The sequence below is a fragment of the Chelativorans sp. J32 genome (assembly GCF_000518985.1).
In the GTDB taxonomy this organism is placed as follows: domain Bacteria; phylum Pseudomonadota; class Alphaproteobacteria; order Rhizobiales; family Rhizobiaceae; genus Chelativorans.
This window is the reverse complement of sequence record NZ_JAEQ01000015.1, coordinates 1-56543: the sequence shown is the minus strand read 5'-3', so window position 1 is coordinate 56543 and position 56543 is coordinate 1. Positions and strand designations below refer to the sequence as shown.

At 60.5% G+C, this 56543-nt stretch carries 53 protein-coding genes and 2 tRNA genes; 35 read left to right on the top strand and 20 right to left on the bottom strand.

Annotated features, from left to right (window positions below; genetic code table 11):
• The first annotated feature begins 92 nt into the window (after nucleotides 1–92).
• On the top strand, nucleotides 93–2885 hold the full coding sequence (gene gyrA, locus CHEJ32_RS0117610) for a DNA gyrase subunit A (protein ID WP_028034966.1): 2793 nt from the start codon (nucleotides 93–95) through the stop codon (nucleotides 2883–2885).
• Nucleotides 2886–2992: 107 nt separating this feature from the next.
• On the opposite strand, the gene CHEJ32_RS27925 is transcribed toward gyrA, so the two are convergent.
• A complete protein-coding gene (locus tag CHEJ32_RS27925; RefSeq protein ID WP_256375691.1) occupies nucleotides 2993–3127 on the bottom strand; it encodes a hypothetical protein in 135 nt (44 codons plus the stop codon).
• A 331-nt stretch (nucleotides 3128–3458) separates the two neighbouring features.
• Between CHEJ32_RS27925 and CHEJ32_RS0117600 the strand changes: the two genes are divergently transcribed.
• From CHEJ32_RS0117600 to glpK, 8 genes are all read left to right on the top strand, one after another.
• Nucleotides 3459–4076 carry a LysE family translocator gene (locus tag CHEJ32_RS0117600; RefSeq protein WP_028034965.1) on the top strand — a complete coding sequence of 206 codons (618 nt, stop codon included), beginning with the start codon at nucleotides 3459–3461 and terminating at the stop codon, nucleotides 4074–4076.
• 39 nt (nucleotides 4077–4115) lie between these two features.
• Entirely contained in the window at nucleotides 4116–4616 is a 501-nt protein-coding gene (gene coaD, locus CHEJ32_RS0117595; protein WP_028034964.1) for a pantetheine-phosphate adenylyltransferase, read from the top strand.
• A 16-nt stretch (nucleotides 4617–4632) separates the two neighbouring features.
• The gene (locus CHEJ32_RS0117590; protein ID WP_028034963.1) at nucleotides 4633–5217 is read left to right on the top strand and encodes a peptidylprolyl isomerase; all 585 of its coding nucleotides are present in this window, start codon (nucleotides 4633–4635) and stop codon (nucleotides 5215–5217) included.
• A gap of 27 nt (nucleotides 5218–5244) precedes the next feature.
• On the top strand, nucleotides 5245–5721 hold the full coding sequence (locus tag CHEJ32_RS0117585; protein WP_028034962.1) for a peptidylprolyl isomerase: 477 nt from the start codon (nucleotides 5245–5247) through the stop codon (nucleotides 5719–5721).
• 32 nt (nucleotides 5722–5753) lie between these two features.
• Nucleotides 5754–6830 carry a tRNA preQ1(34) S-adenosylmethionine ribosyltransferase-isomerase QueA gene (gene queA / locus CHEJ32_RS0117580; protein WP_028034961.1) on the top strand — a complete coding sequence of 359 codons (1077 nt, stop codon included), beginning with the start codon at nucleotides 5754–5756 and terminating at the stop codon, nucleotides 6828–6830.
• A complete protein-coding gene (gene tgt, locus CHEJ32_RS0117575; RefSeq protein WP_028034960.1) occupies nucleotides 6827–7957 on the top strand; it encodes a tRNA guanosine(34) transglycosylase Tgt in 1131 nt (376 codons plus the stop codon). Before queA ends, tgt begins: the two co-directional genes overlap by 4 nt.
• Before the next feature lie 109 nt (nucleotides 7958–8066).
• The gene (gene glpD / locus CHEJ32_RS25200; RefSeq protein ID WP_051469730.1) at nucleotides 8067–9626 is read left to right on the top strand and encodes a glycerol-3-phosphate dehydrogenase; all 1560 of its coding nucleotides are present in this window, start codon (nucleotides 8067–8069) and stop codon (nucleotides 9624–9626) included.
• Between the two features lie 21 nt (nucleotides 9627–9647).
• Nucleotides 9648–11162, top strand: a complete 1515-nt coding sequence (glpK, locus tag CHEJ32_RS0117565; protein WP_028034959.1) for a glycerol kinase GlpK — start codon at nucleotides 9648–9650, stop codon at nucleotides 11160–11162.
• On the opposite strand, the gene CHEJ32_RS0117560 is transcribed toward glpK, so the two are convergent.
• Both CHEJ32_RS0117560 and CHEJ32_RS0117555 read right to left on the bottom strand, forming a co-directional pair.
• Entirely contained in the window at nucleotides 11149–11880 is a 732-nt protein-coding gene (locus CHEJ32_RS0117560) for a LuxR family transcriptional regulator (RefSeq protein ID WP_034658694.1), read from the bottom strand. The genes glpK and CHEJ32_RS0117560 overlap by 14 nt on opposite strands.
• 144 nt (nucleotides 11881–12024) lie before the next feature.
• Nucleotides 12025–16896 carry a hypothetical protein gene (locus CHEJ32_RS0117555; RefSeq protein ID WP_028034957.1) on the bottom strand — a complete coding sequence of 1624 codons (4872 nt, stop codon included), beginning with the start codon at nucleotides 16894–16896 and terminating at the stop codon, nucleotides 12025–12027.
• Between the two features lie 279 nt (nucleotides 16897–17175).
• Between CHEJ32_RS0117555 and CHEJ32_RS0117550 the strand changes: the two genes are divergently transcribed.
• Both CHEJ32_RS0117550 and CHEJ32_RS0117545 read left to right on the top strand, forming a co-directional pair.
• Nucleotides 17176–17514, top strand: a complete 339-nt coding sequence (locus CHEJ32_RS0117550; RefSeq protein WP_034658692.1) for an Hpt domain-containing protein — start codon at nucleotides 17176–17178, stop codon at nucleotides 17512–17514.
• Between the two features lie 82 nt (nucleotides 17515–17596).
• Nucleotides 17597–17917: a 2Fe-2S iron-sulfur cluster-binding protein gene (locus tag CHEJ32_RS0117545; protein WP_028034955.1), complete on the top strand. Its 321-nt coding sequence runs from the start codon at nucleotides 17597–17599 to the stop codon at nucleotides 17915–17917.
• A gap of 77 nt (nucleotides 17918–17994) precedes the next feature.
• Here CHEJ32_RS0117545 and CHEJ32_RS25195 read toward each other — a convergent pair whose 3' ends face one another.
• A complete protein-coding gene (locus CHEJ32_RS25195) occupies nucleotides 17995–18621 on the bottom strand; it encodes a DUF922 domain-containing Zn-dependent protease (RefSeq protein ID WP_034658689.1) in 627 nt (208 codons plus the stop codon).
• 177 nt (nucleotides 18622–18798) lie between these two features.
• Between CHEJ32_RS25195 and folP the strand changes: the two genes are divergently transcribed.
• From folP to folK, 3 genes are read left to right on the top strand one after another with little or no spacing between them, the layout of a single operon-like run.
• Complete coding sequence (gene folP, locus CHEJ32_RS0117535) at nucleotides 18799–19647, top strand: dihydropteroate synthase (RefSeq protein WP_028034954.1); 849 nt, start codon at nucleotides 18799–18801, stop codon at nucleotides 19645–19647.
• The gene (folB, locus tag CHEJ32_RS0117530) at nucleotides 19647–20006 is read left to right on the top strand and encodes a dihydroneopterin aldolase (protein ID WP_028034953.1); all 360 of its coding nucleotides are present in this window, start codon (nucleotides 19647–19649) and stop codon (nucleotides 20004–20006) included. The genes folP and folB overlap by 1 nt, the downstream gene beginning before the upstream one ends.
• Nucleotides 19990–20520: a 2-amino-4-hydroxy-6-hydroxymethyldihydropteridine diphosphokinase gene (gene folK, locus CHEJ32_RS0117525; protein ID WP_028034952.1), complete on the top strand. Its 531-nt coding sequence runs from the start codon at nucleotides 19990–19992 to the stop codon at nucleotides 20518–20520. Before folB ends, folK begins: the two co-directional genes overlap by 17 nt.
• Here the strand turns inward: folK and CHEJ32_RS0117520 are convergent.
• The 4 genes from CHEJ32_RS0117520 to CHEJ32_RS0117505 form a co-directional block, all read right to left on the bottom strand.
• The gene (locus tag CHEJ32_RS0117520) at nucleotides 20507–21025 is read right to left on the bottom strand and encodes a hypothetical protein (protein ID WP_028034951.1); all 519 of its coding nucleotides are present in this window, start codon (nucleotides 21023–21025) and stop codon (nucleotides 20507–20509) included. The genes folK and CHEJ32_RS0117520 overlap by 14 nt on opposite strands.
• Nucleotides 21026–21176: 151 nt before the next feature.
• Nucleotides 21177–22235, bottom strand: a complete 1059-nt coding sequence (locus tag CHEJ32_RS0117515) for a YcjF family protein (RefSeq protein WP_028034950.1) — start codon at nucleotides 22233–22235, stop codon at nucleotides 21177–21179.
• Entirely contained in the window at nucleotides 22232–23695 is a 1464-nt protein-coding gene (locus CHEJ32_RS0117510; RefSeq protein WP_028034949.1) for a YcjX family protein, read from the bottom strand. Before CHEJ32_RS0117510 ends, CHEJ32_RS0117515 begins: the two co-directional genes overlap by 4 nt.
• A gap of 93 nt (nucleotides 23696–23788) precedes the next feature.
• Nucleotides 23789–24292: a histidine phosphatase family protein gene (locus CHEJ32_RS0117505; RefSeq protein ID WP_028034948.1), complete on the bottom strand. Its 504-nt coding sequence runs from the start codon at nucleotides 24290–24292 to the stop codon at nucleotides 23789–23791.
• A 237-nt stretch (nucleotides 24293–24529) separates the two neighbouring features.
• Between CHEJ32_RS0117505 and dksA the strand changes: the two genes are divergently transcribed.
• Complete coding sequence (dksA, locus tag CHEJ32_RS0117500) at nucleotides 24530–24946, top strand: RNA polymerase-binding protein DksA (protein WP_028034947.1); 417 nt, start codon at nucleotides 24530–24532, stop codon at nucleotides 24944–24946.
• Between the two features lie 434 nt (nucleotides 24947–25380).
• Here dksA and CHEJ32_RS0117495 read toward each other — a convergent pair whose 3' ends face one another.
• Complete coding sequence (locus CHEJ32_RS0117495) at nucleotides 25381–26217, bottom strand: arylamine N-acetyltransferase (RefSeq protein WP_028034946.1); 837 nt, start codon at nucleotides 26215–26217, stop codon at nucleotides 25381–25383.
• Nucleotides 26218–26318: 101 nt separating this feature from the next.
• On the opposite strand from CHEJ32_RS0117495, the gene ilvA reads away from it, so the two are divergent.
• From ilvA to CHEJ32_RS0117475, 4 genes are all read left to right on the top strand, one after another.
• Nucleotides 26319–27575 (top strand): threonine ammonia-lyase IlvA, encoded by a 1257-nt coding sequence (gene ilvA, locus CHEJ32_RS0117490; RefSeq protein ID WP_028034945.1) that lies wholly within the window; start codon nucleotides 26319–26321, stop codon nucleotides 27573–27575.
• Nucleotides 27576–27580: 5 nt separating this feature from the next.
• Nucleotides 27581–28117, top strand: a complete 537-nt coding sequence (locus CHEJ32_RS0117485) for a DUF1697 domain-containing protein (protein WP_034658718.1) — start codon at nucleotides 27581–27583, stop codon at nucleotides 28115–28117.
• Nucleotides 28118–28416: 299 nt separating this feature from the next.
• A complete protein-coding gene (locus CHEJ32_RS0117480) occupies nucleotides 28417–29766 on the top strand; it encodes a DEAD/DEAH box helicase (RefSeq protein WP_245261159.1) in 1350 nt (449 codons plus the stop codon).
• Between the two features lie 275 nt (nucleotides 29767–30041).
• Complete coding sequence (locus CHEJ32_RS0117475; RefSeq protein WP_028034942.1) at nucleotides 30042–31082, top strand: cysteine synthase A; 1041 nt, start codon at nucleotides 30042–30044, stop codon at nucleotides 31080–31082.
• Nucleotides 31083–31086: 4 nt separating this feature from the next.
• On the opposite strand, the gene CHEJ32_RS25190 is transcribed toward CHEJ32_RS0117475, so the two are convergent.
• Nucleotides 31087–31857 carry a lipase family protein gene (locus CHEJ32_RS25190; protein WP_051469729.1) on the bottom strand — a complete coding sequence of 257 codons (771 nt, stop codon included), beginning with the start codon at nucleotides 31855–31857 and terminating at the stop codon, nucleotides 31087–31089.
• Nucleotides 31802–32266: a hypothetical protein gene (locus tag CHEJ32_RS26360; RefSeq protein ID WP_051469728.1), complete on the bottom strand. Its 465-nt coding sequence runs from the start codon at nucleotides 32264–32266 to the stop codon at nucleotides 31802–31804. Before CHEJ32_RS26360 ends, CHEJ32_RS25190 begins: the two co-directional genes overlap by 56 nt.
• 136 nt (nucleotides 32267–32402) lie before the next feature.
• Between CHEJ32_RS26360 and CHEJ32_RS0117465 the strand changes: the two genes are divergently transcribed.
• The 4 genes from CHEJ32_RS0117465 to CHEJ32_RS0117450 all read left to right on the top strand — a co-directional run bounded on the left by CHEJ32_RS0117465 (nucleotide 32403) and on the right by CHEJ32_RS0117450 (nucleotide 35308).
• Nucleotides 32403–33140 (top strand): alanyl-tRNA editing protein, encoded by a 738-nt coding sequence (locus CHEJ32_RS0117465; RefSeq protein ID WP_028034941.1) that lies wholly within the window; start codon nucleotides 32403–32405, stop codon nucleotides 33138–33140.
• A 101-nt stretch (nucleotides 33141–33241) separates the two neighbouring features.
• On the top strand, nucleotides 33242–34087 hold the full coding sequence (gene sseA, locus CHEJ32_RS0117460; protein WP_028034940.1) for a 3-mercaptopyruvate sulfurtransferase: 846 nt from the start codon (nucleotides 33242–33244) through the stop codon (nucleotides 34085–34087).
• Nucleotides 34084–34653 carry a GNAT family N-acetyltransferase gene (locus CHEJ32_RS0117455; RefSeq protein ID WP_028034939.1) on the top strand — a complete coding sequence of 190 codons (570 nt, stop codon included), beginning with the start codon at nucleotides 34084–34086 and terminating at the stop codon, nucleotides 34651–34653. The genes sseA and CHEJ32_RS0117455 overlap by 4 nt, the downstream gene beginning before the upstream one ends.
• 88 nt (nucleotides 34654–34741) lie before the next feature.
• Complete coding sequence (locus CHEJ32_RS0117450) at nucleotides 34742–35308, top strand: OmpA family protein (RefSeq protein WP_028034938.1); 567 nt, start codon at nucleotides 34742–34744, stop codon at nucleotides 35306–35308.
• 47 nt (nucleotides 35309–35355) lie between these two features.
• On the opposite strand, the gene ald is transcribed toward CHEJ32_RS0117450, so the two are convergent.
• Complete coding sequence (gene ald / locus CHEJ32_RS0117445; RefSeq protein ID WP_028034937.1) at nucleotides 35356–36471, bottom strand: alanine dehydrogenase; 1116 nt, start codon at nucleotides 36469–36471, stop codon at nucleotides 35356–35358.
• 142 nt (nucleotides 36472–36613) lie between these two features.
• Between ald and CHEJ32_RS0117440 the strand changes: the two genes are divergently transcribed.
• Both CHEJ32_RS0117440 and CHEJ32_RS0117435 read left to right on the top strand, forming a co-directional pair.
• Nucleotides 36614–37087, top strand: coding sequence for an Lrp/AsnC family transcriptional regulator (locus CHEJ32_RS0117440; protein WP_028034936.1), 474 nt, complete (start codon nucleotides 36614–36616; stop codon nucleotides 37085–37087).
• A gap of 114 nt (nucleotides 37088–37201) precedes the next feature.
• Nucleotides 37202–37492, top strand: coding sequence for a Dabb family protein (locus CHEJ32_RS0117435; protein ID WP_028034935.1), 291 nt, complete (start codon nucleotides 37202–37204; stop codon nucleotides 37490–37492).
• A gap of 2 nt (nucleotides 37493–37494) precedes the next feature.
• On the opposite strand, the gene CHEJ32_RS25185 is transcribed toward CHEJ32_RS0117435, so the two are convergent.
• Nucleotides 37495–38355, bottom strand: a complete 861-nt coding sequence (locus CHEJ32_RS25185) for a transglycosylase domain-containing protein (protein ID WP_371179809.1) — start codon at nucleotides 38353–38355, stop codon at nucleotides 37495–37497.
• Between the two features lie 395 nt (nucleotides 38356–38750).
• On the opposite strand from CHEJ32_RS25185, the gene CHEJ32_RS0117425 reads away from it, so the two are divergent.
• Nucleotides 38751–39296, top strand: a complete 546-nt coding sequence (locus tag CHEJ32_RS0117425) for a DNA-3-methyladenine glycosylase (RefSeq protein ID WP_028034933.1) — start codon at nucleotides 38751–38753, stop codon at nucleotides 39294–39296.
• Nucleotides 39297–39401: 105 nt separating this feature from the next.
• On the opposite strand, the gene CHEJ32_RS0117420 is transcribed toward CHEJ32_RS0117425, so the two are convergent.
• From CHEJ32_RS0117420 to CHEJ32_RS27780, 5 genes are all read right to left on the bottom strand, one after another.
• Complete coding sequence (locus tag CHEJ32_RS0117420; RefSeq protein WP_051469727.1) at nucleotides 39402–41669, bottom strand: molybdopterin cofactor-binding domain-containing protein; 2268 nt, start codon at nucleotides 41667–41669, stop codon at nucleotides 39402–39404.
• Nucleotides 41669–42163, bottom strand: a complete 495-nt coding sequence (locus CHEJ32_RS0117415) for a (2Fe-2S)-binding protein (protein WP_028034931.1) — start codon at nucleotides 42161–42163, stop codon at nucleotides 41669–41671. The genes CHEJ32_RS0117420 and CHEJ32_RS0117415 overlap by 1 nt, the downstream gene beginning before the upstream one ends.
• Before the next feature lie 2 nt (nucleotides 42164–42165).
• A complete protein-coding gene (locus tag CHEJ32_RS0117410) occupies nucleotides 42166–43572 on the bottom strand; it encodes a cytochrome c (RefSeq protein WP_028034930.1) in 1407 nt (468 codons plus the stop codon).
• A gap of 264 nt (nucleotides 43573–43836) precedes the next feature.
• Nucleotides 43837–45792: a PAS domain-containing sensor histidine kinase gene (locus CHEJ32_RS0117405; RefSeq protein ID WP_028034929.1), complete on the bottom strand. Its 1956-nt coding sequence runs from the start codon at nucleotides 45790–45792 to the stop codon at nucleotides 43837–43839.
• Nucleotides 45793–45933: 141 nt separating this feature from the next.
• Nucleotides 45934–46233, bottom strand: coding sequence for a hypothetical protein (locus CHEJ32_RS27780; RefSeq protein ID WP_084032843.1), 300 nt, complete (start codon nucleotides 46231–46233; stop codon nucleotides 45934–45936).
• Between the two features lie 183 nt (nucleotides 46234–46416).
• On the opposite strand from CHEJ32_RS27780, the gene CHEJ32_RS0117400 reads away from it, so the two are divergent.
• The 8 genes from CHEJ32_RS0117400 to CHEJ32_RS0117365 all read left to right on the top strand — a co-directional run bounded on the left by CHEJ32_RS0117400 (nucleotide 46417) and on the right by CHEJ32_RS0117365 (nucleotide 53846).
• Nucleotides 46417–46491, top strand: a tRNA-Asn gene (locus CHEJ32_RS0117400).
• A gap of 159 nt (nucleotides 46492–46650) precedes the next feature.
• On the top strand, nucleotides 46651–47223 hold the full coding sequence (locus CHEJ32_RS0117395) for a transglycosylase SLT domain-containing protein (protein ID WP_028034928.1): 573 nt from the start codon (nucleotides 46651–46653) through the stop codon (nucleotides 47221–47223).
• Nucleotides 47224–47346: 123 nt separating this feature from the next.
• Nucleotides 47347–47508, top strand: coding sequence for a hypothetical protein (locus tag CHEJ32_RS27220; protein ID WP_156936733.1), 162 nt, complete (start codon nucleotides 47347–47349; stop codon nucleotides 47506–47508).
• Between the two features lie 227 nt (nucleotides 47509–47735).
• A complete protein-coding gene (locus tag CHEJ32_RS0117385; RefSeq protein WP_028034927.1) occupies nucleotides 47736–50336 on the top strand; it encodes a DNA translocase FtsK in 2601 nt (866 codons plus the stop codon).
• 557 nt (nucleotides 50337–50893) lie between these two features.
• Entirely contained in the window at nucleotides 50894–51790 is an 897-nt protein-coding gene (locus tag CHEJ32_RS0117380) for an FkbM family methyltransferase (RefSeq protein ID WP_028034926.1), read from the top strand.
• Between the two features lie 264 nt (nucleotides 51791–52054).
• Nucleotides 52055–52128: transfer RNA gene (locus CHEJ32_RS0117375), tRNA-Cys, on the top strand.
• 193 nt (nucleotides 52129–52321) lie between these two features.
• Nucleotides 52322–53200 carry a manganese catalase family protein gene (locus CHEJ32_RS0117370; protein ID WP_028034925.1) on the top strand — a complete coding sequence of 293 codons (879 nt, stop codon included), beginning with the start codon at nucleotides 52322–52324 and terminating at the stop codon, nucleotides 53198–53200.
• 94 nt (nucleotides 53201–53294) lie between these two features.
• Nucleotides 53295–53846 carry a DUF1003 domain-containing protein gene (locus CHEJ32_RS0117365; protein WP_028034924.1) on the top strand — a complete coding sequence of 184 codons (552 nt, stop codon included), beginning with the start codon at nucleotides 53295–53297 and terminating at the stop codon, nucleotides 53844–53846.
• Nucleotides 53847–53859: 13 nt separating this feature from the next.
• On the opposite strand, the gene CHEJ32_RS0117360 is transcribed toward CHEJ32_RS0117365, so the two are convergent.
• Nucleotides 53860–54639, bottom strand: a complete 780-nt coding sequence (locus CHEJ32_RS0117360; RefSeq protein WP_028034923.1) for a ZIP family metal transporter — start codon at nucleotides 54637–54639, stop codon at nucleotides 53860–53862.
• 67 nt (nucleotides 54640–54706) lie between these two features.
• Nucleotides 54707–55360 (bottom strand): exopolysaccharide biosynthesis protein, encoded by a 654-nt coding sequence (locus CHEJ32_RS0117355; RefSeq protein WP_028034922.1) that lies wholly within the window; start codon nucleotides 55358–55360, stop codon nucleotides 54707–54709.
• Nucleotides 55361–55748: 388 nt separating this feature from the next.
• On the opposite strand from CHEJ32_RS0117355, the gene CHEJ32_RS25180 reads away from it, so the two are divergent.
• Nucleotides 55749–56543: elongation factor Tu (locus CHEJ32_RS25180; RefSeq protein WP_028032971.1), on the top strand; the 795-nt coding region annotated here is incomplete at its 3' end.

Sequence of the window (56543 nt, the reverse complement as noted above, 5' to 3'; positions counted from 1 at the left end):
AAATCTCGGTTAATAAAGCGCAGCCCCATTGGAGTCCGGTTAAGGCTTCCTATATAAGACGAGTATGATTCTTTTAGCCAATGTGATCCGTTTTGACTGACCAGACGACGCGCGGGCCGGGCGAGCCCGACGACATCGAGCCCATCTCGATCATCGAGGAAATGCAGCGTTCCTATCTCGATTACGCGATGAGCGTGATCGTGAGCCGGGCGCTGCCGGACGTTCGCGACGGCCTGAAGCCGGTGCATCGACGCATCCTCTACGCCTCGCATGAGAGCGGCTATCACTGGAACCGCAAATATGTGAAGTCCGCGCGCCCTGTCGCCGACGTGATGGGTAAGTATCACCCGCACGGCGACGCGTCCATTTACGACGCGCTCGTGCGCATGGCGCAGGACTGGTCCATGCGCGTGCCCTTGATCGATGGACAGGGCAATTTCGGCTCCATCGACGGTGATCCGCCGGCGGCCATGCGCTACACCGAGGCGCGGCTGACCAAGGTCGCGCATGAATTGCTGGAGGATATCGACAAGGAGACCGTCGATTTCCAGGATACCTATGATGCGACCGGCAGCGAGCCGCGCGTCTTGCCGGCGCGTTTTCCAAATCTGCTCGTCAACGGCTCCGGCGGCATTGCCGTCGGCATGGCAACCAACATCCCCCCGCACAATCTGGCGGAGGTGGTGAATGGTTGCGTGGCGCTGATCGACAATCCCGCGCTACAACTTTCGCAGCTTCTCGATATCATCCCCGGCCCGGATTTCCCCACAGGAGGTATTATTCTTGGGCGCTCCGGCATCCGCAGCGCCTATGAGACCGGCCGCGGTTCGATCGTGATGCGCGGCAAGACCTCGATCGAGCAGAGCCGAGGCGAACGGGAAGCGATCGTCATCACCGAGGTTCCCTATCAGGTGAACAAGGCGCAGATGATCGAGAAGATGGCCGAGCTTGTGCGCGACAAGCGCATCGAGGGCATCTCCGACATCCGCGACGAAAGCGACCGCCAAGGCTATCGCGTCGTGATCGAGCTGAAGCGCGATGCCAATGCAGAGGTAATCCTCAACCAGCTCTACCGCTTCACGCCGCTGCAAACCTCATTCGGCGCCAATATGGTGGCGCTCAATGGCGGCAAGCCGGAAGTGATGACACTTCTCGACATGCTAAGGGCCTTCGTGTCCTTCCGAGAGGAAGTGGTGACCCGCCGGACGAAATACCTGCTGCGCAAAGTCCGCGAGCGGGCACATGTATTGGTGGGTCTTGCGATTGCCGTCGCCAATATCGACGAGGTGATCAAGCTGATCCGGCAAGCTCCTGATCCGCAATCCGCGCGCGAACAGCTGATGGAGCGCCGCTGGCCGGCTCAAGACGTCGAGGCGTTGATCCTCCTCATCGCCGACCCGCGCCACAAGATCAATGACGATGGCACCTACAACCTCTCCGAGGAGCAGGCCCGCGCCATTCTCGATCTTCGCCTGCAGAGGCTGACCGCGCTCGGTCGCGACGAGATCGCGGATGAGTTGAACAAGATCGGAGCCGAGATCCAGGATTACCTGGACATTCTGTCTTCCCGCGCGCGGGTACAAGGCATCGTCAAGGACGAGCTGATCGCCGTTCGCGACGAGTTCGGCACCCCACGACGCACGGAGATCACCGAAGGCGGCGCGGATATGGAGGACGAGGACCTGATCCCGCGCGAGGACATGGTCGTCACGGTTACCCATAAGGGCTACATCAAGCGGGTGCCGCTCTCAATCTACCGGGCGCAGGCGCGCGGCGGCAAAGGCCGCTCAGGCATGTCGACCAAGGACGAGGATTTCGTCACCCGACTGTTCGTCGCCAATACGCACACGCCGATCCTGTTCTTCTCCTCACGTGGTATCGTCTACAAGGAAAAGGTGTGGCGTTTGCCGGTAGGCACGCCGCAATCGGTGGGCAAGTTCCTGCGCAACATGTTGCCGCTGGAAGAAGGTGAGCGGATCACCACCATCATGCCGTTGCCGGAGGACGAGGACAGCTGGGCTGCGCTCGATGTGATGTTTGCGACGACACGCGGCACCGTCCGACGCAACAAGCTTTCCGATTTCACGCAGGTCAACCGTAACGGCAAGATCGCCATGAAATTTGACGAGGAGGGTGACGAGATCCTCGCCGTTGAAACCTGCACGGAGGATGACGATGTACTGCTGACGGCCGCTTCAGGCCAGTGCATCCGCTTCCCCGTCACGGATGTGCGCGTGTTTGCCGGGCGTAATTCCATCGGCGTGCGCGGCATCAATCTGCCCGGTGGCGATAAAGTCATCTCGATGGCCATTCTCGGCCATGTAGAGGCGACACCCGCTGAGCGAGCAGCCTATCTGAAGCAGGCGGCGGCCGAACGCCGGCTCTCCAATGGTGGAGACGAGGAAGAGATCGCTCTTACCAATGAGGATGTGGGTGAGGAGACGATGCTCTCGTCGGAGCGTTACGAAGAGTTGAAGGCCCGCGAGCAGTTCGTCTTGACCGTCAGCGAATATGGCTACGGCAAACGCTCGTCCTCCTATGACTTCCGCGTCATCGGCCGAGGCGGCAAGGGAATTCGCGCAACCGACGTTTCGAAGCGGGACGAAATCGGTCCCTTGGTTGCCGCTTTTCCGATCGCGGCCGACGATCAGATCATGCTGGTCAGCAATTCCGGTCAGATCATTCGTGTGCCCGTCTCCGGAATACGCATAGCGAGCCGCGCCACGAAGGGTGTCACCATCTTCAATACGGCTGATGGAGAACGGGTGGTTTCCGTCGAACGGATCTCAGAGCCCCAGAATGGGGAAGAGGAGACCGGTCCCGGCTCCGCAGAGTCCGCAGATATCCAACCTGACCGAGCGGGAGATGAAGGGAACGGCGCCTGACGCCACTCCCTTCAGCCCTGCGCGCCTTGAATCTAAGGGCGCGGCACGTGTCCCACCCGTGGTGCTCTCCGAAACCCATCCGATTACGAGCGAATGCCGTAGAACCGCTATCGCTGGAACGGATAGCGGTTTCTCTGCACCCGGTTTTCCAGCCTCACGCGCTGGGCTTCCTGATGAAGGCCAAGACCGGTGGCGATGAGCATGGCTACCGTCATGGCGGCTGCGAGCGTAAATATCAGCATCGAACTGCCTCCTTGGCAGTGTTAACGATGAGACGGCCGTTTGGTTCACCGTCTTAGACGCCCCTCATGTGGCCGATTCCATACGAACCAGCCCTGAAGAAAACGTTCAGCGGATATTCACAAAGCAATCTACCATAGTCGGCTGGGAGATCGGCCTGACTTCCGAGGCAGGATGCGGGCTTGAGTAATCTGACGCATTCCCTCTGCCGCCACCATCAGAAGAAACCCGCCCGGGCGCAGCCTGTTGAGGAGCCCGTGGTTATCGCTGTTGTTCGCTTGCCAAGGGCAGACACGTATGTCTTTGCTGTAGCGTTTGCCGCAGGAAACGGACATGCCCGACATCGCCGCGCTGATTTCCTATACGCTTGCCTGCGTCGCGATCATCATCGTACCGGGCCCGACGGTGACGATCATCATTGCGAACTCGATGCGGCACGGCACGCGTGCCGGACTGCTCAACGTCGTGGGGACCCAGATCGGCCTGGCCTCGATGATCGTTGTCCTGGCGTTTGGTCTCCAGGCTGTAGTGGCGGGCATGGGAAACGTGTTCGAGATCGTCCGGCTGGTCGGTGCCGCCTATCTTATCTGGATCGGCATTCGCATGTGGCGCTCCCATGGCTCGCTGGGCGTGGCAGAAGTGCCTCGGCGCCCAGTCGGCTCGCTGGTGCTGCAGGGTTTCGCCGTCTTCTGGTCAAATCCGAAGACGCTTTTCTTTTTCGGTGCGTTTATCCCGCAATTCATCAATCCTGCGCAGAACACCGCGTGGCAGACCCTGCTTTTGGGAGGGATCTTCATGTTCACTGCCGCTGTCTCCGATTCACTTTACGCAATTGCCGCGGGCGGGGCAGGGGCGAAGCTCACGAGGGCGCGGGTGATGCTTCTGGAGCGGATCTCCGGCACCTGCCTGATTGGCGGTGGTCTTTGGCTCGCCCTGACGCGGCGGTTGTAAACGAATTGCCTTCCCTGGAGAGGAGCGTTAGAAGCGGCCATGACTGAGCGAATTGCCTTTTATGCCGGCTCCTTCGATCCGCTGACCAATGGTCACCTCGACGTGCTCAAGGGGGCACTGAACCTTGCCGACAGCGTTGTCATCGGCATCGGCATTCATCCCGGCAAGAAACCCTTGTTCTCCTACGAGGAGCGGGTGTCATTGATCCAGCGCGCGGCAGCCGACGAGCTGGGCATGAAGGCCGAACGCATCAAAGTGGTTTCCTTCGCCAATCTCGTGATCGATGCTGCGCGCACGCACCGTGCCTCGATCATGATTCGTGGCCTGCGGGACGGCACCGACCTCGACTACGAAATGCAGATGGCCGGCATGAACGAGACCATGGCGCCGGATCTGCAAACCGTGTTCCTGCCGGCGAGTCCCTCGGTGCGTACCATTACTGCCACGCTCGTACGGCAGATAGCGTCAATGGATGGGGATGTCTCGCCCTTTGTACCGGCCGTAGTAGCCGAAGCCTTGAAGAACAAATTCTCAGCTTAATCGGGAGAAATATTGCATGCGCCTTTTTTCTCGTCTTGCACCTTTGTGCGTTGCCGCAAGCCTGGCCCTCAGCGCAGGAGCCGCACTCGCGGCGGACCCCGAAGACACCATGATCATCAAGCTAAAGGATGGTGAGGTCGTGGTCGCGCTGAGGCCTGATCTCGCGCCCAAGCATGTCGAGCAGATCAAGAAGCTCGTACGGGAGAAGGCCTATGACAATGTAGCCTTCCACCGCGTGATCGAGGGCTTCATGGCTCAGACCGGCGACGTTCAGTATGGCGATATGGAAGACGGCTATAATGCACAGCTCGTTGGGACCGGTGGTTCCGATCTGCCGGATTTGCCGGCCGAGTTCACGAGCACGGCTTTCGATCGCGGCACGCTCGGCATGGCGCGTTCGCAAGATCCAAATTCTGCCAACTCGCAGTTCTTCATCATGTTCGCACCGGCATCCCATCTCAATGGAGCCTACACGGTGGTAGGCCAGGTGGAATCCGGCATGGAACTCGTGGACAACATCAAAAAGGGCGATCCGTCAGCAAACGGCCTGGTCCAGAACCCGGACCGCATGCTGAGCGTACGGATCGCCGCGGATCAGTAACAAAACGACAAGGAAGAGGCGTCTCTCATGGCTGATATAAAAGACCCGGAAAACGCGATCGTCATGGAGACGACCAAAGGAAATGTCGTAATCCAGTTGTTTCCGGATGCTGCGCCGGCGCATGTCGCACGTATCAAGGAGCTCGCGCGTGAGGGCTTTTACGACGGTATTGTCTTTCACCGCGTGATTGACGGGTTCATGGCCCAGACCGGCGACCCGACGGGAACGGGTATGGGGGGATCCGAGAAACCGGATCTCAAGGCCGAGTTCTCGAACCTGCCGCATGTGCGCGGCACGTGTTCCATGGCCCGCTCTCAGAACCCGAATTCCGCCAACTCGCAGTTCTTCATCTGCTTCGAAGAGGCTCCTTGGCTGAACAAGCAATATTCGGTTTGGGGCCAGGTGATCGAAGGCATGGAGAATGTCGACAAGATCAAGCGCGGCGAGCCGGTGCGCGATCCCGACTCCATCGTTTCCATGCGCGTGGCAGCGGATCTGGCGTAACGAGCTCACAATGATTCCGCCACGCGCGCGCCATGCGTGTCGATCTCTTTGATTTCGATCTTCCGGAAGACCGGATCGCGCTGAGGCCGGCGAGCCCGCGCGATTCGGCACGCCTGCTGGTCGTCAGACCGGGGGAGCGGCTGGAGGATCGTATCGTTCGCGATCTGCCTTCTCTCTTGCGCGCCGGTGATGCCCTTGTCTTCAACGACACGAAGGTCATCCCGGCAAGGCTGTCCGGAATCCGCCGGCGAGGCGAAGCGGTTGCGCATATCGAAGCGACCCTGCACATGCGCACCGGCGCAGACCGGTGGAAGGCATTCTTGAAGCCGGCAAAGCGCGTCTCCGTCGGGGATCGTATCCAGTTCGGACATGACGGCGAGAGCTGTTTCCTCGGCACGTTGGAGGCGACGGTCGCCGAAAAGGGCGAAGGTGGCGAGGCGCTTCTCGTCTTCGATTTCTCCGGCCCTGTTCTGGATGAAGCCATAGCGGCAGCGGGTCACATTCCCTTGCCGCCCTATATCGCTTCCAAGCGCCCCGATGACGAGCAGGACCGGCGCGATTACCAGACCATCTATGCCCGGGAAGAAGGCGCCGTCGCCGCTCCCACGGCCGGTCTCCACTTCACGCCGGATTTGTTTGCGGCACTCGATGCAGCTGGGATTGAGCGGTACTTCGTGACGCTGCATGTCGGTGCCGGTACATTCCTGCCCGTAAAGGCAGAGGATACCGAAGCACACAAGATGCACGCCGAATGGGGCGAGGTGGACGAAAAGACGGCGGGTGCCTTGAATGCTGTGCGTGCGCGCGGCGGCCGCATTGTGTCCGTCGGCACCACCTCTCTGCGGCTGCTGGAAAGCGCGGCGGACCCGTCCGGGATTCTCAAACCATGGTCAGGCGAGACGAATATCTTCATCACCCCTGGCTATCGGTTCCGGATGGTCGACATCCTCATGACCAATTTCCACCTGCCGCGTTCGACCCTGTTCATGTTGGTATCCGCCTTCAGCGGACTTGAGACAATGCAGGTAGCCTATCACCACGCGATCGAGCGGGAATATCGCTTCTACTCCTACGGCGATTCCAGCCTGCTTTTCAGGGAACAGACGTGAGCCATAGTTTCACATTCCGCGTGCTCGCTACGGACGGAGCCGCACGTCGCGGCGAAATCTCGATGCCGCGCGGCACCATTCGCACGCCCGCTTTCATGCCCGTCGGCACCGCAGGTTCCGTGAAGGCCATGTATATGGAGCAGGTGCGTGCGCTGGGATCGGATATCATCCTGGGCAACACCTATCACCTGATGCTGCGGCCCGGCGCGGAGCGGGTCGCACGGCTGGGCGGCCTGCATGAATTCGCCCGCTGGCCTTACCCCATCCTCACCGACTCCGGCGGATTTCAGGTAATGTCGCTCGCGGCACTTCGGAAGGTGAGGGAGGAGGGCGTCACCTTCCGCTCTCATGTCGATGGCGTGGTGCACGAGATGTCCCCGGAACGTTCGATCGAAATCCAGGGTCTGTTGGATTCCGACATCCAGATGCAGCTCGACGAATTGGTCGGTCTACCCGCTGCGGAGACGGAGATCGAGCGGGCTATGGAGCGTTCACTGCGCTGGGCAGAGCGATGCAAGACCGCCTTCGGCGATCAGCCCGGCAAGGCGATGTTCGGCATCGTCCAGGGCGGCGACAATATCGGGATGCGCCTGCGTTCGGCGGAAGCGCTCGCAGCCATGAACCTCAAGGGTTATGCGGTTGGCGGCTTGGCGGTCGGTGAGCCTCAGGAGGTGATGCTCGAAATCCTGGAGGCGACCTGCCCGGCGCTTCCCGACAATAAGCCCCGCTATCTGATGGGCGTCGGCACACCCGATGACATCCTGAAGTCGGTGGCGCGGGGAATAGATATGTTCGATTGCGTCATGCCCACGCGAGCCGGGCGCCACGGACTTGCATTCACGCGGCGGGGCAAGATCAACCTGAAGAACGCGCGCCACGCGGAAGACCCGCGCCCTTTGGATGAGGAGAGCGACTGTCCTGCGGCGCGCGACTATTCCCGTGCTTATCTGCACCACCTGGTCAAGTCGGGCGAGTCGCTTGCCGGTATGCTGCTCACCTGGAACAATCTCTGGTATTACCAAAACCTGATGGCGGACATTCGCAACGCGATCCAGGCAGGCAGATTTACCGACCGTGCCGGTGAAATTCAGGAAGAATGGGCTCGAGGGGACATACAGGCCCTGTAAGACGCGAGCCATACCTGTGGCGGATCCTCAGGTGGTCTCGATACGTTGTGAACCGGCAGGATTGTTCAGAAGCATGTGACAATGATCGTCACGGCTGGTCCCGCACGTTATGCTGGATTGTCCAGGGGCAACTCCGGAGGTGAGCTTGCGCGAAGACGTCGTCCGTGACCTGTTCATAATCGGTGGCGGAATCAACGGGTGCGGCATTGCAAGAGATGCCGCCGGCCGCGGCTATTCGGTTTTCCTGGCAGAAAAGGACGATCTTGGCAGCGGAACCTCTTCCGCCTCGACCAAGCTCATCCATGGCGGCCTGCGCTATCTGGAATATTACGAGTTCCGACTGGTGCGCGAGGCGCTAAGGGAACGCGAGGTGCTGTGGCGGAACGCGCCGCACATTATCCGGCCGATGCGTTTCGTGCTGCCTGTGCAGAAGGGGCTTCGGCCGGCTTGGCTCATCAGGCTTGGCCTCTTTGTCTATGACCATATCGGCGGCCGGAGGCTTTTGCCCCCAACTCGAAGTCTCGATCTTCGAGGCGATCCGGCGGGCAAGCCGCTCAAACCCGGTTTGAGCAGGGCGTTCGAATATTCCGACTGCTGGGTGGATGATGCACGGCTCGTAGTGCTCAACGCGCGTGATGCAGCGGATCACAATGCAGAGATCCGTACGCGGACGAAGGTGGTGAAAGCGCGGGTAGAGGAAGGCATCTGGGTCGTCACGGTCCAGGATGAGTCCTCGACGAGCGAGGTGCGCGCGCGCATGCTCGTAAACGCCGCCGGCCCGTGGGTGGACGAGATCATTTCGGATGTGCTCGGCAGTCGCCCGGCTCACCACGTTCGCCTGGTCAAGGGCAGTCATATCGTCGTCAGACGGAAGTTTGCGGATCCACGCGCTTTCTTTTTCCAGAACAAGGACGGTCGCATCATCTTCGCCATCCCCTATGAAGGCGAGTTCACTTTGATCGGCACCACAGACCAGGATTTCACCGGAGATCCGGGCACGGCCGAGATTGACCAGCGCGAGATCGCCTATCTCTGCTCGACGGCCGGGGAGTATTTTTCCGAGCCCGTCGAACCAGCGGATATCGTTTGGACCTATGCCGGCGTCCGGCCGCTTTATGACGATGGCGCGACGAAGGCACAGGAAGCGACGCGCGACTATGTGCTGAAGATCGACCACTCGTCGGGCGCACCCATGCTCAATGTCTTCGGCGGTAAGATTACGACGTTCCGGCGCCTTTCCGAGACCGCTCTTGCGCTGGTGGGTGAAGCGATCGGGGAGAACGGCAAATCTTGGACGGCGGACGTGCCGCTGCCGGGAGGGGATTTCGGCCCGCTTGAATTCGGTGAGATCGTGGCAGGCCTGATCCACGATTATCCCTTTCTGGAACCCGGCCATGCAGAACGGCTGGTGCGGCTTTACGGTACGGCAGCGCGGAAATTCCTGGGCCAAGCCACGAATCGGGAGGATCTCGGGCGCTCCTTCGGCGCGGATCTTTACGAGGCGGAGCTGCGCTTTCTCGCCGAGCGGGAATGGGCGAGCACCGGCGAGGATGTCCTCTGGCGGCGCACGAAACTGGGACTGCGGCTGAACTCGGAGCAGGCCGAGGCCGTGGATGCGTTCATCCGCGATAGAGCGCATAACAATCGGCAGGCGACGCTAAGCAACTGATATCAGGAGCGGGAGGAGAGGATGAGTGGCTTTGTTCTGGCGATCGACCAGGGAACGACGTCGACGAGGGCCATCATCTTCGACCGCAATATGCGCACGGTCGGGATTGGCCAGGAGGAATTTCCGCAGCATTATCCTGCATCCGGGTGGGTGGAGCACGATCCCGAGGATATTTGGACCACAGTGCTGTCCACCGTGCGACGAGCGCTCGCCTCAAGCGGTCTGGCGGCGCGTGATTTGGCTGCTATCGGGATCACCAATCAGCGCGAGACTGTGGTCGTTTGGGACAAGGAGACGGGAAGGCCGGTTCATAATGCGATTGTATGGCAGGACCGGCGCACGGCTGCCATTTGCGAAAGGTTGAAAGAAGGGGGGCTCGAGCCGCTGTTCACGGCCAAGACAGGGCTACTGCTCGATCCTTATTTTTCCGGCACGAAACTGAAATGGCTGATCGACAATGTGGCTGGCCTGCGGGGCGGAACTCAGGCAGGCAAGCTGCTTGCAGGGACAATCGACAGTTTCCTGATATGGCGCCTGACGGCGGGGCGCGTTCACGCCACCGATGCCACGAATGCCTCGCGCACGCTCCTCTACAATATCGAGACTAACGAGTGGGACGAGGAACTGCTTTCGGCTCTTCAGGTTCCCCGTGCCTTATTGGCGGATGTAAGAGACAGCGCCGATGATTTTGGGTTCACCGAAAAATCCATTTTCGGAGCCGAAATTCCTATACTCGGCGTTGCGGGCGATCAGCAGGCTGCAACGCTTGGCCAGGCTTGCTTCAAGCCGGGAATGCTGAAATCCACGTATGGAACGGGCTGCTTTGCGGTGCTGAACACGGGTGACACGCTCGTACGTTCCAGGAACAGGCTCCTGTCGACCATCGCTTATCGGCTCGGTGGTAGGACGACCTATGCGCTTGAAGGCTCCATCTTCATCGCCGGGGCAGCCGTACAATGGCTCCGTGACGGATTGAAGATCATTGGCAAGGCAGCCGACTCCGGCCTGCTTGCCGAAAAATCAGATCCGCTCCAGCACGTCTATCTGGTACCAGCTTTCGTCGGACTGGGCGCTCCCCATTGGGATTCGGAAGCGCGGGGCGCGATTTTTGGCCTGACGCGCAACACAGGACCAGCGGAATTCGCCCGCGCCGCGTTGGAATCTGTCGCTTTCCAGACGCGCGACCTGCTCGATGCCATGCGCAGGGATTGGCCCGCCGGCCATGAAAAGACTGTGTTGCGTGTAGATGGGGGCATGGTGGCGAGCGACTGGACCATGCAATGCCTAGCGGACATCCTGAATGCCCCGGTCGACCGTCCCGCGATTCTCGAAACGACCGCGCTCGGAGCGGCATGGCTTGCCGGTTCGCGCGCCGGCGTGTGGCCTGGAATGGGCGAGTTTTCACAGGCCTGGGCGCTTGAGCGCCGCTTCGAACCAGCAATGGGCGAAGCGGAGCGGAAACTTAAATTACAGGGCTGGCGTGACGCCGTTCAGAGGACGCTGAGCTTCAGAACCCGTTCAATTACGGATCAATGAGCCGCTGGCGCACCGCCTTGCCCACCGCCTGAGACAGCGTCCGGCATTGAAGCTTTTGGCGGGCCGTCCGCAAATAGCTGCGCACCGTATATTCGGAAAGGTTCAGAATTCCGGCGATCGCCTTCGAGTCCTTACCCTTGGCCGTCCACAGCAGGCACTCCAATTCCCGCGGCGCCAGAATCGTGCCGGCTGCGGGACCGAGTTCCAGTTCATCTATCGCCTTCTGGTGCAGGATCTGGGCGATCTCGATCGCCGCGCGCGCGTGTTTGCGGATGAAGTCCACCCAGATGCTGAGATCCAGATCTGCCGCCAGCGAGAAAAGCGAGCGGCGGGAAAAGCGATCCGTGGTCGGAATCGAATAGCCCTGCGGACCAACGCTATGCATGCGAGCGTCTTCCATGAATTCACGCTCGCGCTCGCTCAGTTCCAGCTCGTGCCAGGCGAAAGGCTGCATCGACGAGAAGCCTGCGCGAATCACCGGATCTTGGCTAAGATAGGCGCGCAGGACATATCGCGAAATCCATTGTGGTGGAAAAGTGGTCCGGACGAAGGAATAGTCCAGCGGCGCTGCGCCCGAAACGTTCATGTAGAAGGTTGCGTGCAGAAGCCCAAAACCATCGCGCACCAGGAATATTGCTTCCTCGATGTTCTTAGCGCGCCGAACAGTCTCTACGATGCCGAATTCAGACCGTAAGGCATCGCCACCGCCGCCGTACATACGAACCCCTCGCTCTCCTAGTCTGAGAATGCTCGGCAAAGTGGAGGATTGCAAGAGGTGTATTCAATTGCGCGAAAACCCTCCCACAAACAAAGCCCCGGCGGTTGCCGGGGCTTTGCATTATGAGACAGCGGCTGATCGGGCTTAATGCAGGCGCCCGCTTGCGTGCGCCAGCATCGTATACACCTTTCCGGTATCGGAGGTCAGGTAGGTCTGGCTCATCGTGTTGTCGCGGTCCGTGCGGGAGACATCGGCCAGGAGCTTCTCGAAATCGCGGCAGTATTGATCGACCGCCTTGCGGAATTCGGCATCGGCTCGATACTTCCGCTGGATCTCATCGAAAGTCTGCTGGCCCTTCAGGGTGTAAAGCCGGCGGTTGAACACATTGCGCTCTCCGCGGCGATATCTTTCCCACAGCTCGACAGACACGTCGTGATCGATCGCCCTGGCGATGTCCAGCGACAAGGAGTTCAGAGACTCCACGACATGCGCCGGGTACTTGTCTGCAGGGGCTTCTGCAGTCGCGTCCTCTTCGCGCGATGCACTGCGCAGGAGATCGCGAATCCAGCCTCCTCCGGTGGGCGTGGACGGCTGCACGTCCTGGACCGGGGCCGCCTGGCGGGGGGCCGGCTGCCGTGTCCGCTGTTCCGTGCGCGGTCTCTCCACAATGCGGGAGAAGTTTTGCGGCGGGACGGCCTCGGCCACGATATGGGCAGAGCTCTGGCGATGACGGTCCAGGGCAGGGCCGGCATCGCGCGCGCTGCCGCCGACATCGTGTAGACGACCGGACTTCGCGACGATGTCCGAGAGCTCCTTGAGCGCATTGATCTGTTCCGTGATCGCGCGGCGCATGGCAGAGGTCGACTGCTTCGCTTCTTCCGGAAGCTCCACGATACCCCGTTTCACGTCGGCGCGCGTCGCTTCGATCTCCTCGCGGATTTCTCTGGCGCTCTGCCGTAGATCGTCGGTTGCACCCGCGAAGCGGCGGGTAGCCGCTTCCACCACCTCGTTGATGGATTCGCGGATGGCCTCCATCGATACGCGGGTTCTGCCTTCAGCCGCTTCCACAGTGTTCTCAATGAGATGCTCGAAAGACTTCATGATGCGCTCGACATGCTCGGACTTTTCCACCAGTCCATTGGCGAGTTCATTGAGCGCCTGCTGGCGGCCCTCGAGGCTCGTACCGAGGCTGCCTTGTGCCTTTTCAAGCAGCTCGGAAGCCGTTTCGAGCACGCGGCTGTGATCTTCGAAGCGGCTGGCGATAACCGAGATTTCCCGCAGAGTGCGTTCGGAGAAGTCGGCAAGCCTGCCGGAATTCGCATTGATGAGGCTGGCGGAATTGGCGATGGTTTCGGCCGCCCTTTCCGCATTGCGCGCGAATTCCTGAGTCGTACCGGCAAGCTTCTCGTCCACTTGGGACATGTTTTGCGCCGCGACCTCGACCAACTGGCCGATCCTGTTGCCGGAAGCTTCCAGGCTGCCAAGAAGCTCGTCCACATTCCCGAGGAGGTTGCTGCGGGCTCGCTCCATTGCACTGAGGGTTTCCGCCGTGCGGCTTGCCAGTGCGTTGACAAGGGCCGCGTTCTCCTGGCGCAGACGCTCCGCGGTTTGCTGCGTGATAGCTTCGATGCCTTCGCGCAGTTCGCCACCGCTATTTTCGAAACGCTCAACGAGCGGCCGTGCCGTTTCGTCAAGGATACGAGCGATCTCGGAGGTACGGCCTGCAAGGACGTTGTTGAACTCCCGCGTGCGCTCCTCGAGCGTCCGCACGGTCTCACCGGTACGCCTGGCGATATGCTCGTTGATCGTGGCGAAGGTCTGCCCGATCGTGTCGGCAGTCGAGACCAGATCGGCCTGTGTCCGGGCAAGCTGCTGGCTGAGGTGCTGAGCAGCCTGTTCGGCGGTGGTCTTGAGGCGCTCCTCGGCACCGCCGACCCCTTCCTCGAGGGCTGCAGTCGTACGGCCGATCGTCTCGCCGAGCCGCCGCTCGACCTCCGCTGCGCTGCCGACGATGGCAGTAGCGGTGGAACCGGTCGCCGTGCGCAGGCGGCTCTCGAGATTGGCGATCTGCTCGACGATCGACGCTGCCTGCGCCTCGAGCTCGGCAGAAGTCTGCTGCGTGCGTGCGACGATACGCTGATCGGCTTCCTCGAAGGTACGCGCGACAGTTTCTGCACGATCGGAGAGCAGCGACGACACATCGTCAATGCGTGCCGCAACACGCCGGTCGACTTCATTGAAGTTGTTCTGGAACGCTTCGGTCCTCTGAGCGATGCGACGCGCCGCCGTATCGAGTGTCTGGTCGATCGCTTCGACATGCTCGCCAAGTAGGCTTGCGGCGCCCTCGACGCGGCCCGCAATCCGATCTGCGGCTCCGTCGAAAGTGCGGTCGATCTGTTCCACCTGTTCGGCAAGCGATCGGGTAACTGTCTCGACGCGACCGGCAATGCGATCCCCGGCCGTATCCACGACGGTGTCGATGCGGCTGACTTGCCCGGCAATGGCCTGAGCCACCATTTCGACACGCCCCGCCGCACGCTCCGCCGCACCGTCGAAAGTGCGGTCGATCTGCTCGACGTGCTCCCCGAGCCTGCGCGCAACCTCTTCGGCGCGCGCCGCAATACGGTCGGCAGCGCCGTCGAAGGTTACATCGATCCGGTCGGCCTGTTCGGTAAACAGACGCGTGGTGCCTTCCACCCGGGCGGCGACGCGCTGGTCGATGCTTTCGAGCAGCTTCGTGGTCTCCTGGCCCAGCGAAGAGGTGGCCTCGGTCACCTTGTCGCGAAGCGCGGATGCGACCACGATGGCGCTGCTTTCCAATGTCTGACGAACCTTGTCGACACCGATCGTGAGCGCCTTCTCCATCGTCCGCGTGCGTTCTTCGATGAGACCGGTCTGAGCCGCAAACGCGCTATTGATGTGCTCGATATCGGCGCGGATGGCCGTGGTGAGGCCGTCGCGCTGCTCGCCGATTTTGGCGATATCGTCCTCAAGCGCGGCAGCGAAGGTCCCGCGTGTCTCGATCAACTTATCGATCTGGCCAGCGACACGGTTCTCGAAGCTCGCATGGATTTCGTCCAGCTTGCGGATATCGGAGTGCAGAAGCTCTGCAAGACGTCCCTGGTTTTGCTCGAACACCGTGATCTGGTTGCCGATCGCCTCGTCCATGCGCGTCTGCACATCCTGGAAACGGCTAAAGCCCTGATCGAGCCGCGCATCCAGATCCGCGTGGCCTTCCTTGAGCCGCTCGGCGAATTCTTCGGCCTTGCCTTGCAGCATGATGGACGTGGACGCGACCAGATCGGAAAGTTCACCATCGATGGCGTTGCGTCCCGCCTCGATCGTGGAGACCACATCCTGCTTGCCACGGGAAAAGGTGTCGGCAATTTCGCGGGCCCGTTCGACCAAGGCCTCGTTGATGCTGCGTGCGCGTGCATCAAGAGCCGACTCGAGCCGCTCGATGCCGGTATCGAGAGCCTGTGCGCGTGTGGAGAACTCCGACAGCAGGGTCTCGCCGCGATCCGTAAAGGTGCGCTCGATCTCGCGGAGACGGTCCGCAAACATCGCATTCAAGCGGTCGGACGCGCTTCCCACGGAGGAGACGAATCCGTCAACGCGCTCATCGAACAGCTCGCTGAGCGCCCGCGTCGCATGATCGGTCCGCTCGGTCAGCGTGGCAATACGGGTATCGAGCAACTCGGCAATGCCGCTCCCCGATGTCGTGATCTGCCGCGAGAGCGTGTCGGCGCGCTCCTCGAGAAGGCGACTGACGGCGTCGCTGGAGGAGCCGACGCGTTCGATGAAGGCTGTGCTCGATTCACTCAGTGCGGAAATCCGCGAATCGAGGAGACCTGCCAGGGTCTCGCTGGAAGTGGCGAGCTGGCGGGACAAAAGTTCAGAGCGCTCATTAAGCAGATGGGCAACCGAATCGCCGGTCGAATTTATGCGCTGGGCGAAAGTCTCACCTGACTCTCCCAGCACGGAGGAGAGGCGCTGGGCTGCACCATCCACCGTCAGACGGATTTGGTCGCTCGCGGAATTGAGCTCCTCCTTGATGACCTCGTGGGCGCCCGTGATGGAAGCGCGGACGCGCTCCGCGTGGCCGACGATGCCCTCGCGCTCACTTCCGAGGCTGTCCACCAGGAGCCGGATGCGGGCTTCGTTCTCCGAATAGGCCCTCTCCAGTTCATTCACTTCGGTATGGACGAGTGTCTCAAGCTCGACGGCGCGCGCCAGCGTGCGTTCGATGCCCTGGCTCATGGCCTGCACTTCACGGCGGATGGCCTGGCCGACCATCATAACGCGCTCGTGCGCCAGGTTTTCGGGCTCCGTTAACCGGAAGGCGATTTCCGCCATGTTGCGGGCGGCGAGCCTCATCTCCTGGGCACGCCGGATCATCACGGCAAAGCCCCAGATGAGAAGCACCGGCAATAAAACTGCAGCTATCAGGCCGAGTACCGAAGGCGTGGAGAACAGCTCGCCGATGGATCCGATCTGCCCGATCTGAGTGCCGAAGCCCAAGCGGGCAACGATCACCCCGAGCACCACCCACGCGACGGAAAGCGCCGTGGCGACCCAATAGATCGCCCGCGACGGCCGCTGCTCCATATTATGGGCGATGCGCAGATAGTCTCCCGTCTGCTTGTCGTCATTCGCCGGCAAGAGCGCGGGGCTGCTTGGGGGCAGGGCCTCCGCCCGGGTTAGATTTTCCGCAGGTTCGAAGGTGTCGGGGAATTGGTCCTCCTCGACATCTGGCTCCTCCAGCGGCTCGAATTCTGCCACGAACGGCTGCGTCGCAGCATTCGCCGCTTCTTCGGACGAGGGGGCTTCCGGTTCGCTCCGGCCCTCACGGGCAAGCTCCTCGGCCGCCATCGTGATCTGCGCTTCGAGCTCCTCCATGGAGGCAGCTACGTCGAGTTCCTCGCTCTCCACCGCGAACGACGCGGTTTCAAGTTCCAGCGCGTCCTCGAGCTCCTTCGCGAACTCGTCTTCTTTCCTGCTCGTAATGCGTGCCATGCCGCCGCCTACCCTGTCATTGGGCGTCCCGAAGTGGGACTCTTCACGACCCGTTTCCGCCCACAAATTGCCACCCGTATCGTAGTGGCACAGGGTTGTGATTAAAATACGTTTTAAAAGCCATGCCCAGAAGTTTAAACATAGGGTTAACGGCAGACTGGCTGAATGCGGTATTTTTTGGGCATAACTTTAAGGTCTTGTCCACAGGAGTTAACCGGAGTTAAACAGGATCGGCCAGTTGTTATAGGCCATTGGCCGGACAGGGCGGGGGATAAGTCGGTGTCTGAAAGTTACAGCCATTTCAGCCAGTTGCCTATAGATCTAGCACATCTTTCTAAGCAGACCATGGGCGACGAGGAGCTTAAGCGAGAGATCCTCGATCTCTTCCTTGTGCAGGCCACGGCGGCAAAGACGGAAATTGCGGATATAAACGCGGCGACCCGCCGTTGCGTTGCCCACAGGCTTGTTGGTTCAGCCCGCGCCGTCGGCGCTTTTGCGATCGCCGCCTGTGCCGCCGAGCTTGAAGCTGCTCCGAATTCTGAGGAGCTCGCGCAACGCCTGCCGCGCCTCATCGATGAAATGAAGCTTTTCGTCTCGCAGCATGTGAACGGCGGCTAGCACGGGTTGACACGCCCCACGCAGTGATTATCTCCGCGGCAATCCTTCCGCAGCCTGTGCTGCTTTCTCCAGGTTCTTGCTGATGACAAAGCTGAAGATAATCGCGTTCGACGGCACGGAATTCGACATCGAGGCAGAGAACGGCTCGACCGTGATGGAGAACGCGGTGCGCAATGGCGTCCCGGGCATCGAGGCTGAATGTGGTGGCGCCTGCGCATGCGCCACCTGCCATGTCTATGTGGACGAGGAATGGGCGGAGATCGTCGGCCCTCCGGGACCGATGGAGGAAGACATGCTTGATTTCGCCTATGACGTGAGGCCGACGTCGCGGCTCTCCTGCCAAATCCGGGTAAGCGATGACCTGGACGGTGTTACGTTGCAGGTTCCGGCGCGGCAGGGGTAGCCTCGCCTGGCAAGAATTGTAGTGTGGCGGAGCCGCTATCGCATCAGTTCAGAAAGGTTGCATCGAGGCGAACGCCCCTAGCGGGATTGTTCCTGTCGTCTCTGCACGGCCTCGATCTGTTCCAGCCGGTAGCGTAGAAGGCGCATCATCCGGCTCTCGAAATTGATACTTTCGATACGGTCGAATTCGTCTTGCGCGACATCGTGCGCCGCGAGAAGGCGCTGCGTGGTCGCCTCCACCTCCGCAGCCAGCGCTTTGCACGTCTTGCGCCGGGGCAGAGTCTTCAAAGTGTCTTCGAGCAGGCGGGCGTGATTTTTTGCGATGCTTAAATGGCTCTCTTCGTGGCGCTTGATATCGCGCGAAAGCGTATCCCAGATCAGCCTCACCTCGGTTTCCGCGCGGCGCCTGTCGCGCCATTGCGGCAGGATCACCTTGGCCTTGACGGACACGCGGGCATTGGCGACATGGCACTGGCCGCGAGCCTCGGCGTAATCGATGCGGGTGGTAAACTCCATATTGGTAGCGCCGGGGTGCCGCTGGCCAGTGCTGTTGAGGCGTGGGCCGCGTGTATGGAGTTGCTCCTCGATTTCCGGCAAAGTCCGCCCGCTGATCGGAAAATAACTATAGGTCTTGGAAATAGTAGCGGCAGCGGCAGGGTTGAGCCCCGTCGCGAGAAACAAAAGTAGCGGGAGGAAGCGTGACATAAAAATCTCCAGAGACGCCCAGGATGACATTGCGTTCAGATGCAAGCGGAAGCAATGAGAATCAGGGCGTGGAATAGCCGCATCTTCCTCAACGTAAAAAGAATGTGTGGCTCGACCATGGCAGTTGATTTTGCGGATTATGCGCCGCACATGGACCGGATTGGACGGAATGAGAGCATGACCGAGCCGCGGCAGTGGAATTTGGCTCACGGGCGCAACCTTGCGCTTGGGGAAGAAGCCCTGATCATGGGCATCTTAAATATCACGCCCGACAGTTTTTCGGACGGCGGCCGCTTCTCTTCAGTGGAAAGCGCTGTCGAAGCCGCCCGTAGAATGGCTGCGGATGGGGCAGTCATCATCGATATCGGAGGAGAATCGACGCGTCCGGGAGCTGAACCGGTCAGCGCCCTCGAAGAACAGAGAAGGGTAATTCCCGTCGTTGAAGCGCTTGCAGCGGAAGAGGGCTTTGTCCTCTCGATCGACACTTACCGGTCTGAGACGGCCGAGCTCGCGATTCGCGCCGGTGCGCACATCGTCAACGATATCTTCGGCGTGCAACGAGATCCTGCCGTTGCTAGCGTGGCGGCTGAGGCGGGGGCAGGGCTCATTCTCATGCATACCGGCCGGGGGAGGGAAAAGCTGCCGGATGTTGTCGCCGATCAATACTTCTATCTACGGCGATCGATCGAGATCGCCCATCAAGCAGGCAACCGGGACGACCAGATCATCCTTGATCCCGGCTTTGGTTTTGCCAAGGAATGGCACGAAGACACCGAGCTCATGGCCCGCTTCGAGGAACTCACGGGTCTCGGCTATCCGATTCTGGTAGGCACCTCTCGAAAGCGCTTCATCGGGCGCATTACTGGACGGGAGGTGGGCGAGCGCGACGTGGCGACGGCAGCCACGAGCGCGCTGCTCCGCATCAAGGGCGCTTCCGTCTTTCGCGTGCACGATGTGGCAGCGAACAGGGACGCGCTGCGGATCGCCGATGCCATGTTGGCTGCGAAAGGGGGAGAACGGGGATGATATATACCATCCGGTTGAAAAACTGCGCCTTCTATGGACGGCACGGGGTGCTCGATGAGGAAGAGGTGCTCGGCCAAAGGTTCTATGTGGATGCCGAACTCGTCGTTGAGCCGGGAGCCTCCTTGGAGGAGGACGCCATCGGGAGCACTGTCGACTACGGCGTCGCCTTCTCGGTGATCGAGGAGATCGTTACCGGAGGCAGACGCCACCTGATCGAAACGCTTGCTCTTCAGATAGCGCAGGCTCTCAGCTCACGGTTTCCGCAGATCAAGCGGGCCACCATCACGGTTCGCAAGCCCAGTGCGCCGGTGCAGGGCATTCTCGATCATGTCGAGGTGACCGTTGACTGGCCTCAATAGGAAAACACGGGCCTTTCTTGGCCTTGGCGGCAATCTCGGCCAGCCGGAACCCACCATGGCCGCCGCGTTGCGGGCGCTCGATGCCAATCCGGGCGTCGAAGTCGAACGTGTCTCCTCGATCTATAGAACGCCCCCATGGGGGCAGACGAATCAGCCGGATTTTCTGAACGCGGTCGCCGAAGTTTGGACGGACCTTGATCCTCACGCCCTGCTTTCGCTCTGCCTGGAGATCGAGCGCGTTCTGAAACGCGAACGTCGCGAGCGCTGGGGCCCGCGCCTCGTCGACATCGACATTCTGATCTTCGGTGATGCGGTGATCTCTGACAACACGCTGCAGGTACCCCATCCGCAGATGCTGATGCGGGCGTTTGTGCTGGTACCGCTGGCGGAAATCGCGCCCGACCTCGTTTTGGACGGGCAGCCCATCAAAAAACATCTCGCTCGGCTTGATACCGCCAAAATAGAGCGGCTCAAGCCGGAAAGCTGGTGGTGGGAAGATCCTATTCGCCGGTGAGGGCACTCACGGTCTTTGCATCCACCCGTTTAAGCGTCATCCCGATCACCGGGACAAGTTCGTCGTCCACATTGACCGAGATCGTCACGTTCATCGTATTCTTACCGGAAAGCTGCGCTCGCATTGCCCCTGTGAGCGCCTTCCGGTGAATGGCGAAGACCGCGGACTCACCCTTGACCGCGCCACCGATCACATCGAGCCCTTTGCCTTCCGCGCCATCTAGAAACGTCCCGCTGAATCCGGATTTGCTGCGTTCCACCCGGGCCGACATGTCCTGGTTGAAAACCCCGACGCGGCAGCCGCCGTCGAGCGCCATCCCCACCCGGTCCTCGGGCGTGGTGCCGGCGAAGTTGCAGACGAATTTTGTACCCTTGTACTTGCCGGCTACGATCTCGCCGGGACCGATCCAGGAGCCCTGGATCTGCTCGAAAAACCGCCGCTCATGGTCGGCGGCCGTTGCGGAGGCTACGGTGCCGGCCGAAGCGATGGCGGCAGCGAAGGGCATAAGGACGAGACTGCGCAGGAACATGGGGACCGACAATCCAGTGGCGATAACGATTTCAGAAGCATGAAGAAGTTTGGTTAAAGCTTTATCACTGTCGAGCCAGCTTCAGCGACCAGAGCGCAGTAAACTTGTGTATCAACGGAGATCCGATTCATTTTTGATCGGATTTCGCCGCGAATTGCGTCAGGGCCTTTACGAAATCCCCTACGCCCGGCCGCTCGACTGCCCGGAAGGAGAGGGGGCGTATTGCGGAAATGGCGGCGATGCCGATGCGCGCTGTCATCATGCCATTCACAACGCCCTCGCCAAGTCTGGCGGAAAGGCGCGCAGCAAGACCATGCCCGACGACTTGCTGTACGATGCCGTCGCCCAAGGCCATGGAGCCGGTAACCGCCAGATGGGCGAGCACATTGCGCGACAGCCGCAAGAATCCAAAAAATCCGGGGCGGCCGCAATAGAGCTCAGCCAATCGGCGAAGCAGCCTTACGACTTCGAAAACGACGTAGCCGATATCCATCAAGGCGCGGGGGCTGACCGCCGTCACCACCGAGACACGCTTGGCTGCATCCAGAACGAGTTTCTGCGCCCGTTTGTCCAGAGGGACCAGGAGTTCCTTCTCTGCGATGCGGAGAAGGTCCCGTCCATCAATGATATCGCCTTCCAATTGCTTCAGGCGCTCGCGGCCCGCCGCCGTGTCGGCGTGGCTTGCGAGCAGCGCGGACAGATCCGCGATAACGGCGCGCGCTTCTTTTGGATCATCACGTTCGTAGGCGTCGTCGGAGCGGCGGCGCATCTTTTCCACGGAGGCAAGGCGCATGACCGCGAAGGCTTCTCGCGCCACAATGGCGATCAGCGCCAAAGCCACCGCTGCTACGAGCACTGTGCCCAGCCAGCCCAGCCAGTCCGAGCGCGAGAAGAGGTCGCGGATGAGGCGGTCCGCCCAAAGCCCGGCCGCGAGCGAAACAAGCATGCCAAGGGCCGTAAAGAAAACGGTGCCGAGCCGGGAGCGGCGCTTGGGTGCGATGGCCGGCGGAGGAGCGGAAGCTGCGGGCTCCAACGTATCGAAGACGTCGATTTCTGCAGGAGTGATCTTTACCGACTCGTCCACCCTGATGGCGCGTGGCTTGCGGCCGTTCTCCCGAGCTTGCTCGGTGACTTCAGCCGGCGCGGGATCGATCCGGAAGGCTGCAGGACGGCGCGGTTGGCTCATGCGAGCTTGTCTCCGAGTAGAAATTGCAGCGCCCGATCCAGCCGAATGTGAGGCAGCGACAGGGTCATGCCTTCAGCCGTGCGTTCGAGCTTGGGTGGACGGAAGCGCACGAAACGTATCGCCGGGTCGCCGGCAGGCGGGGGTGCGTCCTTTCGGAAAAGGGCAGCGGGGCTTTCGGGCAAATCCCCTGGGAAAATGGCCGTTTCGGTTTCTCCATCGAAGACATCATCACCAATGCTTTCGCCGGTGAGCGGCGTGCCGATTATGACGGGAAGTGTCTGCCGGCCGCGCGTGACAGTGCCCTCCCGGGTGGCTCTTATCGCAGCCATTGCCACCACGTCCACAGACGCGCCTGAAAAGTCCGCCCGTGCGATTGCCCTTTCGGCGAGCCGACGCACGATCGCCTGCAGCCGGTCATGGCTCTCGTGATGGATGTGGTCCGCCTTTGTGGCAGCGATCAGGATCCGGTCGATCCGCCGCGAGACGAGACCCGTCAGGAGATTGCTGCGGCCGGGCCGGAAGCAGGAGAGGATCTCCATGAGGGAGCGCTCGAGATCATTCACGGCCGAGGGGCCGGCATTGATGGCCTGCATGGCGTCGACAAGGACGATCTGGCGGTCGAGACGGGCGATATGCTCGCGAAAGAACGGTTTCACGACATGGGTCTTATAGGCTTCATAGCGCCGTTCCATCATGGCGCGCATGGAACCTGCACGCGCACGCCCGTCGAAATTGGAAAGCGGCCCGAAAGTAAGAGCCGGCGATCCTTCCAGGTCACCAGGCATCAGAAAGCGCCCAGGCGGAAGGGTAGATAGAGCGCGGCTCTCCTCTTTGCAGGCCCTCAGATAGGACGCAAAACTCTCGAAGAGCTTGCGGGCGAGCACCTCGTCGGCTTCCGCATCCGGGTCTATGCTTGCGGCAAGATTCCGCCAAGGCCGCGCGATGTCCTCGCGGCCGGGCAGCTCCGAAAGCTCGATGGCTTCGCGGCTGAAGGTCTCAAAGTCCTTGCCGAGAAGGGGAAGATCCAAAAGCCATTCGCCGGGATAGTCGACGATATCAACCGAGATCTTGCCACGCGAAAGGAGCCGGCCCCAGGCCGAGGCCGATTCATACTCGATCGTGAGCCTCAACTCCGAGATTGCGCGGGTCGAAGCCGGCCAGATACGCCGGTCCACGAGATCGGCGATGTGATCCTCATATTGGAACCGCGGGACGGCATCATCGGGTTGATGTTCGAGATAGGCCTTGGCGATGCGGCCTGATGATTGTGCGTCGAAGAGGGGCAGGCGACCGCCATGGATCAGGTTATGGACCAGCGCTGAGATGAACACGGTCTTCCCTGCACGCGAGAGTCCCGTTACGCCAAGTCGGATCGAGGGCGACCAAAGGCCGGTTGTACGGTCGGCCATCGTATCGAGGGCGATGCGGGCTTCGTCGGCAATCGTGGTCAGCGATGGCAAGGGCCGGTCCTCATCTGCTCTCTGCGGCAAACCGGATATAGGCGATAGGGCGGGATGATGAAAAGGGTTCAGCAGCCGCCGAAACGGGCCGTGTCATTGGCCCGGTAAAAGGAAGGCCGTGAGGGACGCGGTTCGTGGCCTGATGCTCCATAAGGGTTCGGGGAAATCCAGAACAGCCAGCGCGCCAGGCAGGAAACCGCCGGAAATCGCAGAGCGCGCCTGATCGTCAGCGCGAAGCAATACCAAGGCCAATTCGTGGATCATGGGATTATGGCCCACGACCAGAAGTCCTTCTTCAACGGCAGCTGTGGCAATGAGGATGCGGTAATCCTCCGCATCCCCCCGATAAAGCTCCGGTGCATAGCAGGTTTCGATGGGTGTGCTTGCCAATCTGGATGCCACCTTTTCCCACGTCTCACGGGCCCGAACTGCACTCGAACTGAGCACCGAGACGGGCATAAATCCGGCTTCCCTCATGGAAATCCCGAGTTTCTCCGCGTCCTGACGACCTCGATCGGAAAGGGGACGATCAATGTCGCGTCCGCCCACCATCACAGGAGCAGCCTCGGCGTGCCGCAGAAGATAGAGCCGATACAAGCGTGCCTCCTAGATTGAGGGTCCCCCGGTCCAATCTATACGATATCCCCGTTCCGATACCAAAACTGCTGGCCATCTCGACGCACGCAGAGGTCTCTGACGGGAAGGAAACGCGTTGCATTGCATGGAGGTCTTCCACTTAAAGATGACAAATGCGTTATCCAGATTGCGTTAGCGCTTGTCGCAGACGTCACTCCCGAATATATAGGCGCCGCTGGAAAGCTGTGGGGTATATCCATGTCCGATCTCGTCGATGCCGACTATGTCCCCTCTGAGGAAGAGCCCTTCATGAACGAGCGCCAGCGGGCGTATTTTCGGGCCAAGCTGGTCAAGTGGAAGAACGAGATTCTGAAGGAAGCTCGCGAGACGCTTGAGGCATTGCAGCAGGAAAACGCAAATCACCCGGATCTCGCCGATCGCGCCTCCTCCGAAACAGACCGCGCCATCGAACTGCGCGCGCGTGACCGTCAGCGCAAGCTGATTGCCAAGATCGATGCCGCGTTGCAGCGTATCGAGGACGGCACTTATGGCTATTGCGAGGAAACGGGTGAGCCGATCTCACTGAAGCGGCTGGATGCTCGCCCCATCGCAACACTGTCCATCGAAGCCCAGGAACGTCACGAGAGGCGCGAAAAGGTCTATCGGGACGACTGAGTCGACCGCAGGCATATTTCCTTCCCGTCATGAGGCGCCCGCAGGGAATGCGCGGCGCCTATTTGTTCGTCCATTCTCCGAGAAATAATCCGGGGGGTTCCCTACCACGAAATGGGTATTTGAGGTTGCAGGCCTTTTCGCGCATTGCGCGCTTTGATAGAGACTCAAGACGGGGAACTTGGAGGGGATGTCTTGAGCCGCTCTTCTTTTTGGGCTTGCGATGGTTGCGGCGTCGAAAGCGCCTTGCGGAAAATCGATGAATGGCGCTGGGTGGAGATCAGGATCACCACCCGGCAGGGTTCTGAGCTGGTCAAGGGCGAATACGAACTTTGCCCAACTTGCCGCCTGCGTCTGGCTGAGCGGGCCAACCCTCGAAACTGGTCGGAAAGATCTCTTCTCGGTTGAAGAAAATACGCTCTTCTCGGCTCTGAAAATCAAGCTTGCTTGAGGATCACCTTTTTCTCCAGCACATCACCCAAGCCGCTGAGATCAGTTGGCTGAATGCCGAAAATTGTGCGGAGGACTGCCACGACTTCCTCGCCAGAGGAAAGCATTCGCAGATCATAGCTGCCGTTCAGATCGTAGGTTTTGAGCTGGTCATTGAGAAGGGCATGGCGCCCCTCGGAAGTAGGCCTGGCAGCCATCAGCGAATGCAGGAAGTGGGACTCCGGACTCGTGGAGATGAAGTAGTTGGTGATCTCGTAGTCGACAAGGAACTGCTCGTCGAGGCTGAAGCGATAGAGTGAACGCCATTCCTCTCCGAGCTTGGCCCGCATTCGCCACATGTCGCCCTCGCGATCTAGCCGGAAGATTTCGTGCGGTGTTGCTTGTTCCCAACCGGCTTCCAGGCGAAGCGGAGCGGTAAGCGTCAATCCGCCGAATCCCACGTCAGCCAAATAGGTGCCTTCCGGCAGTTCGACCTTCAGAAGCATGTGGCTGCGCGGTGTGACCGCGTCTTCACCGCGGCCCCAAAGTACACGTGCTGCAAGTCCGGAAACCCGAAAGCCGAGGGCCATCAGAGCTGCCATGAAGAGCAAGTTCTGCTCGAAGCAATAACCGCCACGATTGCCCTGCACCAGCTTCTGTTCGAGGGAAGCCAGATCAAGCTTCACTTGGCGTTGCAACAGCGGATCCAGGTTTTCGAAGGCGATCGCAAGTGGGTGCAGAAAGTGAAGCCTGCAAAGCGTTTGGAGCGTTGCCTCCTGAGGTCCCTCATAACCGATGCGCCGAAAATAAGCCTCCAGACCCATCCTATCGAGTTTCTCACCCATCTTTTCCTCCGCTTGACCCGCAGTCTGCTAGTGACCTCGATCAGTTTCATATGCAATAGCAAGCTCGATCTAAGGTTTTCCAGTCGGGCAAGGAGCGGGAGATGAGCGTTTTCACGGAGCGCGTCGGCTTGGCAGCGCAGGCCCTGCGCGATCTCTTTCCCGAGACGCCGCTTCAGGAAAACGATTACCTCTCGAAGAAGACGGGAGCGAGGATCTTCCTCAAACGGGAGGATCTGACGCCGGTGCGGTCCTACAAGCTCCGCGGCGCCTTCAATTTCATGCGCAAGGTCATTGCAAATGGGGCAGGTACGGAAGGATTCGTCTGTGCTTCGGCAGGCAATCACGCACAGGGTTTTGCCTATGCTTGCCGGCATTTCTCCCGAGAGGGGGTTGTCTTTATGCCCGTCACCACGCCGCAGCAAAAGATCGACAAGACAAAGCTCTTTGGCGGAGAGTGGATCAAGATCAGGCTCGTCGGCGACTTCTTCGAGGATTGCTATTCTGCCGCCACGGATTTCGCCGAGACGAGCCATGCCCTGATGGTTCCGCCCTTCGACCACTCCGACATCATCGAAGGTCAGGCGACCGTGGCCCACGAACTGGTCAGCCAGTTGGGGGCGGAACTTGAGGGCGCGACGGTTATCCTGCCGGTAGGAGGCGGCGGACTTGCCGCGGGAATCAGCAGCTTCCTCCAGGAGGAACGGATCGACACACGATTCGTGTTCGCAGAACCGGCCGGCGCCCCAAGCCTGGAGCGCAGCCTATCCTCCGGCAAGAGGATGAAGCTGCCTCAGGTGGACAATTTCGTGGACGGCGCGGCGGTCGCCGAAATCGGGCGCGAGCCCTTCAAGAGTCTGAAGAGATTTTCTCCGCAAGATGTTCGTTTAATTCCAGAAAACCGCCTTTGCTCGACGATGATCGAGATGCTGAACGTGGAAGGCGTTGTCCTTGAACCCGCCGGCGCGTTGGCGATCGATGCTCTTAAGGACTTCTCCCGGAAGGAGATCCGGGGACGCACGATCATTGCTGTCGTCTCCGGCGGCAATTTTGATTTCGAGCGACTGCCGGATGTGAAGGAGCGCTCGCTCCGCTTTGAGGGGCTGAAGAAATATTTCATCTTCCGCTTTCCGCAGCGTCCCGGCGCTTTGCGGGATTTCCTCGATCTGCTGGGCCCCGACGACGACATCACCCGCTTCGAATATCTGAAGAAGTCCGCGCGCAACTTCGGATCAGTGTTGATCGGCATCGAAACAAAGGATCGGCGCAATTTTTCCATACTCAGAAAGCGCTTCGACGAGGCCGGCTGGGGCTATCAAGACATCACCGACGATGAGACGATCGCGAACCTGCTGATATGAAACCGATGACGGCATATATCGTGCTTTTCCGGGGCGTGGGCGGTGCCACCCAGCTCCCGATCGCACGGTTGAGGCAGGTGTTGGAGGAAGCCGATTTTCGGAATGTGGCCACCTATATCAACAGCGGCAACGCTGTTCTTGCGTCGGGCTTGTCGGAAGGCGAGGTGGCCCGAGGCGTGGCTGCGGCGGTCAAGGAAAAGATGAACTTCGAAAAGAGCGTGCTCGTGCGCAGCCACTCGGAATGGGTGGAATCGATCCAACATAACCCTTTCCCGGAAGCGGTCGGCGAGCCCACCAAGCTGCATCTCTTTACGTTGGATAGCGAGCCGGAGCAGCGGGACATTGAAGCTCTCCAGGCAAAAGCTACCGGTACCGAGCGCCTTGCAGTACGGGGCAGGTCGCTTTATCTGCACACTCCTGACGGTATGGGGCGTTCGCTGTTCGTGCCCAAGATCGAACCGACGCTGAAGGTCGCAATGACGGCGCGCAACTGGCGCACAGTCCTGGCACTGAGGGATCTTGCCGGCGCGGTCGCGCTTTAAGACCGTGTCCCGCACCGCACAAAATATAAGTTGCGCTTTGCCCGGCGATGCTCCATATGAGCGGTACAGGGCGCATGGGCCGGCAATCCGGCTTTCTCCTAACGAGACAGGTTGCGTCTTCTCCTCCTCGAATTCCCATGAAATCGCAGGCGGAAAAGCCCGATGAGATTCGGGCGCGACAGCGCAGCCGCGCGGAGTTTCTCCGCCGCCTTGTCGTTCATCAAATTCATAGTTCGGCGGGTTGCGCCCTGCCGCAAAGGTTGCGCTTGCCATCGAGGCGGGTGCTAGAAAGAGCAAAATTGAATCAAATATTGAACCACGAAAATCTTCAGCCCACGACCGGCTTTGCCGATCTCGGCATCGGTGCAACGCTTCTGAAGGCTGCTACCGCTTCCGGCATGACCGAGCCGAAGCCCATTCAGCGGGAAGCCATTCCTCATTTCCTGGCCGGCCGTGACATTCTTGGCGTTGCCCAGACCGGTTCCGGCAAAACCGCCGCCTTCTCCTTGCCCATCCTGGCGAAGATCCTCGGCCTCGGGACAAAGAGGCGGCCGCGCACGGCACGCGCTCTCATCCTTGTGCCGACACGCGAATTGGCCGTGCAGATCGAGAAGGTGGTGCGCGACCTCGCCAAGGGCGCCCATGTTTCCACCGCACTCGTTCTTGGCGGCGTTTCCCGGCATTCCCAGATCAAGCGGATGGCGCAGGGCGTCGACATATTGATTGCGACCCCCGGCCGGCTGACTGATCTCGTTCGGGAAGGTCAGGTCATCCTGTCGGAAACGACGTGGCTCGTGCTCGACGAGGCCGACCGCATGTTGGACATGGGCTTCATCAACGACGTTCGCCGGATCGCGAAAGCGACCCATCCGGCGCGCCAGACCGCGCTGTTTTCCGCAACCATGCCGAAAGAGATCGAAGCACTGGCGGCGAGCCTCCTCAGGGAGCCCGTACGTGTGGAAGTTTCGCCCCAGGGAACCACTGCCGCCGAGATCCGGCAGAGCGTAGTGATGGCACGCACCAAGCAGAAGCGGAAGCTTCTCAGCGAAATGCTGGCCGACGGCAAGATGGAACAGGTGATTGTCTTCGCCCGGACGAAGCACGGCGCGGACCGGGTGACCAAGGATCTCGAGCGCGACGGTTTCGAAGCTGCCGTTATCCATGGAAACAAGTCGCAGAATGCCCGGCAACGTGCCCTCAACGACTTCCGCGAGGGCGCAGTGCGGATTCTGGTAGCGACGGATATCGCCGCTCGCGGCATCGACGTGCCTGGTATCAGCCATGTCGTGAATTTCGATCTACCGGACGAGGCGGAGAGCTATGTTCACCGCATTGGCCGTACCGGCCGCAATGGCGCGAAAGGTGAGGCCATCACGCTCTGCGACCCGGGTGAAGTGTCAAAACTCCGCCAAGTCGAGCGCGTGATACGCAAGCGTCTTCCGATCTCCCGCGATATCACCAACGAAGCGGACCCGGCACCGCTGCCCCGCAGCGCTTCACCGGAAAAGCCGGTCAGGGAAAGTGCTGCCGGCAGACCGGAGCGAAAGGGCGAAGTCAAGCGAGCCAGGTCCAAGCCGCCGCGCTCGAGGCGAAATCGCCGCCGTGGCCAGAAGGGCGGAGCGCAAAGCCCCGCGTCTCGTGCGGCCTGACACTCCGCTCGATAGGTAAAGTCCGACGCCCCACGGAAGCTTATCTTCCGTGGGGCGTTTTTGTAGCGGTCTGGTTATTCTGCACCGGCGGCCGTTTTCGGGAAAATTCGTCTGCGTAAGAGCCTTAAGCGCGAATTATTTGCCAACCTGGCACTAGCGGCGCGAAAACGAGAACTTGCAACGGAATGAACCGGTTTCTAGGCTCGATTGGAACGCACCAGATATCCCGCACGCGGCAAGATGTGTCTCCGCCCGCGCAGAAACGAGGATCCGCCATGCACCCGTCCGTCATCGAAGCAATCGGAAACACGCCACTGATCCGTCTGAAGCGCGCCTCGGAGGAGACGGGCTGCGAGATCTACGGCAAGGCCGAGTTCATGAATCCAGGACAATCGGTCAAGGACAGGGCAGGGCTCTTCATCATCCGCGATGCCGAGAGGCGCGGCCTGCTCCGGCCTGGCGGCGTCATTGTCGAGGGGACGGCCGGAAATACGGGGATTGGACTAACCGTCGTGGCCAAGGCACTCGGCTATCGCACGGTGATCGTGATTCCGGACACCCAAAGCCAGGAGAAGAAGGATGCGCTGCGCGTCCTCGGGGCTGAACTCCTAGAGGTGCCCGCCGTCCCCTACAAGAATCCGAACAACTACGTGAAAATCTCAGGCAGGCTCGCCGAACAGCTGGCCAGAACGGAGCCGAAGGGCGCCATTTGGGCAAATCAGTTTGACAATGTGGCCAACCGCGACGGGCATATCCGCACCACGGCGGAAGAGATCTGGCGCCAGACGGATGGCAGGGTTGACGGATTCGTCTCGGCGGTCGGAACCGGCGGCACGCTTGCCGGCGTGGCCGCGGGTCTCAAGGATAGAAACCCGGCCATAAAGATCGCGCTGGCCGATCCGTTGGGAGCAGCGCTGTTCAGCTATTACACCGCCGGAGAACTGAAGGCGGAGGGAAGCTCGATTACGGAGGGGATCGGGCAGGGGCGTATCACCGCCAACTTGGAAGGTTTCCGCCCTGATTTCTCCTATCAGATCCCCGACGAGGAGGCGCTGCCGATCGTCTTTTCGCTCGTTCAGGAAGAAGGACTTTGCCTGGGCGGCTCGACCGGCATCAACATCGCCGGTGCGATTCGCATGGCCAAGGATTTGGGACCCGGCCACACGATCGTGACGATCCTGGCCGATTATGGCACCCGCTACCAATCCAAGCTCTTCAATCCCGCCTTCCTGCGCGAGAAGAAGCTTCCTGTGCCGAGATGGATGGAAGAGACGCCGAATATTTCGATGCCTTTCGAGCCGACGCCGGCGGGTTAAGCCTTCAATCGGTGCCGTCATCGACGCGCGGCAGATCTGCGCAATCAGTTGGCGCCGGGGATCTTGCGAAACGGTCAGATATCCACTGAACGGCAGAGCTCGTGGCCCGCGAAAGGATCCCCATATGATCGAGCCCTTTTCCGACAAGGAATTGGACTGAATGACCACTCCGGCAGGCCGCTTCTGCGAAATCTCGCGTCACCTCCGGTCGGACGACCGGGTCCGCACTCCCCTGAGCGATGAATAGCGGCGCGCCAGCCGCTTTTGCATCAGGCGTGTTTCTCTGCAGCAAGGTCCGCCAGGGTTCGGCCTCCGTCAGATCACCGTGAATGAAATCCCGATCGATCGCCTTCTCCCGCTCCATAAGAACGATTCCCTGCAGAATGTCCTCCATGCAATCGTCTGCGATGCGATCGACTGCGGCAATCGCGGGCGCATCGAGGAGGGGAGACAAGGGGGCGTCGAAGACCTTGTTCCACGACCATATGGCAAACGCAGTGAGCACCTTACCGGCCTTGCTCTGAAGATCGTCATCCAAAAGTTTCGGGAGATCGGTCGCCGGTGCGGCTACCGCAACGCCGGCAAGCTCGAGATCCGGCGCGTAGTCGGCAGCGAGTTGACCGGCAAAAAGCGCGGCATGGCCGCCTTGAGAATGCCCCCAGAGGGCAAACCGCATCGAGGCGCCGGCATTCTTGAGTTTTGTTGCAGCACGAACGGAATCAAGTACGGCCCGCCCCTCGCTGTCGCCAACGAGATAGGGGTGAGGAGACCACATAGCCGCGCTTCAAGAGCTCAGCAGCGCCGGGAACATGTTCGAAAAAGTCCGCGCGCAGAGAAGGGGCGCAGCGGCTCGTCACGCCTGTGGTGCCGTGCGCCCAGCCAACGACAGGCCTTCCATCCGCGGGCGCTCCGCCTTTCGGAGCGGCAATGACACCCGAGACCGCTATGGGCTCGCCTGCAAGTCCCGTCGAAACATACAGCACACGCCAAGCCTGCGCATCGACGACCACCGGCCCAGGGAACGGCTCCACACGAAGAACGTCTCCCGGCGAGGCTTTGATCTCCTCATCAATCCTGTAGAAGGGACCGGGGCCTGATGGCTCGGCCAGCCATCCGGTGGTCAAGATGGCTGCCGCCGCAACCGCGGTCGCACGGAAAACGAAATTAGGGATTTGGTGGGCCATGCGCATTCCCGCGAGACTGACAATTCAGCAGGACATTTGACATCATCCCGGCAGAAAGCCAAACCAGCCGTTTCCCTGACCTGTCGAGATGGTTATTCCTGCTTGAAATCGTCAACCCGAACCGACTGGAGAAGCGATGCCCACTGAAGCGCTCTTTCGCGAACAACCCTACCTGACTTCGGCCGAGGCGAAGGTCCTCGGAATCACGGATCGCGGTGGCATCATTCTCGACCGCACGATTTTTTACGCCACGTCTGGCGGCCAACCCGGCGATAGCGGTCATTTCCTTCGTCCGGACGGGTCGAAGACAACCATCGCCACCACCGTCACCGGTGAAACGAAGGAAGACATAATCCATGTGCCTGCCGAAGGTGAAACGTTGCCGGAAGCGGGTGAAACGGTACAGCTCGCGATCGATTGGGAGCGCCGCTACAAACTGATGCGCATGCACACCGCTTGCCACCTGCTGAGCGTGATATGCCCTTTTCCCATAACGGGCGCTGCCGTGGACGAAGTGGATTCCCGCGTCGATTTCGACGTCCCTGAGGCGGGCTGGACTAAGGAGGAGGTCACCGAGCGATTGATGGAACTGGTGAGGGCCGATCATCCGGTGTTTACCCGCTGGATCAGCCAGGAGGAGCTCGCCGCCAATCCGGGGCTTGTGAAGTCCAAGAATGTGCGGCCGCCCGTTGGCGCCGGCCGTATCCGGCTGGTTTGCATCGGCGAGAATTCTTCTGTCGATAGCCAGCCCTGCGGCGGCACTCATGTGGAGCGGACGGGGGAAGTTGGGGAAATCCACATCGGGAAGATCGAAAAGAAGGGGCGGGAGAACCGCCGTTTCCGTATCCGCTTCGGGCCGCTACCCGTCACCTGATTGCCAGCGCGCCAAAACCGGTCCTCCTGTCGAGGTTAGATAAAATCTTTTCTTTCCGCGCGATTGGGTGGATGATCACCCAAACATCCCAGGTAGATGGCATGAGCGAGAAGAGTCCATTTGTTGTGTCCGCCGATTGGCTCGAAGAGCGCCTTGGCAGTCCAGGACTGTCGATCATCGACGGGTCCTGGTACTTTCCAGGCCGCGACGCGCGGGCCGAGTATGACGCTGCGCATATTCCCGGCGCGGTGTTCTTCGATCAGGATCTGGTGGTGGATCCCGAGTCCGATTTGCCACATGCATTGCCGGACCCGTTGACCTTCGAGCGCCATGCAAGTTCGATGGGAATTTCGAAGGACGACACCATCGTCGTCTATGACGGTCCGGGCTTTATGTCCGCTCCGCGCGTCTGGTGGCTGTTTCGCATCATGGGTGCGAGGAAAGTGTTCGTGCTCGATGGCGGCTTCGATAAGTGGCGATCCGAGGGCCGGCCGGTCACGCGCGAGCAGACCAAGATCGCTCCGTCCGCCTTCGTTTCGGAATTCGATTCAAACCGCGTCGTTCTCCTCGAGGAGATGCGCGGCATCGTGGAGCGGCGAGAAGCGCAGATTGCCGATGCCCGCGCGTCCGGCCGCTTCAACGGAACCGAGCCCGAGCCGAGGCCCGGCCTTCGCGGCGGCCATATGCCCGGAGCGGTGAATGTTCCTTCCTCCTCCCTTGCCGAGAATGGGTCGTTTCTGCCGCTCGACCGCCTGCGCGAACGCCTGGAGGCGGCGGGAATCGATCTTTCCACGCCTGTTGTGACGTCCTGCGGCTCGGGTGTGACGGCGGCCGTCATTACCTTGGCGCTCGAATCACTCGGCCATAGGGACAATCGTCTTTATGACGGTTCATGGAGCGAGTGGGGAAAGCAGCAGGATACGCCGGTGGTGACGGGGGAGAAATGAGCGGGAAGCCGAACTCCCGTACCCGCACGCTGACGGCGGTTGTGACGCATCTGCGGATGGACGCTCAGCCGCAGCGATATCCGCCGTCACCGATGGGGATGCATTTGGCGCTCCTCAAATGCCGTTCCATGCCCATTCATTTCTATCGCTATCTTTACGACCGTGTCGGCAGGGATTGGCACTGGACCGCAGCGCTGACGCTTTCCGACACGGATCTCAAGGAAAGGCTGGATAGTCCCAGAACCGATATCCGCGTTCTCTACATGGACGGGGCACCGGCCGGCTTCTTCGAGTTGCGGCGGATTACCGAACAGGAATGTCGTCTCGTCCATTTCGGGCTGATGCCCCACGCCATCGGGTGCGGGCTTGGGAGGTGGTTCCTGGGAGCGGCAATCCAGGCAGGTTGGGAACACCAGCCGCGGGTGGTATCGGTGGAGACGTGCACTCTGGACCACCCGGCCGCCTTGCCGCTTTACCAGAAGCTCGGCTTTTCCCCGATCTGGCGGAAGGAAGAGACGGTACGTGAGCTCTCCCCTGAAGCGCGCGCAGACGTGCTTCTTCATTAAGGCCCTCCAGGCGTTCTGCCGGTCCCGTGCATTTGCGATTCAGCTGTGCTCAGCATGATGCCGCCCGTATCAATGTTCGGAGCATATTATGTTGAATCGCCGCTCTTTCATTTTCACGAGCTTCACCGCTGCCACGGTGACCGCTCTTTCTCCGTCGGCTTTTGCGCAGGCAGAGATGCCTTCGGAGACGCAGATCCTGCGCCGCTTGGATGCCGCACCTCGTCAGCGCGTCAGGCCTGAAGAAAGGGTGACCGTCGAACAGTTGAAGAGACGCCCGGATCTGCGCCGGCGCGCGCCTTCAATAGACATTCAGGCGATCAATTTCGAATTCAACTCCGCGGATATCCCGCCTTCGCAATATCAGAAGGTGGAACGCATAGCCTCTGCTTTGCGCCAGATACTGCGCCGTCGGCCAGGGACGCGTATCCTCCTGGAGGGCCATACTGATGCTGTCGGCTCACAGGACTATAATCTGCCCCTTTCCGAAGCGCGCGCGCAATCGCTGAAGAATCTCCTTGTCCGCCGCTTCCGTATCCCTTCCCGTATGCTCGAGACGGTCGGCTATGGAGAGGAGTCCTTGCTCGTGCAGACTCCTTACGAAAATTGGGAGAACCGCCGCGTCACGTTGCGCAGGATCGATGATTTCGTGCGCTAGCGGATCATTGGCTTCGGAGGTCGGACGGCTGACGCCTTCCGGTCTTCCTATGCAGCAATGGCCGCTTTCGGTTCGATCATTTCGTAGCCTAGGGAATCCGCAACCGCACGGTTGGTGATGCGGCCCTTATGCACATTGAGACCGTTGCGCAGGTTCGGATCGTCCGCCAGTGCCTGAAGACCTCTGTCCGCAAGTTGCAAGCCAAAGGGCAGGGTGGCGTTGTTGAGGGCGTGCGCAGACGTGACCGGCACCGCCCCCGGCATGTTCGCAACGCAATAATGGATGATTCCGTCCACTTCGTAGGTCGGGTCCGAGTGTGTGGTTGGACGCGAAGTCTCAAAACAGCCGCCTTGATCGATTGCGACGTCCACGAGTACGGCACCTTTCTTCATGCCGGATAGCATTTCGCGGGTGACCAGCTTGGGAGCGGCCGCACCGGGAATCAGCACGGCGCCGATTACCAAGTCCGCTGAAAAACATTCCTCTTCGACGGCTTCAACGGTCGAATATCTCGTGTGGATACGCCCGCCGAACAAATCATCCAACTGGCGCAATCTGGAAATCGAACGATCGATGACCGTTACGTCAGCTCCCAGACCTACGGCCATCTTGGCCGCGTTAAGCCCGACGACTCCGCCACCGATGATGGATACTTTTCCCGGGAGGACACCGGGCACGCCTCCCAGCAACACGCCCCGCCCGCCATTTGCCTTTTGCAGCGCAGCGGCGCCGGCCTGAATGGCAAGCCGTCCCGCTACCTCTGACATGGGCGCAAGCAATGGCAGTCCTCCGCGATCGTCGGTTACGGTTTCATACGCAACGGCCGTCACGCCGCTTTCGATCAGCCCCTTGGTCTGGTCGGGATCCGGTGCAAGGTGGAGATAGGTGTAGAGGATTTGACCTTCGCGAAGCTGCACCCATTCGGAGGGCTGCGGCTCCTTCACCTTCACGATCATGTCCGAGCGGGCAAAAACCTCCTCAGCCGTCTTCGCGATTTTAGCGCCGGCGATCCTATAGGCATTGTCATCGGCTCCAATCCCGGTGCCGGCACCGGTCTCGACGAGAACATCGTGACCATGAGCAACATATTCGCGCACCGCGCCCGGTGTCAGTCCGACGCGGTATTCATGGTTCTTGATTTCCTTGGGACATCCGATACGCATTGCTGCCTCCAGCCGGCCGTAATTCGACGGTTTTAGGAAATCACAAAGGGCCCGAAAGGTCCTTGCGAATATATTGACCCATCCCCGTCGGTACCGCGAATTCTTGCGCTCCGATAACATTTCACGGGAGGAATTGCGAAAAATGGCTTTAGATCGGATCGATATTGCAATTTTAAGTGCGCTCCAGGAAGACGGCCGCATGCCCAATGCGGCTCTCGCGGAAAGAGTAGGTCTCTCGCAATCGGCTTGTTCCAGGCGACTCGACAATCTCGAGCGGGCCGGCTTCATCAAGGGGTATCACGCCAAGATTTCCAACGCAGCGCTCGGCCACGGTATGACGGTGATCGTGCATGTTTCACTTTCAGGTCAGTTCGAGAAAACGTTGAGCGACTTCGAGGCGGCGATCAAGCGTTGCCCCAATGTCCTTTCTTGTCACCTGATGTCGGGGGAGTATGACTACATCCTGCGCATCGCGGCCCGCGATCTGGAGGACTATGAACGCATCCACAAGGATTGGCTGAGCGGGATGCCTCATGTCATCAAGATCGTCTCTGCCTTCGCTTTACGGGAGGTGGTCGACCGCACGGACATTGGCATCCGACCTGAGGTGGGCTAGCGGCGGCCGAACACGGCCGGCATGTAAATCAGGCAAAGGCTACGATCCGTCCCGCTTGACTTCTTCCGCATGAGGGCGCCTTTGCCCGCGACACCCAGCCTAGGAGGCGACCACATGATTCGTCACATCGTTTTCTTCAGTGCCAGGAATCAGGAGGATGTCGATCTGATCGCCGAACATCTGCGTGGGCTGGGCCAGATTCCGCACAGCGATTTCTTCGAAATAGGAATTAATCGCAAGGTGGACCAACTCGGGACCGAGGTAGACGTCGTGGTCTATGGGGAGTTCCGCGACGAGGCTGCCTTGGCCGCTTACAAGGCGCACCCAATCTATTCCGAGACAACGGCCAAGGTACGCCCGTTGCGCGAGTTGCGCATTGCTGCGGATTTCGTTTCGCGCGTATAGGCCTATTTCTCGCACAGCCGGCGCGGGCCGCTATAGGGCTGGTACGTGCAATCTGACGGGTGGAACGAACGATAAGCCCGTGCACAGGCGTTGACGTTGCATGCCGCGGGGCTTCCCGAACCAGCCGGCAAGATGGTGGAGCGTCTGTCCGATCCCGGAGATAACACCAGCTCCCCGTAGCGTCTTTTTGCAGTCTCGGCCTCAGCCGCGGTCAGCTTTCCGTCCGCAACCATGAGATCGAGCACCAGATTGGCGCGCGTGACGGCTCCTTCCGGATTTTCCAATGGATTGAGCATTGAGGGGGCGCGGATCAGGCCGGCCAACAGTGCCGATTCGGCAAGATCGAGATCTTCTACCTTCTTGTCGAAATACACACGCGCCGCGGCTGGCATGCCCGTCGCACCTGCGCCAAGGTAGATGCTGTTGAGGTAGCGGGTAAGGATTTCGTCCTTATCGAGTCTTTGCTCCAGCCACACGGCGATCACTGCCTCCTGGATTTTCCGCTTGAACGTGCGGTCATGGCGCAGATAGGCGATCTTGACGAGTTGCTGGGTAATCGTGCTCCCGCCCTGCACGATCGCGCCGGCCTGGAAATTGCTCACCACCGCTCTGGCGATGCCGCGTAAATCGAGGCCGAAATGGTCGTAAAAACGACGATCTTCAACCGCGAGCACGGCATCGACGAGATGCGGCGGGAAGTCCGCTCTTGATGCATAGCCGTTTTGCTCGGCGGGAGATCCAGAGTTGGCTTCTTCAGCTTGCATAGCCCCGATTGAACCGCTGGCGACATCGCGCCAGGGCACGTCCTGCAGCGCCCAGACAAGCAAAGCAGTGAGGGTCACGAACCCCAGGAGCAACAGCACCGCGAGCGCTCGAAGGAGCGACCTTGACGAGCGCTTATCGTTCGTGTCGGCTGCAGCCGCGGGCCACAATCTGCCAGCGGTGCGCTTTAGACCAGTGGAAATATCGTTTCGCAGGGTCAAGATCGATAATTGCGAGGCGGGTAGCTTTTCCGCAAGCCTCGCTTCCCTTCGTCCCGGGGACTTTGCCGAGTTGTCCGGCGGTCGTCATATCTGGGCTTGCACGAGAGTTCCGTCATGCCGCTACACGACACCTCCATCGTTGCTTCATAAAATAGAGTAGTTCGGTCTGGTGTAAAAGCTTTCCACAATGCAAGACGAGACGATCGTTCACACGTTCGTGCTTGACCTCTCCAGCCTCCTTATTGCAATCGAAGGCAAAGGCCTTTCGTTCAGCTATGTCTCTCACCACCTTCTTCTCACGTTCTGCAATCGACGTTGCAAAAGACCTGATCGGAGCGGAATTCTTAGTCGGCCCGACGGGTGGCATCATTGTGGAGACGGAAGCTTATGAGCTGGAGGATCCGGCCTCGCACAGCTTTCGCGGTCCCACGGCTCGCAACAAGGCGATGTTCGGTCCCCCGGCTCATACCTATATTTACCGCTCCTACGGGATACACTGGTGCCTGAACTTCGTCTGCCTGCCGGGTAGCGCGGTCCTTATACGTGCCCTTCAGCCTACAATGGGCATTGGTCTTATGCAGCAACGCCGGCGGACAGATTCGCTGAAACAGCTTTGTTCCGGCCCGGGGCGGGTAGGGGAAGCGCTCGGTATCGATCGATCCCTGGATGGGCTGAATCTCGCCGAGCCGCCGTTCAGGCTTTGCCTTGCAAATGCAAGAGCCCCGTTCATGACGGGCACGCGCATCGGAATTTCGCGGGCGGCCGAGATGGAATGGAGATTCGGTCTGGAGGGATCGAACTTCGTTAGCCGCAAGTTTTGACGAAATCTGCTTGGCGCAGGCCTAATTCGCATAGTCCGGATCGCGCAGCAGCGCGCGGCGGATCTCCCCCGCTAGGAGGGAGATCTTCGACTTAATTTCGATCGTTCAGACGCCGATCGCCTGCTTCACCCGCTCGCGCGTAAAAGGCAGGTCGTAAAGCCGCACGCCGGTCAGCTGGCGAAAAGCGTTGCCAATCGCGGCGGGCGTCGGACCCTGGGCCGCCTCTCCGGTTCCGAGGAAGGGCTGTCCCGGCGAATCGATCACGTGGACCTCCACGCTATCCGGTGCGCTTGGGAAACGTAAAATCGGATAGCTCGACCAATCCGTGCTGGTGACGCGAGTGTTGTCAAAGGTCACCTGTTCGAAGAGCGTCCAACTCGTGGCCTGGATGATGCCACCCTGCGTCTGGTTCCGGATGCCGTCGGGGTTTACCGCTTCGCCGCTGTCGATCGCAGCCACGGCGCGGGAAACGCGGGTGCGGCCAGTTTCGCGCTCAAGTTCGAGTTCGAGCGCGACGGCCAGATAGGCTGCATGGTTCTTGTAGCGCGCGAAAGCAAAGCCGCGGCCTCTGTCACCTTTCGGCGCGCCGGAAGACCAGCCGAACTCCTCCGCCGCCCTTTCCACAACAGCCCGGGCACGAGGATCTTCCAGGTGGCGCAGCCGGAATTCCACCGGGTCCGTGCCAGCGAGGAGTGCGAGTTCGTCCATCGTGCTCTCGATGGAGAAGACGTTCGCATAGGCGCCCAGCGCGCGCAGCGCCGAGACCCTGAGCGGCGTTTCCGGCACATAGTGCCAGAGAACCCGGCGGTTCGGGAAGACATAGAGCGGGTTGGCGTTCCGATCGCCATTGCCGGACTGGCTGATATTGAATCGCGGGGCCGGAACGGCGAAAGCCTGTGCCCTATGCCGCGCCGCGAGCAGGTTGCCTGCGCCGCCGGGGCGAGAGGAATGAAGATTGCTCCAAAGCTCGTAGTTCCACCCGGTGATCCGCCCGTCGTCGCCCACGCCGGCGCGGATCTTCGTCAGCATCGCCGGCCCGAAAGGCTCCCAGGCATGCTCATCCTCGCGCATCCACTGCACCCGAATGGGCCGTCCCGGTACGGCGGAGGCGATCAAGGCCGCATCCGCGGCTGCATCGTCGGCGCCGTTGTGACCGTAGCAACCGGAGCCTTCCATATGGATCACACGGACCTGGGCGATGTCCATGCCCAGCATTTCGGCAATGGCTTCCTGGTCGGGATAGACGCCCTGGGTGTGCGACCAGACGGTGAGCTGGCCATTGTCCATATGGGCGACGGCGCAGGAAGGACCGATGGAGCCATGGATCTGGTAGGGGCGCCGGAAAGTTGCCTCGAAAATCTTGCCGGTGACCTCGGGCGAACCCTCCTCGGCCACGGTACCAATGTCACCTTTGGTGGCCTCCAGGAATGCCTGCAGATTGTTCTGGTCGGGCAGCACCGGTTGTTCCGTCCAGCGTGCCGCCTGCTGTAGAGCGCGCATGGCGCTGATCGCTTGGAACTCACCTTCAGCGACTACCGCGAGAAAACTGCCGTCACGGATCACCGAGACCACGCCCGGCATCTGTTCGACCGCTGCGGTATCCACCTCCTGCAGCTGTGCGGAAGGACTCGGCGGGCGCACGACGCGGGCGTGCAGCATGCCCTCCAGCCGCAGATCCTGGACATAGGCCACACCGCCGGTGACCTTGCCGGGGATATCGACGCGGGGCAGCGACTGGCCCATTACGCGAAGCTTGTCCGGGCTTTTGAGCAGCGATTCCGGCTGCGCCTCGACTGCGAGCAGTTGATCTGTGACGAGTTCGCCATAGCCAATCGTCCGGCCGTCCTGGGCTACGATGCTCTTGGCCTCGGCTCGAAGCGTTTCGCGCGGCACGTTCCAGCGGCGCGCGGCCTCGGTGATCAGGATCTCCCGGACCTGCGCCGCAGCGTTCCGGATCGCCGTGCCGGAATTCTGCATGGATTGGCTGCCGGCGGTGAAACCCTCATCGGGGGTGCGTCCCGTGTCCGCGGTGACGAGGTTGATCTCGCCGGGTTCCACCTCCAGCTCTTCGGCAGCTACTTGCCGCAATGCCGTCTTGATGCCCTGACCAAGCTCCACCTTGCCGGTGAACACCGTGATCTCGCCCTCGGCATCGATGCGAATCCAGGAATCAAGGCGACGTGCGTCGTTCAGGCTGCCGGGCAATTGGGGAGGCTCGGGCGCTGCGGCGGGCGGCGCGGGCTGCGGCTGTGCCGACACATGCGGGGCGATGGCGAAGCTGACGATCAGCGCACCGGTACCAACAAGGACACGCCGGCGGGTGATGCCATTGCGACCCTGCGTGTTGAACTCGTCCTTGGGAATAATGGTCATTATCCAGCCCTCCTCTCGGTCGGGGCAGATGCCTGCTGCATCAGTTCGCCCGCACGGCGGATCGCAGCGAGGATGCGCATATGCGTGCCGCAGCGGCAGAGATTCGTCATAAGCGCGTCGCGGATCTCCCGATCGCTGGGTTCCGCGTTCTTCCTGAGCAGCACATGGGCGCTCATCATCATGCCCGGAATGCAGTAGCCGCATTGGGCTGCCTGCATCTCCATGAAGGCGGCCTGCAGCGGCCCGGGCTCCTCGATCGTGCCGAGCCCTTCCACGGTCGTGATTTCGCGGCCTTCCATCAAGGACACAGGGGTGACGCAGGACAGCACCGCCTCGCCATCGACCACCACCGTGCAGGCGCCGCACTGCCCGAGGCCACAGCCGAACTTGGCTGCGTTCAGCTCCAGATCGTTTCGCAGCACATAGAGAAGCGGCGTCGCAGGATCGACATCGATCTCATGCGTTTCGCCGTTAACATTCAGGGATATCGCCATTGCTAATCCTCCGCATCCTCCGCGCCACCACTGGCGCCGACATTTTCCGGCCCTCTTTCGATGCCGTCAGCAGGGCGAACCGCCACCTTGTACTGACCTGAGCGGGTGCGGGCGACAAGGTCCGCGACGTCCTCCCAGGCAGGCGCCTCCGAATACCGCTCGCGCATGTAAGCGAGCAGGTCGGCCATCTGTTGGTCATCGAGCACATTCGCAAAGGCCGGCATTACCGCACTTGCCTCCCCATCCGATGGTGGAAGCCCGAAGAGCACCACATTCACTATGTTCTGCGGGTTGGGTGCATTTACGGCAGTGCTGAGCGAAAAGCGCAGTCCGCCAAAGGGCAGGGGTTTGCTTCCATTATGGCATCCGGCGCAGGCGCTGGCGTAGATCGCCGCCCCCGGATGCTGCGCATCGCCCGCCTGCGTGTCGGTTGCCGGGGCAGCTTGAACCGCCGTCTGCCCCTGGGAGATTTCCGCCTTCAGCTGCTCGGCGCGCTCGCGGCGGGTCTGGTCGGGTTCGCCCATGACCGAGGCGACATAGGTCGCTATCGCGGCAATGTCGCGGTCCGGCAGAAGACCTAGATTGCCTGTGACTTCAGCCATCGGCCCACGGGAGACGCCATGCCACTCATGCCAGCCGTTGCGCAGGTAGAAGGCGAGACTGTCCGCGTCCCAAGGAATGGGAGCGGGGGAGGTGGCATTGATGGCATAGGCCTGCCAGCCCTCTGCCTCGCCGCCGGCAAAATGACGGTCGGAATCAACGGCGCCAAAGCGGTTTCGCGGCGTATGGCAGGCGCCGCAATGGCCGAGGCCTTCGGCGAGATAGGCGCCGCGGTTCCACTCCTCGCTCTGGGCTGTGTCGGGCTGGAACGGGCCCTTGTCCAAAAAGAGAAGATTCCATCCGGCCAGGATCATCCGCATGTTGAAAGGGAAGGGCAGGTCATTCTGCGGCGGGGTAGAGCGCACCGGCTCGCGCGTCATGAGGAAGGCGTAAAGTGCCCGGTTGTCCTCATCCGTAACAAGCGTGAAATGATCATAGGGGAAGGCGGGATAAAGGTAACGACCTTGGCGATCCACCCCCTCTCGCATGGCACGCTGGAAGGCTTCCTCGCTCCAGTTTCCGATGCCGCTCTCGGGATCCGGCGTGATATTGGTGGAATAGATCGTTCCGAAAGGTGTCGGGATGGCAAGGCCTCCCGCAAAGGCGGGCTGGCCCGGCACCGTGTGGCAGGCGATGCAGTTGCCGACAGCGGCAAGCTGTGCTCCTTGCGCGACGAGATCCTCGTTAAAAGAAGATGGATCGACAGCAGCCACAGGCTCGATCTCGCCGCGCCAGGCAATCGCAAACAACCCCGCCGCAACAATAAGGATCAATATCAATACGACTGCAAGAAAACGTATGAAACGCACCGGATCCACCTCCTCGCCCTTCGGGATGAGTGCCGAGCCTGCGTTGGCCCAGATCGCCGTGCCGCCCCCCAATACGCATTAGATATGCCCGGACAGGATAGCTTAATCCTACCCCATTGAAAACGCGAATGTCGGAAAGTGCAGCGGCTCCGAGTGGCCGCGGCCGGATGCAGCGCTCGCTGCGTCTTAGCCACGGATTCCGCAACGGCAGTTCGGAATTCGGTCCTTGGTGCCTAACCGGTCAGGACGGGAACTCGGCCGCCGTTATCTGGAGAGGGCGTGGGCAGCGAGCGCTTCAGAGAGCTTGCTTGCGAGCTGCTCCTGGTTGAAGGGCTTCGACAGACGCGGGAACTGGACCCTGATGCTCTGCGAAAGCTCGGCAAACCCTGTCGCGATAATGACCGGAAGGTCCGGCCACTCCGCCCTGATCGCATTGGCCAGTTCGTCACCTCGCATGCCCGGCATCGCCTGGTCGGTGATGACGATGTCGACATCCTTCTTTCGCCGCAATGCATTCAAGGCTTCTTCACCGGAAGAAGCCTCTATGACGGTATGCCCGAGATCCTCCAACATGGCCGCCGTGTTCAGGAGAACCAGCGGGTCGTCATCGACGACCATGGCCACCAGTCGACTTTGCTGATCCGGTACCGCGTTTTCGGCAGCAGGCTCACAGATTTCGGCCAGTTCCTCGGCGGTAGCAATCGGCAGCCATATCTCCGCCGTGGTGCCTTCCCCTTTCTTGCTGTCGAGACGCAGCCACCCGCCCGATTGCTCCGCCAGCCCCTGTACCATCGAAAGGCCAAGGCCTGTTCCCTTGCCAACTCCCTTGGTGGTGAAGAATGGATCCGTCGCACGCGCGAGAACCTCCTGGTCCATGCCCTCTCCGCGGTCCTCGACCGAGAGGCAGATATAATGGCCCGGAGAGAGCCGGGGCACATATCCCGTCTCCACGAACTCCTCACGTGCGGAGATGATCAGCGGTCCTCCCGAAGGCATGGCGTCCCGGGCATTGAGCGCCAGATTGAGAAGTGCGGACTCGAGCTGGTTGGCGTCGGTGTGGACTTTCGGAAGGGCAGCGGGAAAACGGAATTCAAGCCGTATCTGGGGGCCGAGCGTACGCTGGAGGAGTTCACTGATGCCGTTGACCAGCATCGGAATATCGACCGCACTCCGCCTCAGTTCCTGGCGTCGCGCAAAGGCAAGCATGCGCTGCGTGAGCGCGGCGCCGCGTTGCGCCGCCTGCATGGCGTTATCGGCAAGGGTCCGGACCCGTGCATCTTCCGCCGGCAGCCTGCGAACCAAGAGATCGAGGCTGCTCAAAATCACCATGAGCAAATTGTTGAAATCGTGCGCAATGCCACCGGTGAGCTGTCCGATCGCCTCCAGCTTCTGGGCTTGGAACAGCGCTTCCCGTGCTTCCTCAAGTGCGCGCTGTGCTTCCTTCTTTTCCGTGATGTCCCGCGTGACCTTGGCGAAGCCGATGAGCTCCCCCCGTTCGTCGCGGATGGCATCGATCACCACGCTGGCCCAGAAGCGTGTACCGTCCTTGCGGACGCGCCAACCTTCCTTCTCGAAACGGCCTTCCTTTGCGGCAGTTCTAAGGCCGCGCTGCGGCTCGCCCCTTTCCCGCTCCTCGTCCATGTAGAATCGCGAGAAATGCTGCCCGACGATCTCGTTGGCGTCATAGCCTTTAATTCTCTCAGCGCCGGCATTCCAGCTCACGATCCGGCCGCTGGGGTCGAGCATGTAGATGGCGTAGTCGGTAACGCTTTGAACCAGCAGGCGGAACTGCGCCTCGCTCTGCTTGAGCGCGGCTTCGGCGGCTTTGCGTTCCGTAAGGTCGCGGGTGATCTTTGCAAAGCCGATCAGCTTGCCGGAAGGGTCCCGAATGGGATCGATGATCGCATGCGTCCAGAAGCGGGAACCATCCTTGCGCAGGCGCCATCCTTCCGATTCGTAACGCCCCTCCGAGGCAGCCGTAGCGAGGGCCCGTTCCGGAAGTCCAGCCGCGCGGTCTTCCTCCGTATAAAATTGCGAGAAATGGTGGCCGATGATTTCTGCGGCCTTATATCCCTTGAAGCGTTGGGCGCCCGGGTTCCAGCTCACCACATAGCCGTCTGGGTCAAGCATATAGATCGCGTAATCGACGATCGCCTCTACCAGAAGGCGATATCGATGTTCAAACGACCCTGACAAGACGTCCCGGTTGCCGCGTAGCATTTGGTTCCCGCCCATTATTTTGCTGTCCCGCAATTCCAGGCCGAAAACGCCGCTATAGGCGCAAAGGTTGCGGATTGCACACCGAAATGGAGAAAATGTGATTTCAAGGTGTGCATTTTCCTTATCCGGGCCTGATCTTCGTCAACGGTGTGCCGAACTGGAGGACGATTTTTCGCGCCTTCGGCGATGCCACCACACCTCCAGACGGCGACGGAACCTTCGTATTGCGGGAACGTCATAGGACAGGACAAACAGTCCAAGCGGCACCATCCAGAAACCCAGTATCGGGAGGAAGCCGAAAAAGCCAAGCACAATCAGTATCGAGCCGATTGCGATTCGCGCTCCGCGCGACCGGGGCATCCGAATCCGCCGCCCGGCAAAGGAGATGTGATGATGTTTTCTACCGGGATCACCGCTCTCAGGAGTTTCGCTTTGCCGCATGCGTTGCTTGGCTTTCTATTGGTTTGGCGCTCTTGCGATGCCCTCGTTGCGTCACCCATATGTAGTGAGGCAGCACCGAATGCGAAGCGTCAATTCGGACTTTGTGAAAAAATTGCAGAAACCTGCTTTGCAAAGCTCGAATGTCTTTGCTATAGGCTCCGCCACACGCTCAGAGCGAGGCATTCCCCGGTAGCTCAGCGGTAGAGCAACCGGCTGTTAACCGGTTGGTCGCTGGTTCGAATCCGGCCCGGGGAGCCACTCTTCTTCAGCCTCATTGCGCGATTGCCGGGCCGCCCGTTCCAAGCGGCGTCATCCGGCTTGCCTGAAGCCTGCAGATTTCCCGATCGTTAACGCCTGCCTAAGGGGAATGTTAGGATTCTCCCGATACATCTCCGCGCAAAAGTGGAGTGTTCGCCCATGCGCGCCGCGGCCCTCATCTTGCTGCTCGCACTAGCCGGGTGTGCAAGTACCCCTCGCAACATCAACAATGTCTGCGCCGTTTTCGACCAGAAGGACGGCTGGTTCGCCAATTGGTACAGTGCCGCAAAGCGCACAGAGCAAGCCTATGGCGTTCCGGTGCCTATACTGATGGCTACGATCCGGGTGGAATCCGGCTATCAGGCCCATGCGAGGCCACCTCGCAAAAAGATCCTCGGCTTCATACCGTGGAAGCGGGCATCAAGCGCCTATGGCTATTCGCAGGCGCTGGACGGGACCTGGACGCAATACAAGCAGGAAACGGGACGCTGGACTGCTGACCGCAACCGCTTCAGCGACGCGGTGGATTTCGTCGGCTGGTATCACCGCAGCAGCCATTTGCGAAACGGCATTCCCCTTAACGACGCCTATAACCTCTACCTTGCCTATTATGCCGGCCATGGGGGCTACGCACGCGGTGTGTGGAAGAACAACGCCCATATGAAAAAGGCTGCAGAGAGGGCCGCGGCGATGGCCAATCAGTATGAGGCGCAACTATCCGGCTGCAGATAACCGGTTAGCCCGTCTTGCTCCAGCCGGCGAGGAGGATCGCCATTTTTTGATCTGCCGGAAATTGCCAAACATTAAGTGCCCGCTAATTGGTGAATAAGAGACGGGCATTGGATGTTGGCAGGCATGAAAACCGCACCGAAAAATCGCCATCTTACCTCAACGCAAATTCGCCTCGGCGATATGGATGAAGTTCAAATTCGTGCATGGGTCGATGCTGGCTATATGTCGGCCGAAGAATACCAGGCCGAAATGGAGCGCCGACGCTCCGAAGCTGGTCGCAAGTGATCGGCAACCTTCTTAAACTGACATCTCAGCTTAACGCGCAGGGATAAGCATCTGTTTTACAGTCAGAATCGCACCGTACGCCAGCGCTTACGGTCGTGACGTCTCGGTTATCCGCGCTCCCTCTATCCGAATTTTTCCTTCGGCAGGGCCCTCTCTTAGGGAAGCTGTTAACCTTCATTTTCTATTACCGAGGGGGAGAGTCGTCGTCAGCATTCGAGTCTATTGTCATGCATTTTCCCCGGTCGAATTTTTCCGCTCAAAGCTTGCACCAGGATCAGTCCGTGAGAGATGATCGCAGGGGCAGCGACACAGCCGCGCGGCCACCTCTAACGCACCGCCGTTTTGGTGAAGACACCTCGCAGGTGGCAGGCCGTGCGCTCGTCCAGCAAGGCCGACCTTTGGAAAGGCAGCGCGCGGAGGCAGCCGGTTCTCCAGCGCATCCCATGCTGGAACGATCGGAGGAGAAGTTCCGGGATCAGCCCTGGCAAAGCTATTTTTTCCTTGCCCCCAATGTGCGCTTCACCCGCACGCCGGAACGAGAGTTCATTAGGCGTCGCCCGGCTGAGCCCGAGCAGGTTCTGGATACAGAACCCCGGCAGGAAGCCGTGCGGGCTGAAGACATCGGTGCGCAGGAAAATGCCGGTGGCGAGACGCATGCGCCGCTCGAATCGGTTGCGCTGCCGCGCAGCGCATATCCGTTTGGATCTTTGCTCGATCAGGCTCAGGCAGCGGAAGCCGCCACTATGCGCGCCGAGGGCTCCCATTCACATCGGCCTGAGTGGCAGGCGGGTGCGATCCTGAACGCCAATCCTCTCGCTCGCCAAGCCCTTGGACAGGCTCAGTCGGGGCGGGCCCTTTGGTCCCACCTTTCCGATCACGCCTTCTTCGAGCTGATGCCCTTCGAGGGCCCTCAAGAGCGGGACACCGTCTCGTCCGCGCAGTCCCCGATAGCCGAAGCAAAATCGAGCGCGAACGCTGTCACGACCAGGCCGATCCAGATTCCCGTGCGGCAGCCCTCCGAGATCACGTCGCTCTTCAAGGTAATCGAGTGCCGGCCTGCTTCTGCATCTGCCAGCGCAAGGGATCCGGAGATCCAGAGCCAGGAGGTAAGCACCTGCACGTCGGAGGAACTGGCTGAAACGCAGACCGCTGCGGCCGATGCCGACGGGCCGGTTACCGAGGCGTATGAGCGCGTCCAGTCGGGAGCGCAGGTCGTGCCTTTCCCGCCGGCCTCCTTGAAGCGCCCTGGGGCGGTGGCGCGGAAGCGCATGTCCGTGGAAGGCTCCTACGAGTTCCCGTCCGAGGATCTGCTGCAGGACGCGCCCGAGGGGCAGGGCTTCTACATGACCCAGGAACAGATCGAGCAGAATGCCGGCCTCTTGGAAAGCGTTCTCGAAGACTTCGGCGTGCGCGGGGAAATCATCCATGTCCGCCCGGGCCCGGTCGTGACCCTCTACGAATTCGAGCCGGCACCGGGTGTGAAATCCTCGCGCGTCATCAATCTGGCCGATGACATTGCCCGCTCCATGTCGGCTGTTTCGGCCCGCGTGGCAGTCGTCCCGGGGCGCAACGTCATCGGCATCGAACTGCCGAATGTCTCGCGCGAAACGGTCTATCTCCGTGAGCTCATCCAGTCGAACGACTTCCACAAGACGGGCTACAAATTGGCGCTCTGCCTGGGCAAGACGATCGGAGGCGAGCCGGTGATCGCCGAACTCGCCAAGATGCCGCACCTGCTGGTGGCCGGCACGACGGGCTCGGGCAAATCGGTCGCGATCAACACAATGATCCTGTCGCTGCTCTACCGGCTGCGGCCCGAAGAGTGCAGGCTGATCATGGTCGATCCCAAGATGCTGGAGCTCTCCGTCTATGATGGCATTCCGCATCTGCTCACCCCTGTCGTTACCGACCCCAAGAAGGCTGTGACGGCGCTGAAATGGGCGGTGCGCGAGATGGAGGACCGCTATCGCAAGATGGCGCGGCTCGGCGTGCGCAACATCGACGGCTACAACCAGCGCGCCGCGGCGGCGCGCGACAAGGGCGAACCGGTGCTCATCTCCGTGCAGACCGGCTTCGACCGGTCGACAGGCGAACCGATCTTTGAAGAGCAGGAAATGGATCTTGCTCCGATGCCTTACATCGTCGTTATTGTCGATGAAATGGCCGACCTTATGATGGTCGCCGGCAAGGAGATCGAGGGCGCGATCCAGCGGCTGGCGCAGATGGCGCGCGCCGCCGGCATCCATCTCATCATGGCGACCCAGCGTCCTTCGGTGGATGTGATCACCGGCACGATCAAGGCCAATTTCCCGACCCGCATTTCCTTCCAGGTGACATCGAAAATCGACAGTCGCACGATTCTGGGCGAGCAGGGGGCGGAGCAACTTTTGGGGCAGGGCGACATGCTCCATATGTCCGGCGGCGGGCGCATCGTGCGCGTGCATGGGCCTTTCGTTTCCGACGAGGAGGTGGAGCAGGTTGTCGCTCACCTGAAGACGCAGGGGCGGCCGGAATATCTCGAGACCGTCACCGCGGATGAAGAGGAAGAGCAGGCTGCCGAAGAGGACAGCGCCGTGTTCGACAAGGGTGCGATCGCGTCCGAGGACGGGAATGATCTCTACGACCAGGCGGTCAAGGTGGTCCTGCGGGACAAGAGATGCTCCACCTCCTATATCCAGAGGCGGCTTGGCATCGGTTATAACCGCGCCGCCTCGCTGATCGAGCGGATGGAGCAGGAGGGGCTTGTGGGCAAGCCCAACCATGTCGGCAAGCGGGATATCCTGATGGGCAGCCGGGATACCGCCCCCAGGGAGCAGGAGGCGGACTGACGCTGAGGTCTGGGTCGGGCGGGTGGCGTCGTTCTGAATGAACCATGGAAATCGTTCAGAATGAGCCGTCACCGTTTGACGCGGTAGCAGCCGCTGGCTTGAGTAGCCTGTTTGCCCGGTCCAGACGTCCCGGAACAGATCGAGGCCGGGTACACCCCACCTGACCCCATACGACGATGAAGAAGTCGAAGGGCGGAATACCTCATGATCGAGCAAGCGCAGGCTTTCGCGGGCACTCGATCAAAATTCGTGGAGACCCGGCAGGCCATCGAGCAGAAGAGTGCGAAGACGAGCGCGCTTATCGATGTCGAGGCTTCCACCACGCGTGCTGCTTATAAGGGCCTACATGCTGCAAACCGCTATCGCTCGATCCAACATCCGCGATCTGCGCGAGTGGATTGCCCCTTAGCAGCAAAATCTATGTCAATCCTTGACGGCGTGCATCGTCAGCGAACTCTGTTGTGCACACCGGCGAGAAAGCAGGCCAGAAAGGCTAGACTGCCTTCCACCCGCGCCTGAGATATGGCATGGAGCCTATCGGGCTGCGGAGATGGGGAATGAAGTTCTACGGACAGTTTGATCCTCCGGTGGATCGCTTCCTATTTGAACGCTATTTCCCCGACCGAGGCATTTCCGGTATCTTCGTAGAGTGCGGCGCATTTGACGGCCTGACCGAGTGCTCATGCAAGTTCTTCGAAGAATCGTTGGGTTGGAGCGGCTTCAATCTAGAACCCGTTCCAGCCCTATTTGCGGCGTTGCAACGCAACCGCCCGAACTCCCGCAATCTCCAGCTTGCCCTCTCGGATAGGGGTGGGTTGTCTCTCTTTCGGCACGTGCACCATCCTAATCTCGGTGAGCATTTCGGTAATGGGTCTATAACCCACGCGCCGGATCACCTGGCGGACTTAAAGGCGCGCGGGTGCACGGTAGAGGAGATCGAAGTGCTCACGATCACTTGGCGCGATTTCACGGATAAAGAGGGGATCGATCAAGTCGACCTTTTGGTCCTCGACGTGGAAGGCCATGAGATGCAGGTTCTGAAGGGCATGAAAGGCGGCCGGGTTTGGCCGCTCGTCATGTGCATCGAGTATGGCCATATTGGCCTGGGAAGACTCCGATCTGAGATGAGCAGCCTTGGCTATGAATATGACATCAGCTCGAATGCAAATGCGTTTTTTGTGAGAAGGGATGTCCTCCCCTTGTTCGCGCTCAGACGATCGCGGATGCCGGCTGAATATTCCAACGACGCAGATGAAGCGATCTGCCGGCTGGAGCATACACTTCAGCACCTTAAGGAACGGGAACAGGTGCTCCTGTCTCATATCGAGAGCATCGAACGATCGCGAGGGGTGCGCGATAAGGTGGCTAAACCGTGTCTTAGGTCGTGCCTGACCAAAGTTCTCGAGTTGCAGCCACGAACCCATCCTCGAGCAGTCTTTGCTGGAGGAGACTAGCGGTCACGATCAACGAGTGGCTGCAAGCAGCCTGAGCCCGCCTGGATTCGGGCAGGCGTTGATGGGATGACTGCCCTTGGGAGTTCCAAAAAAAGGTGAATCTGCCGCTGATCAAGGCGCTAACAAGGAAAAACATGGACATCGGTTTTTGATCCTTGACGGGACAAACTGAAAACGCTTATTCGGGATGCGCAAAGGCGATTTTTCGGAATGAAAATTCACGTCCTGTGCAAACGACTGAAAAACCTTGTGTTTTCGTCGAGGGGCCTCGTGGCGGAGTGGTTACGCAGAGGACTGCAAATCCTTGCACCCCGGTTCGATTCCGGGCGAGGCCTCCAATCAGCTTTCCAGGACCGGGCGCCCATGCGGCGCCCTTTGTTTTCGCGCTTCGCACCGTCTCCCGATAACCGGAACTTGGCTCGATCATAAATTGTGCTCGCTCGAGGGTGCCGGGAACATGCGGCACCCGCCGAGGTTCGCGAGGATATGCCGCTTCAGCCCGCGGTCCTTCCCGAACCAGAGGAGAGCATGATGTTCTTTCGAACGAACCAATTTCAATATCACGCAAAGCCCGAACGTCCGGATCCGGTCTACGCCAAAAAGCTGCAGGAGGTGTTGGGCGGCCAGTGGGGAGAGATCAGCGTCATGATGACCTATCTCTTCCAAGGCTGGAACTGTCGCGCGCCCGCCAAATACCGCGACATGATCCTGGACATCGGCACCGAAGAGATCGCGCATGTGGAAATGCTGGCAACGATGATCGCCAGGCTCCTGGAGACCTCGCCGGTCGAGGCTAGGGAGGATGCGGCGAAGAATTCGGCGATCGGAGCAGTGCTCGGCGGCTCGCGCCTGGAGGACGTGATCGTCTCGGGCATGAACCCGCAACATGCGATCGTTTCCGGACAGGGAGCGACCCCAACCGACAGCGTAGGCTATCCCTGGAATGCGCGCTACACCATCGCTTCGGGCAATCTGCTGGCCGACTTCCGCTTCAATGTTACCGCCGAATCGCAGGGCAGGCTGCAAGTCTGCCGGCTCTATGAGTTGACGGACGATCCGGGCGTGCGCGATATGCTCTCCTTCCTGATCGCCCGCGACACCATGCATCAGAACCAGTGGCTGGCCGCCATAGCCGAATTGGAAGCAGATGGCCTCGACATGACGCCGGTGCCGATGAGCTTCCCGCAGGAGAAGGAAATGGCGGAAGTCGCCTACCAGTTCTGGAACTGTTCCGGCGGTACCGAAAGCCAGCAGGGGCGCTGGGCAGCGGGACCGTCGCCCGATGGGCAGGGCGAATTCGAATATCTAGCCGATCCGCAGCCTTTGGGCGAGGTCGTTGAAGAGTTAAGCCAGGGCGATCCACTGCTGCACGGCACGCCCAAGGCGCCGATGCCGCCTTCTTCGACCTGACGACCGGAAGCGGCATCTCGAGGAACATTCCGGCGAGGTTTCCGGTTTTCGCAATCCGGCAGGAGGCTGCCGGATTGCCCATGGACGTTCCATTATGACTTCACCCACACTGCCTCCACCTCCCGCGGACAAGCTGAGCAGCGCGCTCAAGCGCAACATCGAAGCCATCGAGAAACGACGCGCCGACGAAGCAGAGCAGGCAAAGCTGGAGGAGCGGATCGCGGATGCGATCACCGGTTTTACCGGCAGCATGCGCTTCGTCTACCTGCATCTTGCTGTCTACGGCTTCTGGATCGTTTCCAATCTGGGTTTCATACCCGGAGTCCCGCGCTTCGACCCCACTTTCGTCGTTCTGGCGATGGTGGCTTCAGTAGAAGCGATATTCCTGTCGACCTTCGTGCTCATCAGTCAGAACCGAATGGCCGCGGCGGCCGACAAGCGAGCCGACCTCGATCTGCAGATCAACCTCCTCACCGAGCATGAACTGACGAAATTGGCCGAGATGATCACCGCGATCGCGGACCGGCTGGATTCAAGGCTGCCGCTATCGGACCGGGAAGTCCGGGAAATAAAGAGCGATATCGCGCCGGAGGCGGTGCTGGACGAGATCGAGGCGCACAGGAGGGAACAGGAGGGTACTTCGTAATCCCCCGCGAATACTACATCAGTTCGGACAAGATGAGGATCGTGAGGAAGCCGGCGCAGATCGCGATCGCAGAGGACTCCTGGTAGTGATGGTCCTCTGCCTCGGGCACCAGGTCCGTGACGGTCAGGTAGAACATGCCTCCGGCGCCTATGGCCAGAAGGAAACCGAGAAGCCCGGGCGGCAGGCCGCGTAACGCGAACCATCCCACCATAGCCGAGACGAACAGCGACAGAGCAATGATATTGGTCCATTTCAGGATGCGCCATTTGTAACCCTTCTCGGTTTCCTTGCGAACGAGTTCACCGATGCTGAGGGCCTCGCTGATATTGTCGATGAAAATCGCGGCGCCAACGATGAAAGCAACACTGGGATCTATTGCGGCGCCCACACCAATGGTGATGCCCTCGATCAGCTCCTCGGCACTCGTTGCGCCGGCAAGGACCGTTACTTGGCTGCCATGAGGCTTGTGGCGCCGATGGAAAGATCTGACGAAGCCGATTTGGTCGGCTTCACCACCGGCCATGCGACCACGGTTCACGAGGAGATCGAGACCATAAACAAGGGCAAATCCTAAAGCGAAGCCGCCGACGGTTATCACGAGCGAGGACTGTTCCAGCGCCTTAGGCACCATCTCGAACGCGAAGGTGCCGAGCAGGACACCAGCGGCAAATCCGACGGCCATCGAAAGCAAGAAACTGCCCGCCCGCAGATAGATGGCGATAACACCACCGGCCGTGGAAGCAAGCGCAGCCGAGAACGCGACGGCGAGTACGGTCAGAGCTTGTCCATCCATGCTGGCGATCCCTCAACGCAAGCCCGTGAACGGGCCGCTGAGGGGAAAGTTCCTCGCCCGGCCTGGTTTAGAGTTGCCGCGTCAGGAGGAAGATCGCCCCTTTCACAAGCGCGAAAACCACGCCACCTGCGACGATCGCGGACACGCCGGCAAGCAACACGCCGACGACGATCCAGACGCCATCGCGGCCGAGAATGCCGAACGAGAAAACGGAGATGGAAAGGGCCGGAAGCATGTTGCCGAGCGGGACCGGCAGAAGAAGGACGATCGCCAGCACCAGACAGAATGCCCCGATGACATGCTCGGCGGCCGGGCTGACAAGGGGAAGGAGGCGAGGGCGAAGCAAGCGCTCGGCTCGACGCAGCCAAGGCGCGGCGCGCTCGATGAACACCGCAAAGTCGGCCCGGCGGATCGACCGGGTTCCGATGAATTTGGGCAGCCAGGGACTTTGGCCGAGCATGAGCTGCGCGGCGAGAAAGACGAGCGGCAGCCCGAGCAGGCCGGAGGTTCCCGGCGGCATGGGCAGAACATTAGGAAGCGCGAAGACCAGCATCAGGGCGCCGAACGCGCGGTCACCCATGGCATGAACCAGATCGTTCACCGAGATGCGCTCGCGGGTCGTGTCCTCCGCCATGGCCTGGAGAAGACGAGAAAAGCGGCGGGGTGACCTGCGGCCTCTGTCGATGTCGGCGTTTTCGTCGTCCGGAGTTCTGTGGAGCATTACCTTCTCTCGTGGGAGCGCGCAGTAGAGCCGGTTTAGCCGGTTTCCGCAACCCGAGTATGACGACGAGATTACGCTGCGCGTTGCCTGGCCCGCCGGCCCGTTTTTCCGACAGGGTTGCCGGTGGAATAATCAGTTCTTCCCTATTGTGTGTGATAAACTGTCGGCGGTTTGATGTGTCCGCGAGAGAAATCGGACGAAATGCAGCACCCAGCTTTGATCCCGGAGGGTCGAGTGGCTCTGAACTGCCACCTATCGGTGTACCGCATCAGCCAGATATGCTGCGCTCCCCCGGTGCTCCGGGCGATAGGGGCTTGTTTTTTGCGGTCTTTGTCGTTAATCGCCCCGCAACTGAAATCCAAAACCACGCCGCCCAAGGGAATTTGAGATGGCCAAAGGTAAATTTGAGCGTACGAAGCCGCATGTGAACATCGGGACGATTGGTCACGTCGACCATGGCAAGACGTCTCTGACGGCAGCGATCACGAAGTTTTTCGGCGAGTTCAAGGCGTATGAGCAGATCGACGCGGCGCCTGAGGAGAAGGCACGCGGCATCACGATCTCGACGTCGCATGTGGAGTACGAGACGGAGAACCGTCACTACGCCCACGTGGACTGCCCTGGCCACGCCGACTATGTGAAGAACATGATCACGGGGGCGGCGCAGATGGACGGCGCGATCCTGGTGGTTTCGGCGGCCGACGGCCCGATGCCGCAGACGCGCGAGCACATTCTTCTGGCCCGCCAGGTCGGCGTTCCGGCGATCGTTGTGTTCCTGAACAAGGTCGACCAGGTTGACGATCCGGAGCTTCTGGATCTGGTTGAGCTTGAGGTTCGCGAGCTTCTGTCGAAATACGAGTTCCCGGGCGACGACATTCCGATCATCAAGGGCTCGGCGCTTGCGGCGCTCGAGGACTCCAACAAGGAGATCGGCGAGAATGCGGTCCGCCAGCTGATGGCGGAAGTGGACGCCTATATCCCGACGCCGGAGCGTCCGATCGACCAGCCGTTCCTGATGCCGATCGAGGACGTGTTCTCGATCTCCGGCCGCGGCACGGTGGTGACGGGTCGCGTTGAGCGCGGTGTTGTCAAGGTCGGTGAGGAAGTCGAGATCGTCGGCATCCGTCCGACCTCGAAGACGACGGTGACGGGCGTCGAGATGTTCCGCAAGCTGCTCGACCAG

Excerpts from the sequence above, each read along its gene's own strand:
- CHEJ32_RS0117515 (WP_028034950.1), bottom strand. The coding sequence starts at position 22,235 with ATGAGCCAACCGCGCCGTCCTGCAGCCTTCCGGATCGATCCCGCGCCG.
- CHEJ32_RS27780 (WP_084032843.1), bottom strand. The coding sequence starts at position 46,233 with ATGCGGCAAAGCGAAACTCCTGAGAGCGGTGATCCCGGTAGAAAACAT.
- glpK (WP_028034959.1), top strand. The coding sequence starts at position 9,648 with ATGAGTGGCTTTGTTCTGGCGATCGACCAGGGAACGACGTCGACGAGG.
- CHEJ32_RS0117395 (WP_028034928.1), top strand. The coding sequence starts at position 46,651 with ATGCGCGCCGCGGCCCTCATCTTGCTGCTCGCACTAGCCGGGTGTGCA.
- CHEJ32_RS0117370 (WP_028034925.1), top strand. The coding sequence starts at position 52,322 with ATGTTCTTTCGAACGAACCAATTTCAATATCACGCAAAGCCCGAACGT.
- CHEJ32_RS0117440 (WP_028034936.1), top strand. The coding sequence starts at position 36,614 with ATGGCTTTAGATCGGATCGATATTGCAATTTTAAGTGCGCTCCAGGAA.
- CHEJ32_RS25190 (WP_051469729.1), bottom strand. The coding sequence starts at position 31,857 with ATGTGGTCTCCTCACCCCTATCTCGTTGGCGACAGCGAGGGGCGGGCC.
- CHEJ32_RS0117545 (WP_028034955.1), top strand. The coding sequence starts at position 17,597 with ATGACAAAGCTGAAGATAATCGCGTTCGACGGCACGGAATTCGACATC.
- CHEJ32_RS26360 (WP_051469728.1), bottom strand. The coding sequence starts at position 32,266 with ATGGCCCACCAAATCCCTAATTTCGTTTTCCGTGCGACCGCGGTTGCG.
- CHEJ32_RS0117475 (WP_028034942.1), top strand. The coding sequence starts at position 30,042 with ATGCACCCGTCCGTCATCGAAGCAATCGGAAACACGCCACTGATCCGT.
- CHEJ32_RS0117455 (WP_028034939.1), top strand. The coding sequence starts at position 34,084 with ATGAGCGGGAAGCCGAACTCCCGTACCCGCACGCTGACGGCGGTTGTG.
- CHEJ32_RS0117355 (WP_028034922.1), bottom strand. The coding sequence starts at position 55,360 with ATGCTCCACAGAACTCCGGACGACGAAAACGCCGACATCGACAGAGGC.
- CHEJ32_RS0117555 (WP_028034957.1), bottom strand. The coding sequence starts at position 16,896 with ATGGCACGCATTACGAGCAGGAAAGAAGACGAGTTCGCGAAGGAGCTC.
- CHEJ32_RS0117435 (WP_028034935.1), top strand. The coding sequence starts at position 37,202 with ATGATTCGTCACATCGTTTTCTTCAGTGCCAGGAATCAGGAGGATGTC.
- CHEJ32_RS0117560 (WP_034658694.1), bottom strand. The coding sequence starts at position 11,880 with ATGTACGGCGGCGGTGGCGATGCCTTACGGTCTGAATTCGGCATCGTA.
- CHEJ32_RS25195 (WP_034658689.1), bottom strand. The coding sequence starts at position 18,621 with ATGTCACGCTTCCTCCCGCTACTTTTGTTTCTCGCGACGGGGCTCAAC.
- CHEJ32_RS0117450 (WP_028034938.1), top strand. The coding sequence starts at position 34,742 with ATGTTGAATCGCCGCTCTTTCATTTTCACGAGCTTCACCGCTGCCACG.
- CHEJ32_RS0117365 (WP_028034924.1), top strand. The coding sequence starts at position 53,295 with ATGACTTCACCCACACTGCCTCCACCTCCCGCGGACAAGCTGAGCAGC.
- sseA (WP_028034940.1), top strand. The coding sequence starts at position 33,242 with ATGAGCGAGAAGAGTCCATTTGTTGTGTCCGCCGATTGGCTCGAAGAG.
- CHEJ32_RS0117405 (WP_028034929.1), bottom strand. The coding sequence starts at position 45,792 with ATGCTACGCGGCAACCGGGACGTCTTGTCAGGGTCGTTTGAACATCGA.
- CHEJ32_RS0117485 (WP_034658718.1), top strand. The coding sequence starts at position 27,581 with ATGACGGCATATATCGTGCTTTTCCGGGGCGTGGGCGGTGCCACCCAG.
- CHEJ32_RS0117360 (WP_028034923.1), bottom strand. The coding sequence starts at position 54,639 with ATGGATGGACAAGCTCTGACCGTACTCGCCGTCGCGTTCTCGGCTGCG.
- CHEJ32_RS0117520 (WP_028034951.1), bottom strand. The coding sequence starts at position 21,025 with ATGCCCTTCGCTGCCGCCATCGCTTCGGCCGGCACCGTAGCCTCCGCA.
- queA (WP_028034961.1), top strand. The coding sequence starts at position 5,754 with ATGCGTGTCGATCTCTTTGATTTCGATCTTCCGGAAGACCGGATCGCG.
- CHEJ32_RS0117585 (WP_028034962.1), top strand. The coding sequence starts at position 5,245 with ATGGCTGATATAAAAGACCCGGAAAACGCGATCGTCATGGAGACGACC.
- CHEJ32_RS0117380 (WP_028034926.1), top strand. The coding sequence starts at position 50,894 with ATGAAGTTCTACGGACAGTTTGATCCTCCGGTGGATCGCTTCCTATTT.
- coaD (WP_028034964.1), top strand. The coding sequence starts at position 4,116 with ATGACTGAGCGAATTGCCTTTTATGCCGGCTCCTTCGATCCGCTGACC.
- CHEJ32_RS0117420 (WP_051469727.1), bottom strand. The coding sequence starts at position 41,669 with ATGACCATTATTCCCAAGGACGAGTTCAACACGCAGGGTCGCAATGGC.
- CHEJ32_RS0117590 (WP_028034963.1), top strand. The coding sequence starts at position 4,633 with ATGCGCCTTTTTTCTCGTCTTGCACCTTTGTGCGTTGCCGCAAGCCTG.
- CHEJ32_RS0117415 (WP_028034931.1), bottom strand. The coding sequence starts at position 42,163 with ATGGCGATATCCCTGAATGTTAACGGCGAAACGCATGAGATCGATGTC.
- glpD (WP_051469730.1), top strand. The coding sequence starts at position 8,067 with ATGCTGGATTGTCCAGGGGCAACTCCGGAGGTGAGCTTGCGCGAAGAC.
- CHEJ32_RS0117425 (WP_028034933.1), top strand. The coding sequence starts at position 38,751 with ATGTCTCTCACCACCTTCTTCTCACGTTCTGCAATCGACGTTGCAAAA.
- CHEJ32_RS0117600 (WP_028034965.1), top strand. The coding sequence starts at position 3,459 with ATGCCCGACATCGCCGCGCTGATTTCCTATACGCTTGCCTGCGTCGCG.
- CHEJ32_RS0117495 (WP_028034946.1), bottom strand. The coding sequence starts at position 26,217 with ATGGGTGAGAAACTCGATAGGATGGGTCTGGAGGCTTATTTTCGGCGC.
- CHEJ32_RS0117385 (WP_028034927.1), top strand. The coding sequence starts at position 47,736 with ATGCATTTTCCCCGGTCGAATTTTTCCGCTCAAAGCTTGCACCAGGAT.
- ald (WP_028034937.1), bottom strand. The coding sequence starts at position 36,471 with ATGCGTATCGGATGTCCCAAGGAAATCAAGAACCATGAATACCGCGTC.
- CHEJ32_RS0117465 (WP_028034941.1), top strand. The coding sequence starts at position 32,403 with ATGCCCACTGAAGCGCTCTTTCGCGAACAACCCTACCTGACTTCGGCC.
- folP (WP_028034954.1), top strand. The coding sequence starts at position 18,799 with ATGACCGAGCCGCGGCAGTGGAATTTGGCTCACGGGCGCAACCTTGCG.
- CHEJ32_RS27925 (WP_256375691.1), bottom strand. The coding sequence starts at position 3,127 with ATGCTGATATTTACGCTCGCAGCCGCCATGACGGTAGCCATGCTCATC.
- dksA (WP_028034947.1), top strand. The coding sequence starts at position 24,530 with ATGTCCGATCTCGTCGATGCCGACTATGTCCCCTCTGAGGAAGAGCCC.
- CHEJ32_RS27220 (WP_156936733.1), top strand. The coding sequence starts at position 47,347 with ATGAAAACCGCACCGAAAAATCGCCATCTTACCTCAACGCAAATTCGC.
- ilvA (WP_028034945.1), top strand. The coding sequence starts at position 26,319 with ATGAGCGTTTTCACGGAGCGCGTCGGCTTGGCAGCGCAGGCCCTGCGC.